The sequence below is a fragment of the Agromyces selenitireducens genome (assembly GCF_052748465.2).
Genome location: NZ_CM188259.1, coordinates 3,108,074 through 3,164,411 on the forward strand (window position 1 = coordinate 3,108,074; position 56,338 = coordinate 3,164,411).

Sequence of the window (56,338 nt, forward strand, 5' to 3'; positions counted from 1 at the left end):
CGTCCATCGTGTACCGGCCGGAGGGCGCGGCGCCGGTGATCTGCAAGGTGTACCGACAGTTGCACCACGGCGAGAACCCCGACGTGACGCTGCAGACCGCGCTTGCGGCCTCGGGCTCGCCGCACGTGCCGGCGAGCGTCGGCGACGTGATCGGCGAGTGGGACGACGTGGGGCGCCCCGGCGGCCGCGCCCGCGGGCACCTGGCGTTCGCGCAGGAGTTCCTGCCGGGCGTCGAGGACGCGTGGCGGGTCGCCCTGCTCGCCGCCGCGGCGGGGCAGGACTTCACCGGCGATGCCCGCGCGCTCGGCGTCGCGGTAGCCGAGGTGCACCTGTCCCTCGGCACGCTGTTCGAGCGCGAGCCCGCGTCGACCGGACTGGTGGACGCGGTCACCGACGCGTGGCAGCGTCGGCTCACGATCGCGGTCGCCGAGGTGCCGTCGCTCGAGCCGCATCGCGCTGCCATCGACGCGTTCTATGCCCGCGCGCAGTCGGGCGCGTGGCCGGAACTGCAGCGCATCCATGGCGACCTGCATCTCGGGCAGGTGATCCTCGCGCCGGGCCGCGGCTGGCTCATCCTCGACTTCGAGGGCGAACCGATGCGGCCCATGAGCGAGCGCCGACGCCCCGACCTGCCGGTGCGCGACGTCGCGGGCATGCTGCGCTCGTTCGACTACGTCGCCGGTGCGACCGAGATCGTGCACCCCGAGCGCGCCGAGGAGGCACGCGCGTGGGCGGCATCCGCCCGTCAGTCGTTCATCGACGGCTACGTCGCCGCGTCGGGTCTGGACCTCGCGCGCTACCGCGACCTGCTCGCGGCGTTCGAACTCGACAAGGCCGTGTACGAGGCGATCTACGAGACCCGCAACCGGCCCGACTGGGCGCCGATCCCGCTGCGGGCGATCGCGAAGCTGCTCGAGACCGGGCCGTTGCGGGTGTCGACGGACGCCTGAGTTCCGGTCGTCGCGCTGCGGTCGTCGGCGCTACCGGTCGTCGACGACGGTGCCGCGGTCGACGACGTCGTGTGCGTCGCCGATCGTGCCGTCCTCGGCGGCGCGCCGGTCGGCCTCGGCCGAGTCGACGTCGCGCTCGTCGGCATCCTCGTCGAGCGGTCGCGGATCGCCGTCGGAGCCCGGGTCGAGCGGGACGCCGAGTTCCTCACCACGCGAGCGGTCCGGGTCGCGTTGCTGGTCGGTCACCATGGAAACCACCTCCGATCTCGACCGTACGTGCCGGATGGCGCGCTCCGACAGGGGCTTGCGCTCCGGTCGCAGAGGGTTCGGCGGGTCGTGCGGTTGCGTCAGCGGATGCCGCGGGCCCAGAGCATGAGCGGCGTGCGGTCGGCGTACTCGACGTACTCGTCACCGAACGCGTCGATGAGCCGGTGCTGCTCGACGCGGGCCTTGACGGCGAGGACCACGACGAGCGCGACCCAGGCCACGATGAGGTCGATCCGGGCGAACCAGATGGTCCAGCCCGCCGCCGCGACCAGGAGTCCGACGTAGATCGGGTTGCGGGTCAGCCGGTACACGCCGGTCGTGCGCAGCGTCGCGCCCTCGCGCGGGGCGACCCACGGCACCAGGTCGCGCCCGAGCGCGGCGACCCCCGCGCCGGAGAGCACGAGGCCGGTGATCATGAGGAGCACGGCGAGGACGGTGGTCTGCTGCCCGCCCCAGAGGGCGTCGCCGGGCACCGTGAACGGCAGGACGACGAGCGCGCCGAGCAGGAGGAATTGCAGGGCGACGAGCCAGTTCGCGCGATCGTTCACGGGTCCATTCTCGCGCTCGATGACGCCTCGGCGGATCCGATCGGGAACGAGCTTCCAGCTGGTTCTTGCCAAGCTCGCCTCATGTGAGGCCGCGCCGACAGGAACGGCGAGCACACCGCACGTCAGCGCCCGCCGCGCGCGGCTCGTTCCCGGGTCGCCTCATGTGAGGCCGCGCCGTCATGGGAACGGCGAGCGGGTTGCCGGCCGTCTCCCGCCGCGTGGGGCTCATCCTCGGATCGCCTCATGTGAGGCCGCGCCGACATGGGATCGACGAGTGGGTTGCCGGCCGTCTCCCGCCGCGTGGGGCTCATCCTCGGATCGCCTCATGTGAGGCCGCGCCGCATGGGATCGACGAGCGGGTTGCCGGCCGTCTCCCGCCGCGTGGGGCTCATCCTCGGATCGCCTCATGTGAGGCCGCGCCGACATGGGAACGGCAAGCAGACTGCAGGTCAGCTCCCGCCGCGCGCGGCTCGTTCCCGGGTCGCCTCATGTGGGGCGCTGCTGACGTGAGCAGGCTGGAAACCATCGTCCGCCATGGTGGACCGCGGAGTGCCGTGGACAGCGGCGTGCGGTGGGGCGGAGGCGGCCGGTGCCGCTCCAGCCTGCACCCGGCGGCGGCCGGTGCAGCGCCCGGTCGGTGCCTCGCCCGGCCCGGCGCACGGCAGCGCCCGGCCGCTCCGCCTCAGGCGCGGGCGAGGATCGCGTCCGTGTCGACCCCGGGCGGGAGCGCGCCGTAGAGCATGCCGCCTCCGCCCTCGAGACGCGTGCGCGCGAACGCGTCGGCGACCGGCGGCGGCGCGTGCTGCACGAGCAGGGACGCCTGGAGCACGAGCGCGAGGCGCTCCGTCAGCTCCCTCGCGCGGAGGGCGGCGGACGCGGCATCCGCTCTGGCCAGCTCGACCACGACGGACTGGGCTTCGGCGAGCTCGAGGTCGAAGGCGGCATCCGCCCCGGAGGCGGCGCCGACCACGCCGAAGAACGCGTCGAACGCCTCGGGCTCGCGTTCGAGCACGCGCAGCACGTCGAGCGCGATGACGTTGCCCGAGCCCTCCCAGATCGCCAGCAGCGGCTGCTCCCGGTAGCGGCGGGCGAGCGGGAACGCCTCGGTGTAGCCGTTGCCGCCGAGGCACTCGAGCGCCTCGTACGCGTGGCCCGGGCCGCGCTTGCACACCCAGTACTTGGCGACCGCCGTCGCGAGCCGCCGGAACGCGCGGTCCTCGTCGGACGCGTCGGCGTCGTACGCGCGCGCGAGCCGCATCGCCGTGACCGTCGCCGCCTCGGACTCGAGCGCCAGGTCGGCGACCACGGCCGCCATCGCCGGCTGGTCGACGAGGAGCGCCCCGAACGCGCGCCGGTGCCGCACGTGCCAAGCCGCCTCGGCGACCGACTGCCGCATGCCCGCGGCCGATCCGAGCACGCAATCGAGCCGCGCGCGCGTGACCATCTGCACGATCGTCGCGACGCCGCGGCCCTCCTCCCCCACGAGCCACCCGGTCGTGCCGTCGAACTCCACCTCGCTCGACGCGTTCGAGTGATTGCCGAGCTTGTCCTTCAGCCGCTGGATGCGGAACGGGTTCCGGGATCCGTCGGGCAGCACGCGCGGCACGAACACGCACGACAGGCCGCCCGGCGCCTGGGCGAGCACCAGGAACCCGTCGCTCATCGGCGCGCTGCAGAACCACTTGTGGCCCGTGAGCCGGACCTCCCGGCCCCACGCGCCGTCGTCGCCCGTCGGCTCGGCGCGAGTCGTGTTGGCACGGACGTCCGAGCCGCCCTGCTTCTCGGTCATCGCCATGCCGATCAGCGCCGAGCGCTTGCCTGCTCCCGGTGGTCGAGTAGTACCCGGCGAAGCCGGGCCCGTCTCGAGACCCGGCCAACCCGGCCCCGCATCGAGACCCGGCTCGTAATCGCGACTCAGCAGCCGCGGCATCCAGTCGTCGCGCAGCCCCGGCGCGGCCTGCTCGAGCACCGGCACCGCCGCGTGCGTCATCGACACCGGGCACGCGTGCCCCGGCTCGACCTGCGAGAAGAGGAAGAACGCCGCGGCGCGGTCCACGTTCGCTCCCGGCTGCGGGTCAGCCCACGCCGACGTGTGCGCCCCCGCCGCGACGGCCGAGCGGATGACACGGTGATACGCCTCGTCGTAGTCCACCTCGTCGACGCGGTTGCCCCACCGGTCGTGCGTGCGCAGCACGGGCGGGCGCGTGTCGGCGCGCTCGGCATCGCGCTGGAACTCGGCCGAGCCGACGAGCGCGCCGACCTCGTGCAACGCGGGGGCCGCGGCATCCGTACCCCACCGCGCCACCGCCTCGACGAGCGGGACGTTCGCGGCGAACTCGTCGACGCCGACCCGTGGCGGCGGCTGGTTCTCGACCTCGTGCGTGATCATCATCGACCTCCGCCTCGATTCTCGTCTCCGCGAGCGGTCGTTGTCGCGTGCGAGCGATGCCGTGTGGGAGGCTGGCCGCGGAGACCTCATGCCCGATCCAGCGCAGCGCACCCTCGTCGTCGGTGTCATGGCCGCGCAGCCCGACGCGGTCGCGACCCAGGCTGCGGCACTCGCCGCGCAGCTCGGCACCCGGCTCGTCTGCGCCACGGTGGATGCCGGGCGGTACGTCGTCGAGGAACGCCCGGACGGCGGCATCCGCTCGGCGCCGTTCGACCCAGACCTCGCCGACGCCGATGCCGCCTTCGCCGACGCCGACGCCGACGCCGGCACGGCGAACGGCGCGGATGCAGCCGTCGATCGCGTCGACCCGGAGCTCGAGGCCCGGCTGCACGCCCTGCTCGATCCGACCGGCGTGGCCTGGGAGACGCGCGCCCTCGCCGGCGACCCCGCGCGCGCCCTCGCGCGGCTCGCCGAGACGCTCGACGCGATGATGATCGTCGTCGGCACGCGCGAGGGCGGCCTTCGGGGCACCCTCCATGAGCTGTTCAACGGCTCGGTCGCCGCGCACCTCGCCCACCGGCAGCACCGCCCCGTCGTGGTCATCCCGCTCTCGCCCGTGGGACTCGGCGCCGCCCTGCCGTGGGAATCGGACTCGTGACGTCGGCGCCCCCGCACCGGCGCTGGAGCTACCTGGGACTCGTCGCCGCCGGCGGCACGGTCGGCACCGCCCTCCGCCAGGGCATGCTGCTGCTCGCACCCGACCTTGACCGGTTCCCGGTCACGACGTTCGGCATCAACCTCGCGGGCGCGTTCGCGCTCGGCCTCCTGCTCGAGGTGCTCGTGCGGTCCGGGCCGGACGAGGGTCGGCGCCGCGGCATCCGCCTGCTCGTCGGCACCGGGGTGCTCGGCGGGTTCACGACCTACAGCGCGCTCGCGACCGCGACCGCGATGCTCACGGTCACGGGTCTCACCGGCTGGGCCGTGGCGTACGCGCTCGGCACGGTCGTGCTCGGCGCGGCCATGAGCGTGGCCGGGATCGCACTCGGCGGCGCCATCGCCCGGCGTCGTCCGCCGCGCCTCGGGGAGGCGCGGCCGTGACGGCGCTGCTCTTCCTCGGCACGGCGCTCGCGGGCGGCGTCGGGGCCGCCCTGCGGTTCTTCCTCGACGGACTGCTGAAGGCGCACACGCGCGCGACCTTCCCCTATGGCACCGCGCTGGTGAACCTGACCGGCTCGTTCGCGCTCGGCGTGCTCGCCGGCATCGCCGCGAACGGATGGCTCCCGCCCGAAGTCGCCGCGATCGCCGGCGTCGGCCTGCTCGGCGGGTACACGACGTTCAGCACCGCGAGCGTCGAGACCGTGCGGCTCGCGCAGGAGCACCGCTACCGCGCGGCCGTCGCGAACGGACTCGGCGTGCTCGTGGCGTGCACGCTCGGCGCGCTGGCCGGCGTGTGGGTCGGAGCGCTGCTCGGCGATCTCTGGGCGTGAGCGGATGCCGCCGGCTCAGCCGGCCGGCTTCAGCGGGCAGTACACGACCGTCTTCGTCTGGTCGTCGGGCGTGCCCGGTGGACTCCAGTACTCCTCCCACATCGTCGACTCGTCGAGCTCGCGGCCGTGCAGGGCCATCGCCGCGCCGATCGCGTCGTACGCCTCCGACACCCTGGCGTACGAGCCCATGTGGGTCGCGGTGGCCGCCTCGGCGGCGGGCAGCTCGTCGGGCACGACCGTGCCGTCGCCCTCGATCGGATCGGGCACGACGAACCCGGCGCTGACCGTCACGCGCCCCGAGGCGGGATCCATGTCGGAGTACTTCGCGGCGGCCGGGCCGTCGCCGAGCAGTCCGAGCGGGCCGAGGTGAGCGGCGACCCGCTCGAACGCCGACCGCATCAGGTTCGGGATGTCGGCGAAGGTCGTGGACTGGCGCACGGCGGCGAGGTGCCGCTGCGGAGTGCTGGTGATCCGGACGTCGTAGGTCATGGCGGCTCCTCGCGGTCGGTTCCGGGACAGTCTGCGACTGCCGGCGGCTCGCGAGCGGGCCTTCGGTCCCTCAGCCGTCGAGGAGCCCGCGCACGTCGGCCGCGGTGAGCGCGGCATCCGTCGCCTCCGCCCCGTCGGCCCCGCCGTCGAGCACCGACGCGACGAGCTCGCCCTTGCGGGCCTTCAGCGCCATGACCTTCTCTTCGATGGTGCCCTCGGCGACCAGCCGGTAGACCATGACCTGGCGCTCCTGCCCGATGCGGTGCGCGCGGTCGACGGCCTGCTGCTCGCTCGCGGGGTTCCACCACGGGTCGAGCAGGAACACGTAGTCGGCCTCGGTGAGGTTGAGCCCGAACCCGCCGGCCTTGAGGCTGATGCAGAAGACGGATGCCGCGCCCGAGCGGAACCGCGCGACCTGCTCGTCGCGCGCCCGGGCCGGCGTCGACCCGTCGAGGTACGCGTACGGCACGCCCGCGGCATCCAGCCGGCCCGCGACCCGGCCGAGGAACGACGTGAACTGGCTGAACACGAGCGCGCGGTGCCCCTCGGCGAGCACGTCGTCGAGCTGCTCGAACAGCGCGTCGAGCTTCGCCGACGGGATGCCGGCGTGCCGCTCGTCGATGAGCGACGCGTCGAGCGCGAGCATGCGCAGCAGCGTGAGCGAGCGGTAGACGATGAACCGCTGCCGGTCGAGGTCGTCGTCGAGCAGGTCGAGCAGCTTCTGCCGTTCGCGCTGCAGGGTCGCGTCGTAGAGGCGACGGTGGCGGGGCGTGAGCGCGACGGTGAGCACCTGCTCCTGCTTCGCGGGCAGCTCGGGCGCGACGGCCTCCTTGGTGCGGCGCAGCAGGAGCGGGCGGATGCGTCGGCGCAGCAGTTCACGGCGTTCGGCATTGCCGTCCTCCTCGATGGGGCGGCGGTACCGCTCGTCGAACGCGCGGCGCGAGGGGAACAGCCCGGGCGCGACGAGGTTCATGATCGCCCACAGCTCGCCGAGGTGGTTCTCGACCGGCGTGCCCGTGACCGCGAGTCGGAACGGCGCGCGGATGCCGCGGGCGGCCTCGTGCGCCTTCGTGGCCGGGTTCTTCACGAACTGGGCCTCGTCGAGCACGAGTCCGCCCCATTCGAGCGCGCCGAACGCGTCGGCGTCGAGGCGCAGGACGGCGTAGGTGGTGATGACGAGGTCGGCGCTCGCAGCGACCTCGGCGACCGTCGGCCGGCCGGCGCCCTCCGTGGCGGCGATGGATGCCACGCGGAGCCCGGGCGTGAACCGGGCCGCCTCGCGCACCCAGTTCGACGCGACCGACGTGGGCGCGACGACGAGGAACGGTCGGGCCCCCTCTGCAGGTCGAGGAGCACTCGACGGAGTCGAGCGCCTCTCGAGACCCGCCGCCTCCACCGCATGCTGGATGAGCGCGAGCGCCTGCGCGGTCTTGCCGAGGCCCATGTCGTCGGCGAGGATGCCGCCGAGCCGGTGCCGCCACAGGAACGCGAGCCAGCGGAACCCGTCGAGCTGGTAGGGCCGCAACGGAAGCGCGAGGCCGGCCGGCTCGGGCAGCGGCTCGACGGCGGCGTCGTCGGCGAGCGCGGCGACGGTCGCACGCCAGCTCACGGCGGGCTCCGCGGCATCCGCCAGGTCTTCGAAGTCGGCCCAGAGGCTCGCGCGGGCACGGTGGATCCGCAGGCCCGTCTCCCACTCGGCGAGGGTGCCGGCCTCGTCGATGAGCTCCTTGAGCGCGTCGAACTCGGGGCGGCGCAGCGACAGGTAGGAGTTGTCGACGAGCTTCAGCCGCCGGGCGCCGTTCGACAGCGCCCGGAACAGCGGCATGAACGGAACCTGGCGCTCGGCCACGGTCACGACGACGCCGAGGTCGAACCAATCCGCCTGCCGCGACTCGACCGTGGTGACGGTGAGCGTCGGCCTCTCGCTGAGCTCGCGGTAGTCGGGCGGTTCGCCGACGGTGTCGACGCGCACGCGGTCGACCGCGCCGAGGCGCGGGAGCACGACGTCGGCGAACGCGGCCGCATCGGCGTCGTGCAGCTCGACCTCGTCGTCGCTGGCGTGCTCGAGGGCGGTGCGAAGCCGCTCGGCAACGCCCGGCCGGTCGGCCTCGAAGCCGTCGAGCACGTCGAGCGCGGCGGCGATCACCGCGGCACGCGCTTCGGCGGGCTCGCCGTCGAAGCGCACCGGGTCGACGGATGCCGCGAGCGGGCTCATCCGGCCGTCGCCGTGGTCCCATGCCCACGCGAGCCGCAGCGCCCCGGCGGCCCCGTGCGCGGCCGTGAGCACGAGCTCGGCGGGCGGAGCGGGAGGCGGCGCGAAGCTGCCGTCGCGGCTCGCGATCGGCAGGGTGCGCGCGAGCGGCCGGTAGTGCGCGCCGAGGAACTCGTCGAGGTCGGCGGCGGGGATGCGGAGCGCATCGGCGCCCCCGCCGAGCAGCGCGCCCTGAGCCGACGTGACGCCGCCCGCGACCGGCGCGAGCTCGATCGTTCCCGCGTCGAAGTCGAACCGGTAGACGCCGTGCTCGCCGACGGCTCGCGAGTGCTCGGCGGTCGTCGCGGCGCCGTCGATCTCGACGGTCGGCGCGAGCACCAGCACGCCGTCGTCGCCGATCGCGGCGTCGAGCCCGACCCACGCGCCGTCTGCGAGTCGCACGTCGGGCGTGGCATCCGCCCCCGCGAGGTGGATGCCGAGACGCCGCGCCTCGGCGAGCAGCGCCCAGAGCAGCGGCGACGCGTACTCGTCGACCGTGATGAGCTCGGACCCCCACGTCGGGATGCCGCCGGGCGGCGCGCCCTTCAGAGCGGCGAACTGCGCGAACCAGCGCGCCTGCGCGGGGTCGTACCCGCCGGACTCGCCCTGGTAGGCGATGTTCTGCCACGTGAGCCCGGACTTGATCCATGCGCCGCGTGACCCGCGCGTGACCGGGCGCACCCCGAGCCGGTCGACGGATGCCGCCCGGCGCGCCGGCTCGTCGCGCGCGCCCTGGAACCGGCCCGGCCGGCGGGTGACGCGTCGCCGCAGCTCGAACTGCAGGCCGAGCGGGCGCGCGCGCTCGGGCGGCCCGCCCCGCTCGGCGATGGTGAGCCGTTCGAGCCCGGACCGCCAGTCTCCCGCGTCGCGCGCATGCAAGGTGGGCGACTCGGGCACGGGCATGCTCCCATGCTCGCACCCGCCGCCGACGTCGGCGCCGCCCGAGCAGCTCCGCTCGATTCCGCTCGTACGCACGCCGGCCCACGAGCCGCCACGCGGGCACGCACCACGAGTTCGAAGACCAGAACCTCTGGGACGCGCTCGCGGAGCGCGCGCCCGCCGGCACAGTGCCGTTGGTCCCCGGCTCACGCGCCGACGGCGACCTCCCACGTCGCGCCGGAGACGACGAGGTCGGCGCGCGCCACCGTCGGCTCGATGAGCCGCGCGTTCGCGCCGTCGATCTCGTGCGCCCAGGCGAGCGCCGCGTCGGCCGTGCGCCCCGACGAGCGATGCCGGTCGACCAGGCGTCGCACGCGCTCCTCCTCGGTCGCCTCGACGAACCAGGTCTCGTGGAGCAGGTCGTCGACGTGCCGCCACGGCTCCTCGTCGACGAGCAGGTAGTTGCCCTCGACGACGACGATGCGGACGGCGGGCTCGATCGCGATCTCCGCCGCGACGGGCTCGTCCACCTCGCGCTCGAAGCTCGGCGCGTAGACGGTGTGGTCGACCTCGGCCTTCACGCGCGCGACCAGGCTCGCGAACCCCCATCCGTCGAAGGTCTCGGGGGCACCCTTGCGGTCGCGCAGCCCGAGGCGGTCGAGGGTCGCGTTCGCGAGGTGGAACCCGTCCATCGGCAGGTGCACCGCCGTCCCCGCGCCATCCGCCTCGTTCAGCACGGCGACGAGTGCGTCGGCGAGCGTCGACTTGCCGGCGCCCGGACTGCCGGTGATGCCGATCAGCACGCGATCGGCGGATGCCGCGGCGAGCGCGTCGCGCGCCAGCTCGGCGAGGCCGCCGAGGGCGGCCGCCGACCCACGCCCGCTCATCGCCGCACCATCCCGGACGCGTGCTCCGCGACCCAGTCGACGAGCGGCAGCATCCGCTCCATGAGCGCACGGCCGAGGTCGGTGAGCGAGTACTCGACCCGCGGCGGCACCTCGGGGTACGACGTCCGCGCGACGAGCCCGTCAGCCTCGAGCGTGCGCAGCGTCGACGCGAGCATCTTCTCGCTGATGCCCTCGACCTCGCGGCGCAGCTCGCCCCAACGCAGCGTGCCGTCGGTGAGGGCGAGCAGCACGAGCACGCCCCACTTGCTCATCACGTGGTCGAGCACCACCCGGGTCGGGCACCCCTCGAGGAAGACCTCACCCGAGCGCTCCCGGATCTCTGCAAGACTTACCGTCATGTGCGTACCTTACTCCGAAGTGGGTACCCGCGATAGGGAAGGCTTGGGGCACCCGACCGGTTGGCACCGGTGAGCCGACGACCGCGTCGGACCGACCGAAGGGATCACCATGACCATCCTCGTCACCGCCGCCTCCGGCCACCTCGGCCGCCTCGTCGTCGACGCGCTCCTCGCGCGGGGCGCGGCGCCCGCCGAGATCGTGGCCGCCGCGCGCGACACCGCGAAGCTGACGGATGCCGCGAGCCGCGGCATCCGCGTCGTCGAGCTCGACTACGCCCGCCCCGAGACCATCGCGCCCGCCCTCGACGGCGTCGACGCCGTGCTGCTGATCTCGGGGACCGCCTTCGGCGAGCGGGCCTCCCAGCACCGCAACGTGATCGACGCGGCCGCCGCTGCGGGCGTGTCGAAGCTCGTGTACACGAGCGCGCCGAAGGCGACCGAGTCCGAGCTCGTGCTCGCGCCCGAGCACGCGGCGACCGAGGAGGCGATCGCCGCGTCGGGCGTGCCCGCCGTGATCCTCCGCAACAACTGGTACACCGAGAACTACGCGGCGGATGTCGCGGCGGCCGCCGAGACGGGCGTGATCGCCGCCGCCGCGGGCGCCGGCCGCGTGGCATCCGCTCCCCGTCGCGACTTCGCCGAGGCCGCGGCGGTCGTGCTCCTCGAGGACGGCCACGTCGGGAACGCGTACGAGCTCGGCGCCGACGAGCCGTGGACGTTCGAGGAGCTCGCCGCCGCGGCATCCGTCGTGCTCGACCGCGAGGTCGCGTACGTGCCGCAGACGCCCGACGAGCGCGTCGCGTCGCTCGTGGCCGTCGGGCTGGACGAGGGCACCGCCGGGTTCGTCGCCGCGATCGACGAGGGCATCGCCCGCGGCGACCTGGCCGAGTCGGACGGCACGCTCGCGCGCCTCATCGGGCGCCCGACCACGCCGCTCGTGGACGCGCTCCGCGCCGCCGTCGACCCCGTCGCTGCCGCGCGGCCTGCCGCCTGAACGCCGGTGGACGCACGCGCCGCGCAGCCCGTACGGAATGCCTTCGTCGGCGGATGACGCAAGCGGGCCCGTCCCCTCGGGGGCGGGCCCGCTTCGCGTGTGCGGGGCGGATGTCGGCCGGGGCGGGCGTGCGGGCGGCGCGTCACGCGGGAAGGTCGACCGAGTCGCCGTAGACCAGCCGGCGGCCGCGCACCGGGCCGACCATCACCTCGAGGGGCAGGCCCATCGGGTCGCCCTCGTGCAGCTCGTACTCGGCGATCCGCACCCTGAGCTGGTCTCCCTCTGACCGCTCGGGCATCGGCACCGCGCCGGCCCACTCGATCTCGCCGTACCGCCGCTGGACGAGCGCGGCGAGCCCGAGTCGGACGTCGAGCAAGGTCACGTCGCCGACCCGCTCCCAGTCGAGATCGGTCGCGGCGCCGGCGCGAAGGCGCTCGATCCAGACCTCGACCCGGCGCGACGCGCGCACCTCGGCGGCGAGGCTCGGCAGGGGCTCGGCGTGGTCGGGCACGCCGACCGGACCGCGGAGGGTCACGACCACCGCGCGAGCGTCCGCCGCGGCCACGAAGGTCGCCTCACGTCGCGGCATCGCCTGCGCGAAGTCGGCGCGCACGACCGGTGACAGCTCCTGTCCAGCGACCGAGTGCGGCTGGTAGCGGGCGAGCGCGAGCTGGATGAGCGGCGTGTACGCCTCGCCGGTCTCGACCTGCAGGTCGCAGTACCAGAGCCGCCGCTCCTCGTCGAACGAGGGCGTGTGCCCGACCACGGTGACCCGGTCGTCCACCTCCGCGAGGCGCACGGTGCCGTAGGCGGTGCGCTGCGGGAACTGGTGCACGAACGGCCCGGCGGGGAGCCGCGCGCCGGCGAACACCGGGTCCATTCCCCAGGTGGTGGTGAACCGCCGGCCCTCGGCGCCGGTGCTGCCGAACCAGGGCAGGAACTCGGTGACGAGACCGGAGGCGACATCCGTTCGGCTCGCGCGGATGAGGTCGCGATCGACGGCTCGGGCGGATGCCACGGCCCGATCGACCGCGACCAGGAACCGCTCGTCGCCCTCGGCGGCCGGCGGCTCCGGCGCTGCGCCGGCGGGACCGGGGCGTCCGGCCTCGACGACGGCGTCGATGTGCGCGGCGAGCCGCCTGGCCGTCTCGGAGCGGACGGCGGGCGCCGCGGTCGCAACGCCGACGCCGGACTCGCCGACGTGCTCGAGCACCCGGCCCGCCCACGCGTCGGCGAGCGCGATCGCCTCGACATCGCCGATGACGCCGCGGTCGACGTCGACCGGCCAGGTGATCCACGGCTGCCGGGCGAGCACCACGCCGAGCAGCTCGTCGGGTCCGCTCGAGTACCAGGGCCGCCCGAGGTACACGCGGAGCCCGCCGGCGGTGCGGATCCGGCGCACGGCGAAGGCGCCGCCGGCGTCGAGCGGTTCGGTGCGCCACTCCCAGGTGGGGACGATGTACTCGACGTCGGGCGGCGCAGGTCGCGCGCTCGACGGCACGTCGACGGTGAGCACCGGACCCGTGGACGTGATCAGCTCCGGCCGCTCGGTGACCTGCGGCGGGAAGTACTCGCGGAAGCGGGTCGTGGCCGTGGGCGTGTAGTGGACGTAGCGGTGGCGGGTGTCGCCGAACTCGTGGCGGACCTCGTGGCGCGGCCCGTACGGACCCGCGGCGGGTCCGCTCGTCGGCCACATCTGCGCGTCGACCTCGAACGCCTCGAGCCGGAAGTCGGCGACATGGGCGCGCTTGGGCTCCATGCGCGGCGTCGGCTCGAGGACGTCGTCGACGGGATCCTCCCACGCGGCGTCGATGTCGATGCGTCCCGTGCTCGCGGCGTGGTTGTGCACGACCCCGGGCAGGAGCGAGAAGGTGGCGTGGACGTCGCGGCGGGAGCCCGCGCCGAGCCGGATCTCGGGCGGCTCGAGCGGCTTCTCGACCGCGTGCACGAGCGTGAGCTCGGTGAACGGCGTGACCATCCAGTGCCGACCGCGGCGGACCGTGTCGCGCTCGGCCGCGGAGGCCGGGGCCTGCAGGTCGTCGATGAGGTGCCAGACGCGCATGAGGTCGACGTCGGCGTCGTCGAGGAACGAGCTCAGCCGGACGGTCGCCGTGGTCGCCTTCGGCAGCGACACGGTCAGCGTCCGCGCGGGCTCGTCGAAGACGGGCGGGGCGTCGCCCTCGACGATCCGCAGGAGCACGGGACGCCGGTCGAACCAGGTGCCGGGATCGCCCGGCCAGCGCAGCATGCGCGTCGGCGGGACGCCCTCGACCTCGCCGCCGGCGCCGCCCCCACCGCCCGTCGCGTCTCCGGGCAGGCTCGTGAACGAGACGCCCCGGGCGAGCGGGTCGGGCAGGTACGGCAGCGGCAGTGCGCGGTTGGCGTGCACGACGTAGTCGCCGTCGAGGAGCGCCTGGCCCTTGCTCCCATCGAAGGCCGGCGGCGGCACGCGTGTGCTCACGACCCGTCCGCCGGGCAGGGTCAGGTAGCTTCCGGCCTCCCGGCCCGCTATCGCGAACTGCTGCGCGACGGCGACGGGATCGCCGGCGAGCGCGGCGTCGAACCTGCCGTGGGTCTCGGCGAGCTGCACGCTGCCGATGGGCGCGGCGAGGTTCCGCTCGTTCTCGGTGCGGTAGACGATGCCGAGGTCGCCGGACGGCTGATGGCCGGACAGGGTCCGCACGCGGTCGAGGCTCACGTAGTCGGCGACCGGCGTGCCGGGCGTGGAGCGGATCACCATCCGCATGAGCGACTCGCCCTCGGTGTACTCGGTGAGCGGCACGACCGCCGGCGAGGGCACGGGCTCCCAGCGCTGGTAGGGCTCGTCCAGGTCGCGCTCGTGCGCCTCGTCGAGCTGGTCCTCGGGGATCGACCGGCCCGAGAGGTCGACGGCGCGCACGCGCAGCCGGTAGCGCCGCCCGTAGCGCAGCCGCGGAAGCGAACCGCGCTGCACGGCGAACCGCGCGGCGAGCGGGAACCCGGTGTCGGCGACCTCCGGCGGGGTCTTCTGCGGGTCGACCGGGTCAGTCTCGTCGACGACCTTGCCCGGTCGCTTCACGGCGAGCGACCAGCCGTCCCAGCCGATGACGGTCTCGTGCAGGTACTGGTCGGCCGTCGGGGCCGGGTCGCCGCTCGACGTGCTCGCGGCCTTCAGATGCCCCTCGTCCGGCGCGGGCTGCACGGGTAGCGGGACGCGGGCGGGACCGGGCTCGACGAGCTCGTACTCCCCCGTGCGCCGATGCAGCGAGTACCACTCGCGGGTCCCGGATGCCTCGTCCTGGATGTCGAGCCGCCACCCCCGCGTGACGTCGGCGGCGTCGAGCACGGCGGACCGCCCCGCGGCGTGGTCGGCCTCGTGGTCGGCGGACGCGTCGAACTGCTCGACGAGCCCCGCCGCGCGGTCGTGCCGCGCGACGATGATGCCCGCCGAGCGCAGCGCCGGCAGCGACGCGGCATCCGTCGTCATCGAGGGGGCGTGGTCGTTGCGCGCCGCGCTGTCGCGGAGCTCGGCGTCGACGCGTTCGAGGTCGGCGAGCAGCGTCGTGACCTTGAGCGCCGAGCCGTCGGGGTCGAGCTGGTCGACGAGGAACCGGCGGGTGTCGTCGACGACGAGGCTGCCGTCGACGATGTCGGGCAGCTCGCTGCGCGACGCGGGCGCCCAGACGCGGTCGGTGCGGTGCGCGTTGGTGATGGGCCGTGCGGGCTTCGGAGCGAGGAGCGACTCGAGGTCGCCGCCGTTGACCCCGGCGAGCACCTGGACGGTCGTGTGCTCGTGGATGCCGGGGTCGTCCGGGACGAACACGTCGATCGCGAGGCCGAGATGGCGCAGCAGCTCGGGGAAGTCGGCGCAGCGCGCGACGAAGCTGTGGAACTCCGGCGGGACCGGCGTCGGCGGCGGTGCGGTCGCCGTGACCGGGTCCCAGGGGTCGTCGGTGCGGTCGTAGAAGGATGCCGCCGCGGCGAGCGCGACCGACGGCCGCTCGGCCGGGGGAACCGCGTCGATCGACAGGAACCGCCCCTGCGGGTCGGAGGCGCCGCGGAACTCGGCGAGACGCCGCTTGACCTCCTGCCGGCGACCGCCCTTCCAGCGTTCGGACGGCGGCACGGGCGACTTCAGCTCGTCGAGCTTCCCGCGCAGCGGCCCGCGGGTGACGGGAGGGAAGGATTCCGGGCTGCTGGCGGCGATGAGCTGGAACAGCCCGGTCACCGCGGAGGCCACCTCGCCCACGGGATAGGAGTGCACGACGGCCTGCTCGAAGTGCTGGAACCTTGCCTCGCCCACGGTGGTGCCGCCGAAGAGCCGCTCCCACAGGTCGGGGTCGGGGGCGATGGCCCCGTCGGGCTCGAAGCCCTCGACCTGGCCGACGCCGCCGATGTCGAACGCGAAGCGGGCGCCGGCGAGGGTCGCCGGCCAGTTCGCGAACGCCGGGAAGTCCGTGATCGGCACGAGCACCCCGGCCGCGGCTCCCGTGGCGAGGCGGGGCGTGACGAAGACGGTCACCCGGAGATGGCCGTGCTCGGGCTCGCGTCCGGCGGGGATCGCCGTGAAGATCGCCGTTTCCGTGACCATGTCCGCTCCTCGCTCGGTGCTCAGGCCGGTTCGATCGCGAACGCCCGGCAGTACTCGGCCCACGGGTCGCGCATGGTGCCGAGCTCGTCGGCGTACGGGCCCATGGTGTCGAGGAAGGTGGGGTCGCCGCTCGAACCGGCGAACTGCTTCTCGCAGGTCACCGTGACCGAGAACGACAGGAAGCAGATCGACACCTCGATGCTGAGCGACGCCTTCCCGACGGCCTTCGCGTCGTCGCCGATCTTGCGGTAGCTGAGCTCGAGGTAGAGCTCGATCGCGGCCGAGATCAGGCCGAGCACGTCGACCTCGCCGCGGGCGCGGAAGTACCCGGCGAGCTGCACGGCCTGCTCGTCGCCGTTCTGCTCGAGGCGGAAGTAGATGCCCGCCATGACCGAGAGGCTCCCGGATGCCACGAAGAAGCTCATCTGCACTGCGGCGCCGAACTCGAAGGCGGCCTCGACGACCTTCACGCCCGCGGGCGAGACGGTGATGGCGAAGAACCCGCCGCCGGCGAAGAACGCGACCTGCAGACGGAACGGGTTCTCGCGCGTGGCGAAGAAGAAGCGGAACTCGAGCGACTCGCCGATGAACGGCACCGACAGCTCGGCACCGAGGTGGATGTTCGTCAGCGCGAAGACGCCCACGGCGAGGTCGGGGATCGCGAGGTCGAATCCGGCCTTGAGTCCGCTCGCCTCGATGTCGAGGTAGGGCGGGTCGCTGAATCCGTCGAACGGGATGATCTCCTTCAGCGTCTCGACGAACGCCAGCGGTCCCAGGAACCGGATGCCCTCCGGCCGTCCGTCCTTCCCGTCGCCCAGCACGACGTTCACGTCGGGCTTCTTGCCGGGGCGGACGGAGAACTCCATCACGCTCACGTGGATCGCGATGAACTGCGTGGAACCCAGCAGCGTGAGTGTGAACGGCGGCAGCGCGCACGAGACGAGCGCCTGCGGCTCGCCTCCCGTCAGGGGCGCCTGCACCTCGGACACCAGTCGAAGGCGCCGGTCGCCCTCGGGCACGAACACGGGCGGCGCGATGCCCGCAGGCGCCCAGTCCTCGAGCTCGGTGTCCCACTCGAGCCGCGCGCTGACCCGCTCGGGCAGCCGCGCGCCGGCGACGAACTGCTCGATGAGCTTCACGACGTCGGCGGCGCCGGCCGCGATGCCGGCGAGCCGCGCGAGCAGGGCGGCGGTGCGCTCGACGACGGGCCGGGCGAGCGGGAGCGGCGGCGCCTGCGGCTGGAATGCGGCCGCGAGGCCGGTCGCAGCCACGCCGATGCGTCCGAGCAGGGCCGCGAACGGCTGGGGCGGGTGCGGCGGTTGCGAGACGAGGGCCAGCGCGTCGGCGAAGTCCTGCGCGGCGTCGGCGAGCTCGGCCGCGGCATCCTGCACCGACTGCGCCTGCCCCGACAGGGCGGCGGCGTGCTGGGCCACGAACGCCCGAGCCTCGGCGAGCGCCTGCCCAAGCTCGACGACCGCGTCGACCGACTGCGTCACGAACGTCGGAAGCGGCCCGCCCGACGACGGCAGCAGTTCGGCGAGCGGCAGGATGCCGAAGAGCTTCGCGGTGGCGAGGCCGAACATGCCGCCGACGTCGAACCCAGCCGCGTTCGACGCGAGCTTCGCCAGGTCGCCGCCCACCGGGCCGACGCCGCGGGCAAGCGCCGTCACGTCCACGCTCGGGCTGACGAAGCCGCCGGAACGGTCGGACTGCCGTGCGAACGCCATCGTGGTCGCGGCCGTCGTGGGCGCGCCGGACGGGCTCGCGAGCTGCAGGAACAGGCCCGCCTCGTTTCCGGGATGGGGGCCGGCACCGGTCCCGACGCCCTTCGCCCGGTACGCCGTCGCGTAGGTGAGGTCGACCGGGGACGACTGGCCCGTGAACGCGCTCATGGCGGGGACGACCGCGCGCGCGACGCGCAGCACGGGGAGGACGAAGTTGGACGTGCGCTCGCCGGTGACGGTGTCGAACTCCGCGTCGAAGGTGATCGCCGCGGTCGCGAGCGTGGTGTCGTCGGGCTCGAGCGGCGGCGCGTACGCGATGCGCCGACCGCGCAGGTCGTACACGGGGGCGCGCTCGTTGGCCTTGGCCAGGGCCGCGTTTCGTGCGGCCGCCGAGGCCTCGAAGACCGTCTTCTCGACGAAGATCAGCGGGCCCTCGAACTCGACGAGGCGGTTGCCGATGTCGTTGGCGACCATGCGGAACGCGAACGGCTTCTGGTCGCCGCCCTGGCCGTTCGCCCCCACGGCGCCGTCGACGTCGGCGATCGAGGGGATGAAGAACTGGCCGTCGGCGCCCGGCAGCAGCTTCACGGGCGCCGCGAGCGGCGGCGTCGAGGCCGTGAGGATCCGCACCCAGCGGAACGGCATGCGGTTGTCGTACTTCGCGGCGCCGCTCGCGAGGAAGCGCCGCTCGGGCTCGCGGACGACCACGAAGAGCCGTTGGTAGAGCGTCGCCCGGCCGTCCTCCTTGACCCGCCGCTCGGTGACCTTCACGAGCGAGGCGCGGTGGCCGAACGGCAGCAGCACGCCCTGGTACACGACCTTGACGTAGTGGTCGCGGCCGAGCGTCGCACGGTGCTTCCACTCCTCGATCGAGAGCCCCTTGGGCGGGGCGAAGTGCCCCTCGGCCGCGAGCCATCCGCCCATCGCCGTGAGCATGAGCCGTTCCACCGGGACCGGGCGCGGCAGGTAGCGCGGCTTCCAGTGGTGGTTGGAGGTCAGGTGGACGAGTTGCATCCGGTCGCGAATCGACAGCGTGGCGCGGAAGGGACGCAGCCGCTCCTCCGCGGCGGCGGTCGCCTGGTCGCCCCAGTCCTCCTTCGGGAACGCGCTCGTCCCCTGCGCTGGCCCCTTCCCGGGTGTGAAGTCGCGCGTCCACACCGCGCGGACCGTGCGGTCAGCGGGCTGGTCCTCGTCGACGGGCGGCGGCGACGACGGGTCGAGGTCGGCCGCGGCATCCGTTCGCGAGGCGAGTCGCGAGTGCCAGAGCTCGACGCGCCCGTCGTGCGCGACCTCGCCGAGCGCGTGCGCGAACGCCGCGCCGGCGTGCGGGCTCAGCTGCAGGCGCCACGGCAGTTCGAGCGCCGTCTCGGTCGAGGTCGGCTCACGGGGCAGGGGCGGACGGCGGTCCGGACGCAGGGTCGTGAACGGCACGACCTCGAGATGCGGGCGGAGTTCCTCGCCCACCGCGGAGACGGCGGAGATCGCCCCGAACCTCGCCTCGATCTCGCTCGCGGTGCGCCGCAGGTTCGCGGCGCCCGCGATCTCGGTCAGTTCGCGAGCGGATGCCGCGACCCGCTCGAGCGCGGCCGTGCGCCGTGCCGGCGGGAGCACGACGAGCCCGGCATTCGCCCCGCGAGCGCGTGCACGGGAGCCGACCCGCCGCGACGCGGCACGTCGCACCTCGTCCATCCGCGCGTCGATGGACGCGATCGCGCCGATCTCGGTGGCGAGCACGTCCCAGTGCAGGATCCCGAACCCGCCCTTCGCGTGGGGCACGACGCTGAGCGGCAGCACGCGCATCGCGTGGAGCAGGCCCGCCTCGGTGTACGGGATGCGCTCGGTCGTGACCTCGTACACGAGCCGGCTGCCCCGGGCGATGCGCGCGAGCACCGGATAGCGCGGCGCCTCCGATCCGCCCGGGTTCGCCACGCGCTTGAGTTCCTCGGCGGGAAGGCCCGCGGTGTCGGTCCTGAACGTCGACTCGGGACCGGCGGCATCGAAGAACGCCTGCTCGAGCAGGTGCTGCGGCCCGAAGCCGGCGATGAGGTACGCGGGCGCCCGACCCGAGTGCCTGGCGAGGTGCGGCAGCCCGTTCACGTCGACCCGGTCGAGGTTCACGAACCGGAACTCGATGCGGAGCAGGTCCGCGGGCCGCAGGAGGACGAACGGCGGGAGCGATTCCTTCGGCGCGCCGCCGGAGATCGCGCCGATGATCGCGGCGATCGCGATCGGGCTGTCCGCCAGCTCGGCGACCGGCAACGCCACGCCGCTCGCGGGCGGGAACACCCGCTCGAACGCCACCCGGAAGCGCGGGTCGATCTCGGCCATGTTCCCCCCTCGCGATCCGCGCGACCCCCAGCCGCGACTGCGTCGTCGCCGGAGCGACGCCGGATGCGTGTGCGAGGCCGCCGCGTCGCGTCCCCCGAGTCGCGGTGCGGCGGTCAGGCGGGTACAGGCTACGCCGAGTGCCGCGCGGCGGCTCCCCCCGTTCGGGGGCTGTCCGGGGCGACGAGCGGATGCCGCTCCGGAAACTCGCACGGAGCGGATCCTTCCCCGTGTTCCGAATCCTGACTTCTCTGACTACAGTCAGAGATATGGACGGCATCACCCGGGTGCGCGAGTTCAACCGCACCGTGACCGAGCGGATCGGCGCGCTCGACGACCACTACCTCGCCCGTGGGCGCCCGCTCGGGCAGTCGCGCCTGCTGTGGGAGATCGGGGCGACGGGCCCCGACGGCGCCGAGCTGCGCGACCTCCGCGAACGGCTCGGACTCGACTCGGGGTACCTGAGCAGGCAGCTGCGCGCGCTCGAGGCCGAGGGGCTCGTGCGCGTCGAGGCGGCGGCATCCGACTCGCGCGTGCGCATCGTGCGCCTCACGGCGGGCGGCCGCGCCGAGCGCGCCGAGCTCGACCGCGTGTCCGACGAGCTCGCAGGCGGCATCCTCGACGCGCTGACCGAGCGGCAGCGCACCCGCCTGCTCGACGCGATGGACGAGGTGCGTCGCCTCATGACCGCATCGGCCGTGGACGTGCGCATCGTCGACCCGAGCGAACCCGCCGCCCGCGAGAGCATCGCCGCATACTTCACCGAGCTCGCCGCCCGGTTCGACATCGGGTTCGACCCCGCGCGGGCGCGACCGACGAGCGACGACGAGTTCCGGGAGCCGAACGGCGCGTTCCTCGTCGCGTTCCTGCACGGCATGCCCGTCGGCTGCGTCGGCGTGAAGCGGCACGGCGACGACCCGGCCGAGATCAAGCGGCTGTGGGTGTCGCCCGACGTGCGCGGCATCGGACTCGGCGCGCGCCTGCTGCGCGAGGTCGAGGCGGCCGCGAGGCGACTCGGCGCGGCATCCGTTCGCCTCGACACGAACCGAACACTGACCGAAGCGATCGCGATGTACCGCGCGCACGGCTACGTCGAGATCTCCGACTTCAACGGCGAGCGCTACGCCGACTTCTGGTTCGAGAAGCAGCTCGGCTGACGGCGCGCGATGCCGATGTCGGTGGCGGTGCGAGACTGGGCGGATGCCTCGCCGACGCCACCCTGCCCGACCCGGCCCGCTCTCCACCATCCGCTCGATCGCGCGCTGGGCGCTCGCGGGCCTGCTCGCGTTCGCAGGCCTGTCGCACCTGACCTGGGCGCGGAAGGGGTTCCGCATCGCGGTGCCCGACTGGGTCGCGGAGGATCGGGCGGGCAAGGACGCGGTCGTCGTCACGTCTGGTGTCGCGGAGATCCTGCTCGGCACCGCCGCGGTCGTGGCCGCACCCCGCGAGCGACGGCGCGTCGGCGTCGCGATCGCGATGTTCTTCGTCGCGGTGTTCCCCGGCAACGTGCACCACTGGCGCACGGGGCGGTCGGTGCCGCTCATGCGGACCGACCGGGCGCGGTTCCTGCGGCTGTTCCTGCAGCCGGTGCTCGTGGCGTGGGCGCTGTGGAGCACGGCGCCCGGGCCGCGCCGCTAGCTCGCCGCCGGCCGGCACGCACGCGCAACTGCAGGATGACACGGCCCATGCGCGCTCTCCGGCACCCATGACGCGCCTCATCCTGCGGTTCGCGGGAGCCCGCGGCCGGCGCGCACGCGCAACTGCAGGATCACACGGCTCATGAGCCCCGTCCCCCACCCATGACGCGCCTCATCCTGCGGTTCGCGAGAGTCGACGGCAGGCGCACGCGCGCAACTGCAGGATCACACGGCTCATGAGCCCCGTCCCCCACCCATGACGCGCCTCATCCTGCGGTTCGCGCCTCGTCGAGCGCACCGGGGTACAGCCGATCGAGCAGGCCGAGCACCATCGACCGGAGCAGGCCCTCGAGCTCGCGTCGCATCCGCTCGTCGACCGCAGCCGCAGCCGCAGCCGCACCTGCGTCGGTGCCGGCACTCGCGTCCGGCGTCGCCGGCCGCTCGCGCAGCCCCGCCCACACCTCCGCGAGCCGCTCCTGCTCGGCGACGACCGCCTCGACGACCATGGCGCGCCAGAACGGCGGGTACTCCCCCTCCGTCCACGCGCCGCGACCACGGCCGTAGTGCGCGACCGCGAGGTACCGCAGCAGCGCCGAGGTGACGAGCCCGTCGAGGAACGCGTCCTCCCAGCGCAGGCTCGCGTCGCTGCGTCCGCGCACGACGTTGACGCCGCGCGCGAGGCCCGCGCCCCCGAGCGCGCCGACGATCGCCCCGGCGACCATGCCCGCGCCGAACGTGAGCCCGCCCGCGACGAGGTCGGCGCCGAGCCCGGTGAGGGCGCCCGAGACGACGCCGCCGAGCGCCGCCGTCCGTCCCTCGTCGAGCGGCACGTCGACGTGCAGGTCCTCGGCGACGCGCTCGAGCACCTCGTCGGCGGCACGCCCCTCGAGGCGGTGGATGGCGATGAGCTCGTCGGTGCTCCGCCGCAGGTCGGCGCGCAGGCGGGCGGACATGCGCTCCGCGGCATCCGTTCTCGCCTGCGTGCGCGCCGGATTCGGCAGGCCGAGCGAGCCGCCGACGCGCGACGACAGCGGTTCGGCCGGCAGCACGATCCGGTCGGCCGCGGCGCGCGCGAGCGGCTGGGCGAGCACCGCCATCGAGCGATCGAACTCGTCCATGCGCAGGTCGCGCCACGCGGCGGCGAGCCGGTCGAAGGCCGCCGACTTCGCGCCCGCGGCCACGAGCGGCTCAACCGCGGCGAACAGGGTGAACTCCTGCACCCAGCAGCGCGCGAACGCGTCGAACGCGAGCACGCCGCGCACGTGCGGCGCATCGGCGAGCGCGGCCCGCCAGCGCGCGGCATCCGCGTCCTCGGCGGCGCGCTCGCGGGGCGGCCCGGTCTGGTTGAGCAGCACGAGCACGGGCTTGCCGATCCACTCGAGCACCTCGAGCTCGGGCGCGAGGTAGCCGGCGTCGGCGGGCGCCTCGGCGGCGTTCACGAGGTAGAGCACCACGTCGGCCTGCTCGGCGACGTTGCGCACCGCCAGTTGGCTGAGCCACAGGGCACGGTCCTGGTAGCGGTCCCAGACCTGCGACAGGAACCACCCGATCGGGTTGCGGTCCTGCCGCAGTCGCCGCGCGAGGCGCACGCTGTCGCCGAAGCCGGGCGTGTCCCAGAGCGTGAGCAGGTCGCCGTCCGGGGTCCGCACGAGCGGGTACGGGGTCGCCTCGGCGGTCACGTGCGGCGCGTCGCGCACCTCGCCGACGTCGCGGGCGAGCAGCGTGCGCGCGAGCGTGGTCTTGCCCGCGTTCGTATGGGAGATGAGCGACAGCGACACGGCGCCCGCGTCGAGGCCGGGCACGTCGGGCTCGGGCGCGTCGCGGTCGGACGCGGTAGGGCGTGCGGCATCGGAGCCCGGCGCCTCGGGGGCGCTCATCGCGCCGACCTAATGTCGGGGTTCGATCCGAGAACGGATGCCGCGTCGGCGAGCCGCGCGGCCGCGTCGGCAGTGTCGGGATCGGCGAGATCGACGAACACCGCGGTACCGCCGTGCGCCTCGACGAGGTCGCGCCACGCGGTGCGACGGGCGTCGAGCCGCGTGTCCTCGCCGGGCCAGCGCGCGAGGAACGCCGACTCGTCGACGAGTGCGACGGTGCGAGCGGATGCCGCGGGGCGGCCTCCGGCCCGCGAGGCGCCGCCGGGCGCGGCCGACCCGCAGCGCGCACCCCGCGCCCCGCCGCGGTCCGCCCTGCGGGGTGCGGCCATCCCGCCGAGCGCGTCCCCGGCGAGCGCGTCGAGGAACCGACCGTGTGCGTCCTCCTCGGGCGTCGCGGTGAGCGAGAACAGCGGGACCCGGATGGCGCCGGCCGGCCCGGCGACATCCGTCGTCGCGCCCGCACCGCCGCGGCCATCGTCGTCGTCATCGCCCAGCGGCGGGTCGTCGCCCCACTTGACGGATCGCGCGACCGTCACGGGCGCGGTCCCGAACGCGCGCGCGAGCACGGCCTCGAGCCCGGCCCGCGCCTCGGCGGCGAGCGTGTAGCTGTACGGGATGACGCGCACCGGAGTCGGCTCGCCGACCCACGTCGCGACCAGCCGGCGGAAGTAGGGGTCGCCGAGCGGCACCGCCACGCGACGGGCGCGGCGCCGCTCGACGACCCATGCGGTGAGCGCGAGCACGAGTCGCGGCACGATCACGACGGCGGCGACCGTGGCGGCCATGAGGTGCAGCCAGGTCGCGGCGTTCTCGCTCGCGGGTGCGCGGATGGCCTCGATCGCGGCGACGTCGGGCACCGGGATGCCCGTGAGCCACGAACCGGGCGCGAGGGTCGCGGCGAGCAGCGCGTGCACCTGCTCGGCGCCGAGGAACGTGCTCTCCCACGACGCGCGGTACTCGAACGCGAGTCCGCGCGTGTAGAGGCCCACGATGACACCGAGCGCGGTGGCCGCCGCCGCGAGGTGCAGCACGCGCGCCGCGCGCGCCGAGTAGAGCGGTGCGGCGATGCGCGCCCAGTCGCCGGGCAGCTGCGTGAGCACCGACCGGCGGGCGACGGCGCCCTCGCCGCGCCATCCGTCGGCCGCACCGCGCACCGCCGCCGCCCGGATCAGCAGCGCCCGCACGGGACCGACCGCGCCGCCGCGCAGCACCACCGGCCGCGCGAGCAGCCATACGTAGACGACGAGGTTCCAGACGACGAGCGCGAACACGGGCGGCGCGAGCAGGTTGATGCTCGACCCGCCGCCGATGCGGTCGACGACCACGCCCAGCACGAACGCGCCGAGCACGGTCACGACGCCCACCCACGGTCGCCAGCGGATGCCGCGCACCGCGCGATTCACGCCCGGCTGGCGTGTGCCGATGCGCTCGAGCACGAGCTGCGCGCGCCGGGCGAGGAACTCGTCGGCGCTCGCGCGCTCCCCCACGATCGCCGCGGCGGCGCGGCTCGCCCACTCGCGGTCGGCGTCGGACCACAGCACCCGGTCGCGGTCGGCCGTCTCGACGGCGCGCGCCGCGGTGACGTCGAGGGCGGCCGACTCGTCCATACGCGCCATGCTATGCCGCGGGCCTCGCGCCGGGCCGGACACGCCCCGGGCCCCACGAGGGGACGCAACACGCCGCCCGTGCGTGGCGCGCCCCATTCGCGAGAGGATCTCCCCATGAGCCAGGACGTCCACGCACGGCTCGCCGCCGCGATCGACGAGCTGCCCCTCGTCGACCACCACGCGCACGGCATGCTGACCGAACCGCTCACCGACGCCGACCTGCTCGACGCGCTCACGCAGGCCGACCGCGCCGCCGACGCCGACGCCGTCTTCGACAGCCAGCTCGGCTTCGCCCTCCGACGTCACTGCGCACCCGTGCTGGGCCTCGAACCCTGCGCGGATGCCGCGGCCTACCTCGCGGCCCGTCGCGAGCTCGGCTTCGAGGAGGCGACGACGCGGCTCCTCCGCGCGGCGGGCGTCCGCGACTACCTCATCGACGACGGCCACGCACCCGACCGCCTGATGCCCGATGAGCGGATGGCGCGGCTCGCCGACGCCCGCACGCACCGGGTGGCCCGGCTCGAGACGCTCGCCGAGCGCGCGCTCGCGGACGCGACATCCGGTGCCGACTTCGTCGAGCGACTCGAGGCGGTGCTCGACACGGCCGCCGCGGAGGCGATCGCGTTCAAGACCGTGGCCGCCTACCGGGGCGGACTCGCCCTCGCGCCGACGCGGCCCCCGGCGACCGACCTCGCCTCGGCGGCCGACGCGTGGTTCGCGGCATCCGCTCGGACCGGATCCCCGCCGCGCCTCGAGGACCCGACGATCATCGGCAACCTCGCATGGTGGGCGCTCGAGCGCGGCGCCGTGCTGCAGGTCCACGTCGGCTTCGGCGACGGCGACGTGCGGCTCGACCGGGCGCATCCGTCGCTGCTGCAGCCGTTCGTCGCCGCGACGCAGCGCACCGGAGGCCGCATCGCGCTGCTGCACTGCCATCCGTTCACCCGCGAGGCGGGCATGCTCGCGCACGTGTATCCGCACGTGTTCCTCGACGCGGGCCTCGCGATCCCGTTCGTCGGCGCCAACGCCGACGTGCTCGTGCGCGAGACCCTCGACGTCGCGCCGTTTTCGAAGGTGCTCTTCTCGAGCGATGCCTGGGGCGTGCCCGAGCGCGTGCACCTCGGCGCGCGGTTGTGGCGGGATGCCGCGGCGCGCGTGCTCTCCGCGTACGTGACCCGGGGCGACTGGCGCATCGACGACGCGGTCCGCGTGGCGGAGCGCATCGCGTGGCGCAACGCGGCGGCGTTGTACGGGCCGGCTGTGGAGGCGTGAAGCGGCGGCCCTCGCCGCGCGGCATCCGCTCGCCCTAGGCTGACCGGAGGTACGCCTACGGATCGAGGGGAACCCGATGGCAGAGCACGTGAACGTCGACAACTTCGCCCGCGCCGAGACGAGCCGCATGTTCGCGGCGATCGCCGCCCAGGCCGGCGGCACCGGCAGCTGGATGCACAACCGCACGCCGACACCGCTCGACAACCAGCCGGTGATCCGGCAGAACCGCGACACGCTCTACAGCACGGTGCTGGTCGACGCGTCGCAGGGCGCGACGCTCACCATCCCCGACCCGGGCGACCGCTACCTGTCGGTCATGGTCGTGACCGAGGAGCACCACGTCCCGGTCGTGCTGCACGATCCCGGCGAGCACCTGCTGGTCGCCGACGACCTCGGTTCGCGGTACGTGCTGCTCGCGGCGCGCATCCTGGTCGACCCCGAGGACGAGGCGGATGTCGCCGCCGTCAACGCACTGCAGGACCGGTTCGCGCTCGACGCGGCATCCGCCGAGCCGTTCGTCGTGCCGGACTGGGACGAGGCGTCGCTCACCGAGACCCGACAGGCGCTGCTCACGCTCGCGCGTGGCATCGGCGGGTTCACGGGCGCGTTCGGCGCGCGCGACGAGGTCGATCCCGTGCGCCACCTCATCGGCACCGCCGCCGGATGGGGCGGGCTGCCGACCTCGGAGGCGTTCTACGTCAACGTCGACCCGCGGCTGCCGGTCGGCGAGTACGCGCTCACGGTCGGCGACGTTCCGGTCGACGCGTTCTGGTCGGTGACGATCTACAACGCCGACGGATACCTCGAGGACGCGGGCGGGCTCGTGAGCGTCAACAGCGTCACGGCCGACCGCGATCCGGATGGCACGGTGACCCTCGACTTCGGCGGGCCCGACGACGGCCGGCCGAACCGCCTCGGGCTCATGGAGGGCTGGAACTACATCGTGCGGCTCTACCGCCCGCGGCCCGAGGTGGTCGACGGGTCGTGGACGTTCCCTGAGGCGCGGCCGGTCGGGTAGCGGCATCCGCTGCCGGGCCGGCCCGGGCCCCGGACGCTCCCGCGGTTCAGTCCCGCGGCGTCCGGTGCCCGCCGCCGGTGTCGAGGTCGGGGCCGGCCTCCAGGTCGGGGCCGTCGCTCTCGGTGATGTTCGCACCCTCGAAGAACGGGTCGACGCCGAGCTCCTTCGCGTGCTCGGCCTTCAGCCGCGCCTGCTCGTCCGCATTGTCGGCGTGGTCGCGATCGTCGGGAAGGTCCGCGTCGGGGAAGTCCCGCCGGCCAGTGGTGTCGCTCATGTGATCCTCCCGTGGTTCCTCGGTCACGGGGTCAGGCTAGGCCGCGGCGGCTGCGGCCGCATGGGGGTTGCGCGGCCCTGTCAGAACAGCCGCCGCTGGGCGACCACGGCGGCGCCCTCGAGCTCGAGCAGGCGGCGCTTGCGGTCGAAGCCGCCCGCGTAGCCGGTGAGCGACCCGTCGGCGCCGACCACGCGGTGGCACGGCACGAGGATGCTGATCGGGTTGCGGCCCACCGCATTGCCGACGCGGCGCGCGAGGTTCCGGTCGCCGAGCCGGGCCGCGAGTTCCCCGTACGTCACGGTCTCGCCGTACGGGATCTCGCGGAGCATCGCCCACACGGCCTGCTGGAACTCGTCACCCACCGGCGCCAGGGGAAGGTCGAAGCGGATGCGTCGTCCCGCGAGGTACTCGCGGAGCTCGACGTCGAGTTGCGCGAACAGCCCGTCGCCGCGAGCGTCGACCGCGACGCCGAGCGAGTCCGGGGCGGGCGGGTGCCAGTGCCCCGGGAAGTAGACGCCGACCAGCCCGCCGTCGTCGGCGACCACGAGCAGGTCGCCGACCGCGGTAGGCAGCGTGGCGTGGCGGCGGGACATGCATCGATTCTCGCGCGGACCGCGCGTCGCGAGACGACCTGCGGTGGCGGGAATCGGACGTGGACGTCCGCACCGCGGCATCCGCTGGGGACGGACGCACGGTGTCAACCCGGTGACGGCGGGGCGCGATCGCGCGAAGGTGGAGACAGCCGACGACCTCGCTGCTCGGCCGGCCGAGCGGCGACCGGATACGAAGGAGGAGCGATGAGCGACAGGAAGCACCCCGACGAGGAGTACCGCGACGAGCAGCCGGGCGACCCCGAGTCGCCCGAGACCCCGGGCGCCCCGGAGAACGCCGAGCCGATGAGCGAGTCGACCGACGGCGGCCTCGAGGGCGGCGAGCCCGGCGTCGAGGAGTGAGCTGAGCCGGCGGGGCTCGCGCCCGCCGGACGACACCGCAGGATGAGACGCCTCATGGGTCTCGTATCCGGTCCATGAGGCGCCTGGTCCTGCGAATCGCGTGAGCGGATGCCGCGGCTCACTGCCCGGTCGTGAGCGACAGGACGTCGTCGACCGGCGTCGTCGCGTCGCTGAAGCCCTCGGGCATGACGTCGCGGATGTGCGCGGGCTCGGCGCACACCGAGCATGGGCGGCGGGCGGCGCCACCACCGCGGGCGACCCACCCGCGGATGCTTGGGAGTCCGCATCGTGGGGGCCGATGGCGCATGGCGCCCGAGACTCGGATTCTCCTGCGTTCCAGTCGCGAACCCGATGAGCGAGCCTCGACTCGCTGCCCGCTGGTCCGCCGTCGGACTACGCGCTGCATTATCACGTCAGACCTGTTAAGTCAACCCATGCGCGCACAACCGGGCGACGAGTACAGTGCGACTAAACCGGTTTAGATCGCGCCCCACCCGACACGGAGGCGCGTCGCACGAGTCGCACACGTCGGTGTGTGCGGGATCGACGCTCTCGACCGGTCGGGGGAGGCCCTCATGAGCGACGGAGCCGAGCAGGCGGCGGAACGTCCCACGATCACGGCCGTCGCGCGCCATGCGGGTGTCAGCAAGACCCTCGTCTCCTTCGCTCTGAACGGGCGCCCCGGCGTCAGCGAGCAGACCCGCGCTCGCATCCTCGCGTCGGCCGACGCGCTCGGCTGGACGCCGAGCCTGCGGGCCCGGTCGCTCAGCGTCGACCGCTCGTACGCGCTCGGCCTCGTGATCGGCCGCAGCGTCGACGTGGTCGCGGCGGATCCGTTCTTCCACGCCTTCATCGCGGGGGTCGAGAGCGAGTTCTCGACGGCGGGCCAGGTGCTCGTACTCGCGCAGGCGACGCCGGGACGCGAGGAGGCGGCGACCTACCGCGGGCTCGCGGCCGACCGGCGCGTCGACGGCGTCATCCTCACCGACCTGCGCACGGGCGACGACCGTATCGCGCTCGTGCAGGACCTCGGCCTCGCCGCCGTCACGCTCGGCCACCCCGACGTGCCGTCGCCGTTCCCCTCGGTCTCGGTCGACGACGGCCGCGGCATCCGTGCCGCAGTCGAGCACCTGGTCGACCTCGGGCATCGCCGCATCGCGCACGTCGCCGGGCCCGCCGACATGCTGCACAGCCGCCGACGTGCCGAGGCCTTCGCCGACGCGGTGGCCGCAGCGGGCATCGAGCCCGTCACCGTCGAGACGGATTTCAGTGCCGTCCACGGCGCGCACGCGACCCGCGAGCTCCTCGCGCTCGGTCCCGACCGACGGCCGACCGCGATCGTCTACTCGAACGACCACATGGCGCTCGCGGGGCTGGGTGTCGCCCAGCGCGCCGGCATCCGCGTGCCCGACGACCTGTCGATCACGGGCTTCGACAACACCGAGCTGGCAGGGCACGTCTACCCGTCGATCACCTCGGTGGCAACGGATGCCACGGCCTGGGGTGCGCTCTCGGCCCGCCTGCTCCTCGCGGCCATCGCGAAGCAGCCCGTCGAGGACGTCGACCTCGCCGAGCCGCGGCTCGTCGTCCGGGAATCGACGACGACCGCCCCGACGACGGATATTCCACGACCGAACCCGAACCCACGCGGCGCTGACGCCGCTCGCTGAAAGGAACAGGCCATGCGCAGACGAATGATGACGACGGCGATCGCGGCGACGGGGCTCCTCGCCCTCACCGCGTGCTCGGGCGGAGGGGATGACGGCGCCGAGGAGGGCCGCGGCGACATCACCATCTGGTACTCGAACAACCCGGCCGAGATCGCCTGGGGTGAGCAGATGGTCGAGGCGTGGAACGCCGAGAACCCCGACGAGCAGATCACGGCGCAGGAGATCCCCGCCGGCGAATCGAGCGAAGCCGTGATCGGCGCGGCGATCACGGCCGGCAACGCGCCGTGCCTCGTGTACAACACCTCGCCGGCTGCCGTACCGCAGTTCGAACGGCAGGGCGGACTCGTGAACCTCTCGGAGTTCAGCGACGGCGACGACTACATCACCGACCGCAGCGGCGACCTCGCCGAGCAGTACCGCTCCGAGGACGGCGCCTTCCGGCAGATGCCGTGGAAGTCGAACCCGGTGATGATCTTCTACAACAAGGCCATGTTCGCCGAGGCCGGGCTCGATGCCGAGAATCCCTCCCTCGCGACCTACGACGAGTTCCTCGAGACGGCCCGCACCATCGTCGACTCGGGCGTCGCCGAGTACGCGATCAACCCGTCGCCGACGAGCGAGTTCTTCCAGAGCTGGTTCGACTTCTACCCGCTGTACGCCGCGCAGTCGAACGGCACGCTGCTGGTGGAGGACGGCGCTTCGACGTTCAACGATGCGAACGGCGAGGCCGTCGCCGAGTTCTGGTCGACGCTGTACTCCGAGGGCCTCGCCGGCCGGGAGCAGTACCAGGGTGATTCCTTCGCCGACGGAGTCTCGGCCATGTCGATCGTCGGGCCGTGGGCGATCGCGGTCTACGGCGAGGACGTCGACTGGGGCGCCGTTCCCGTGCCGACGCAGGACGGCATCGCCGCGGAGGAGACCTACACCTTCAGCGATGCGAAGAACATCGGCATGTTCACCGCCTGCGAGAACCAGGGCACGGCGTGGGACGTGCTGAAGTTCTCGACGAGCGAGGAACAGGACGGGATCTGGCTCGAGGAGACCGGTCAGATGCCGCTGCGACAGGACCTCACCGGGACCTACCCCGACTACTTCGAGGCGAACCCCGCCTACGAGCAGTTCGGTGACCAGGCCGCCCGGACCGTCGAGGTGCCGAACGTGCCGAACTCGGTGGAGATCTGGCAGGTCTTCCGCGACGGCTACTCGAACTCGGTGATCTTCGGCGAGGAAGAGATCCCGACGTTCCTCGAGCAGGCCGCCACGGAGATCGACCAGCTCGCCCAGGGCTGATCGGAGTCGGATCATGACCGCCGTCGACGCCACACCGCGCAGCACGGCTGACGGTTCCGGCTCGGAACCCCCGAGCCCCCGCCGTCACCGGCGGCGGTGGCTCGGGGAGAACCCCCTGGGGCTGCTCCTCAGCACGCCGTACCTGGTCTTCGTCGCAGTGATCTTCGCGTTCCCCGTGGTGCTCGCGGTGTGGATGTCGTTCCAGGACTACTTCTTCGCGGCTCCCGGCGCCGACGTCGACCGCCCCTTCGTGGGGTTCGACAACTACGTCGCCGTGGTCCAGGACCCCGCCGTGTGGCGGTCGTTCGGCAACGTGGGCATCTTCCTGCTCATCAACGTGCCGCTGACCGTGGCCCTGTCGCTGCTCCTCGCGACCGCGCTCGACAAGGTGATCCACGCGCGCACCTTCTTCCGGGTGAGCTACTACGTGCCGTACGTGACCGCGTCGGTCGCCGTCGTCTCGGTGTGGCTGTTCATGTTCGCCTCGAGCGGGCTCGTCAACCAGATCCTCGGCCCGCTCGCACCCGAGCCGTCGTGGCTCATCAACTCCTCGCTCGCGATGCCGACCATCGCGCTGTTCGTCACGTGGAAGGGCCTCGGGTTCTACATCCTGCTCTACCTCGCGGCGCTCCAGAACGTGGGCAAGGAGCTCTACGAGGCGGCATCCGTCGACGGCGCCGGGGCGGTGCGCAAGTTCTTCTCCGTCACGCTCCCCGGCGTGCGACCGGCGACGGTGCTCGTGCTGCTGCTGGCCACGATCACGGGTGCGAACCTCTTCACCGAGCCCTACCTGCTCACGGGCGGCGGGGGGCCGAACGGCGCGTCGACGTCGCCGGTGCTGCTCATCTACCAGAAGGGCATCGAGCAGGGCAATCCGGATGTCGCGGCGGCGATCGGCGTCATCCTCATCATCCTCGTGCTCATCATCGCGGGGCTCCAACGCAAGTTCGTCGGGCAGGAGGAATCATGACGCGCGTCAAGACGGGACTGCGCTACCTGGTGCTCGCACTCGGCGCACTCGCGTTCCTCTTCCCCTTCTACTACATGATCGTGGGCTCGCTGCAGACCGCCCCCGACCCCACGGTGGCGGGCGCCTTCCCCGATGCCAACAACATCACGGGACAGAACTACGTCAACATCAACGAGCGGGTGAACCTCGCCCAGGGGCTGCTGAACTCCGGCATCTTCACGGGCGGCGTGATCCTCGGCACGGTCGTGTTCGGCGTGCTCGCGGGGTATGCGCTCGCCGTGCTGAAATGGCGCGGCCGCGGCGTGACCTTCGCGCTCGTGCTGCTCGTGCAGGTGGTGCCGTTCCAGCTGCTGATGATCCCGCTCTACGTGCTCATCGCCCGCGACTACGGGCTCTCGGACAGCTACCTCGGCATGATCCTGCCGTTCTTCATCAACTCGACGGCGGTGCTCATCTTCCGTCAGTACTTCCTGCAGTTGCCGAAGGACCTGTTCGATGCCGCGCGCATCGACGGCGCCGGTGAGTTCCGGCTCCTCTGGTCGGTCGCGCTGCCGCTCGTACGGCCCGCGCTGCTCACCGCGGTGCTGCTGACGTTCATCGGACCGTGGAACGAGTTCCTCTGGCCGTTCCTCATCACGAAGGAGGCGGCGCTGCAGCCGCTCGCGGTGTCGCTCGCCAACTTCATCTCGAACATCGCCGCATCCACCTCGAATCCGTTCGGGGCCATGATGGCCGGCGCGGTCGTGCTGGCCGCTCCCGCCGTGGCGTTGTTCATCATCTTCCAGCGCTACTTCGTCTCGAGCGATCTCGGCTCGGGAGTGAAAGGCTGACATGTCCTCGCACGCCGAGACGACCACCGTTCCGTACACGCTCACCCGCATCGGCGTCGTCATGCGGCCCGATCCGGGCGATGCCAACGAGGTGGAGGGCGTGCTCAACCCGGCGTCGGGCCGTGCGTCCGACGGCACGCTGTACCTGCTCCCCCGGCTCGTCGCGAAGGGCAACGTCTCGCGCGTGGGCCTGGCCCGAGTGGTCGTCGAGGGAGGCGTGCCGGTCGGCGTCGAGCGCGACGGCGTCGTGCTGGAGCCCGACCGCGGCTGGGAGCGCGGCGCCCGGCACGCCGGCGTCGAGGATCCCCGGGTCACCCGGGTCGACGCCCTCGGCTGCTGGGTCATGACGTACGTCGCGTTCGGCCCGCTCGGGCCGCGCACGGCGCTCGCCGTCTCCGACGACCTGCGCGAGTGGCGTCGACTCGGACCGGCGCTCTTCACCTTCGACGACGCCCTCGACATGGACCTCAACCTGTTCCACAACAAGGACACGACGTTCTTCCCCGAGCCGGTCACCGCGCCCGACGGCACCCGCAGCCTCGCGGTGCTGCACCGCCCGATGTGGAACCTCGACGAGACGAAGCAGGGCGAGGGCGTCCGGGTGCCGGCCGGCACGACCGATCCGCGCCAGTCGATCTGGATCGCCTACATCCCGCTCGAGGCGGCGCTCGCCGACATCCGCGCGATCACCCTCTGGAGCCAGTCGCGGCTGCTCGCGGGACCGGAGTACCCGTTCGAGGCCCTGAAGATCGGCGGGGGTCCGCCGCCGCTCCGGGTGCCCGAGGGGTGGCTGATCCTCCATCACGGGGTCACCGGCACCATCGAGGCGGGCACCGCATTCACGCATCAGCAGAAGGTCAACTACGCGGCGGGGGCGATGCTCCTCGACGCCGACGACCCCACGATCGTGCTGGCCCGGACTGCCGAACCGCTGCTCGCACCCGAGACGGAGGAGGAGCGCAGCGGCATCGTCCCGAACGTCGTCTTCCCCACCGCCATCGAGGAGGTCGACGGGGAGCACTACGTGTTCTACGGCATGGCCGACTCCCAGATCGGCGTCGCGCGGCTCGACCGCACGACCACCTGACCGCGCGACCGCCTGACCGCGCGACCGCCTGACCGCACGACCGGCACGAGGGGCGTCAGGGGCTGGTGAGGACCACGAGGCGCTGAGTCGCGCGCGTCATCGCGACGTAGCGGTCGACGGCGCCCTCGATGCCCTGGCCGAACCGGTCGGGGTCGACGAGCACGACGAGGTCGAACTCGAGGCCCTTCGCGAGCTCCGGGGTGAGCGAGCGGACGCGCGGCGTCGCCTCGAACGCGGCGTCGCCGATGACGCACGCCGTGCCCTCCGCGTGCTCGGCGAGCCACGCGTCGAGGATCGCGTCTCGCTCGTCGACCGACCCGTGCGCCACGGGCACGCCCGTGCTGCGGATCGAGGTCGGCACGTTCGCGTCGGGGATCGCCTCGCGGATCACGGGCTCGGCCTCGAGCATGACCTCTTCGGGCGTGCGGTAGTTGACGGTGAGCCCGGCGAGCTCGACGCGGGTCAGCCCGATGCGCGCGAGCCGGGCCTGCCACGACTCGGTGAAGCCGTGGCGGGCCTGTGCCCGGTCTCCGACGATGGTGAAGCTGCGGGACGGGCAGCGGCGCAGCAGCATCCGCCACTCGGCGTCGGTGAGCTCCTGCGCCTCGTCGACGACGACGTGCGCGAACGGTCCGGCGAGCAGGTCGGGATGGGCCGATGGCAGAGCGGAGTCGTCGAACAGCGACTCCTGGGCGTCCTCGACGCGCAGCATCGACATGAGCATCAGGTCGGAGTCGTCGGCGGCGATGAGGTCGGCGACCACGTCGGCCATCCGGTCGCGCTGGGCGCGCGCCGCGGCATCCGCTTCACGTCGCCGCCGGGATGCCTCGGGGTCGCCGACGCGCTGCCGGGCGGCGTCGAGGAACGGGAGGTCCTCGACGGTCCACGCCCGCGAGTCCTTGCGCTGCAGGGCCCGCACCTCGTCGGGCGCGAGCCATGGGGCGCACCGGTGCAGGTGGTCGGGCGAGGACCAGAGGTCGGCGACGACGCCGACGGGGTCGAGCATCGGCCAGGCGCGGCGCAGCATCGCGCGCAGCTCGTCGCTCTGCTCGGGCCACGCGCGCAGGGCGGCGGGCGGCATCTCGTCGGGGTCGTCGACCCGCTCGACCAGGATGTCGAGCAGTTCGCTCCACACCTCGTCGCGCGCCTCGTCGTGGGGGCCGGCGGATGCCGCGGCGTCGAACGCGACGGCCCACTCGTCGCCGCCCACGTGCACGTCGCCCCACGGCGTCTCGACGATGAGCTCGTCGGTCGGCGGCCGCTCGTACTGCCGGACGGCGGCCTCGATCGCATCGAGGAGCCGCCCCGACGACTTCAGCCGCGCGACCGCGGGATCGGGCTCGTGCTCTGCCGTCGCCCCCTCGGGGACGAGGTCGCGCACCGTGCAGGTCTGGACGCCCTCCTCACCGAGGCTCGGCAGCACGTCGGCGACGTACGACAGGTACGGTCGGCTCGGACCGACGACGAGCAGTCCGCCGCGGCGGTGCCCGAGGCGCGGGTCGGCGTAGAGCAGGTATGCGGCGCGGTGCAGCGCGATGACGGTCTTGCCCGTGCCGGGGCCGCCGTCGACGACGAGCGCGCCGCGCGAGCCGGCGCGGATGATGGCGTCCTGGTCTGCCTGGATGGTGGCGAGCACGTCGCGCATGCGCGGCGACCGGCTCGCGCCGAGGCTCGCGATGAGGGCGGAGTCGTCGTCGAGCGCGACGCCGCCGCCGTCCAGGGCATCCGGAGTGAACGCCTCGTCCCAGTAGTCGGTGATTCGGCCGCGGGTCCAGCGGTAGCGGCGGCGGCTCGCGAGGCCGCGGGGGTCCGCGTGCGTCGCGGCGAAGAAGGGCTCGGCCGCGGGCGCGCGCCAGTCGACGAGCAGGCGGCGGCCCTCCCGGTCGGCGAGGCCGAGGCGCCCGATGTAGACGGGCTCCGCGGCATCCGTCGCGACGATGCGCCCGAGGCAGACGTCGAGGCTGAAGCGGCGCAGCAGGCGGAGACGCGTGGTGAGGCGGTGGATCTCGAGGTCACGGTCGAGGGCTTGCTGGCCGCTGCCGCCCGGCGAGCGGCGCAGGGTCTCGAGCCGCGTCTCCAGGTCGTCGACGGACGTGGCGAGGCTGTCGGCGACCGCGGCGAAGTGCCGCTCGTCGGCGGCGATGTGGGCGGGGTCGGCCTTGGCGGCGAGGCGTTCGGGCAGCACGAACGTGCTGGTGGTGGCGGGGTTCACGGGGTCGCTCCGATCGTTCGGCCGACCATTCTGCGCCCCGACCCGGCCCTTGCCGCAAGACGGGGGGTCGGCGATATTCTGGAAGTGGGAGGTCGGAGCGGCCTCCCTTTCTCGTGCCCGGGCGCGCCCGTGTCGTGGCCGGGCGCGCCCCAGGACCTGACGGCGTGTCGCGTCCCCTCGGGAGGCGCCCGTCGAGACGCGACCCGGGGGCCGAGCATTCCGCCCGCGTGACTTCTCAGGCGGCATCCGTCAACCCCCGTGCGCTCGCGCGACGAGCGTGCCTACCATGCCGGACACCGTGAGAAAGGAGATCGAGATGCCTGTAGCACGAGACCTCATGACTCCGGAGCCCGCATGCGTGAAGGAGGGGCAGACCCTGGTCGAGGCGGCGCGGATGATGCGCGACCTCGTCGTCGGATCGATGCCGATCTGCGGCGACGACGACCGACTGAAGGGCATGCTCACCGATCGCGACATCGTGGTGAAGTGCATCGCGGACGGCGGCGACCCGAAGACCGTGACCGCCGGCGAGCTCGCTGAGGGCAAGCCGGTGACGATCGGCGCGGACGACGACATCCGCGAGGCGCTGGAGATGATGCAGAAGCACCAGATCCGCCGACTGCCGGTGATCGACGGGCACGACCTCGTCGGCATCATCGCGCAGGCGGATGTCGCGCGGGCCCTCTCCGACGGCGCGACCGCCGAAACGGTCGAGAAGATCTCGCAACCGTAGGGCGGAGCGTTTCGCGAGCGCGCGACGCAAGCGGAACGGATGGCCGGGGCCCCTTGGGCTCCGGCCATCCCCGCGCGCGGGCCCGGCCCGCCTGGTGAGGTTTCGGGCAAGCGGATGTCACAGATCGCGGTGCTGCGGGGTCGTATGGGTGAACCCGTCGTGAGGAGCAGCTCATGCCCAGCACCGTGACCGACCGGCTCGCGGCATCCGTCGGCAACACCACGTTCTTCGGCCGCAGGCTCGGTGATGTCGTCGCCGCGGCCCGGCGCCGCCGCGTGCCGACCCACTGGTCGAACCTGTTCGGCGTCGTGACCCTCGCCTGCCTCGTCGTCGTCACGCTCACCGGCCTGTGGCTGATGTTCTTCTACACGCCCTCGAGCGCCACGACGACATACCGCGGCGTGTACATGCCGCTGCACGGCGCGGAGGTGTCGCAGGCGTTCGCCTCGACGATGCGGATCACGTTCGACGTGCCCGGCGGCCTGCTCATGCGGCAGGCGCACCACTGGGCGGCGCTGCTGCTGCCCGCATCGATCATCGTGCAGCTGCTGACGACGTTCTTCACGGGGGCGTTCCGTCGGCCGCGGCGCGGGATGTGGGTGCTGCTGTTCCTGATCTTCATCGCTGCGCTGGCGGGCGGATGGAGCGGCTACGCGCTGCCCGACGACCTCCTCTCGGGCACGGGGCTGCGCATCACGGAGGGCATCGCGCTCGGCATCCCGGTCGTCGGCACGTGGGTCGCGTCGCTGCTGTTCGGTGGACCGTTCCCGGGCGAGGTCATCGCGCACCTGTACCCGCTGCACGTCGCGGTCGTGCCGGCGCTGCTCATCGCGCTCGTCGCGGCGCGCGGGTACGCCGCGTGGCGGGTGGGCCCGCCGCAGTTCCCGGGGCTCGGACGCACCGAGTCGAACGTCGTGGGCGTGCCGATGTGGCCGACCGCGGCCGCGCGTGCTGGCGGACTGTTCGCGTTCGTGACGGGGTTGCTGCTGCTCGTCTCCGCGACGGTCACGATCAACCCCATCTGGCTGTACGGTCCGGCCTCGTCCGGCGACGCGGGTGCAGGAAGCCAGCCGGACTGGTACACCGGGTTCCTCGACGGGGCGCTGCGGCTCGTGCCATCCGGTTGGGAGGTCGTCTGGTTCGACCGAACCTGGACGCTCGCGATCCTCGTGCCGCTCGCCGTCGTCACCGTCTACCTGCTCGCCGTCGTCGCGTACCCGTTCGTCGAGGAGTGGATCACGGGCGACCGCCGCGACCACCACCTGCTCGACCGCCCGCGCAACGCGCCGACCCGCACCGCGATCGGCGTCGCCGGCATCGTGTTCTACGGCACGCTCTGGGCCGCCGGCAGCGCCGACCTGATCGCGACCCACTTCGGGGTGAGCTTCGAGGGCGTGATCGGGGCGCTGCAGGCGACGCTCGTGCTGGGCCCGGTCGTCGCGTTCTCCCTTGCCCGGCGCGTGTGCCTCGGGCTGCAGCGGCGCGACCGCGACGTGCTCCTGCACGGGTACGAGACCGGACGCATCGTGCGCCTGCCGGGCGGCGAGTACGTCGAGGAGCACCGCCCGGTCGCGGCGGCCGAGCGGGCGCGGCTCACCTCCGGCGCGGGGATCGAACCGCCGGCGCTGCGCCCGCTCGAGCTGCGCCCCGACGCGCGCGGCGCGCTGCCGCTGGGGCGGCGGGTGCGGGTGCGGATGTCGCGGTGGTTCCTGTCGGATCGCGCCTGATCGCGTCAGCTTCCGCCAGACCGCAGGATGAGACGGCTCATGGCGCGGATATGGAGGGTCTGACCGCGCTCCTCCTGCGGTCTGGCGCGCGATCTCGGCGCGCGAGCGCCGGCGCCGGCTCGGGAGCGACGCCGCGCCGTATCCGCCCGGTACGCGGCATCCCGGTTCCGACACGGGGCGACGGCTCATCGGGCCATCAGTACGTGGTCGCATGACGCCGGCCGACGCCGCATCGGATCCGGTGCCCGGGGCCACGGCGGCCCCGGACGCGGCATCCGCTCGACCGGCCCGGCGCGACCCGCCGAGCAGACTCGCACCGCTCGGTCGGACGCATGAGAATCCGGGTCGCGCGGCCCCGGACGGGGCCACGACCCGGTTTCTCATGCCGTTCGGCGTCGAGGCCCTGCCTCACTGAGCCGGCTGAAGCGGCGACAGGTCGTCCTCGACCGGTCCGGTGGGCGCGGTGCACAGGCCCTCAGGGGCGCGCTCGCGGATCCATGCGGGTCCGTTGCACACTTCGGTCGACGGCATCCGGACCCGAGCCGATCCGGTTCCCGGACCGTCGCCGGACTCCCCCTCGGACACGCCGCACCCGGCGAGGACCGCCAGGGCCAGGGCTGCCGGGATGGCGAGGAACGCGCGTGCGTTCATGATCCGTTCCCTTCCTTTCGTGCGGCTTCCGGCTGGAATGCCGCTGACCTCACGGTAGGAACCGGCACCGCGGCGCCACATGACGCGAGTCGCCCATCTTCGGCACGCCGGCGACCTCGACGACGTAGTCAATTCGGACCATCGCCGAGCGGCCGGCCGCGCACTATGGTGAGCCCATGGGGGATTGGCCCGCCCCGCCGTTGCCGGCGGGCTGGACGATATCGGGGCAGCCGCCGTTCGTCGCGCGACAGGACGAGGTCGCGGCGATCGAGACTGCGTGGGCCGACGTCGTCGGGGGCGCGGGCCGCGCGGTCTTCGTCAGCGGCGAACCGGGCTCCGGCAAGTCTCGGCTCGTGAGCGAGGTCTGCACGCGCCTGCACGCGGACGGGGCTGCCGTGCTCTTCGGCTCGTGCATCCAGGAGCTCGGTGCACCGTTCGAGCCCTTCGACGAGCCGCTGCGGGTGCTGTTGCCCACCTACCGTGAACAGGCGTCGGATGGCGTCGGCGTCGAGTCGGGCGAACTTCTCGAGCGCGTGCTCGATCGATCGATCCCGGATGCCGCGACGCGAGCGGCGAGCCAGGATCGCGTCCTCGATGCCGTCGTCGACGTGCTGCACGTCGCAACCGCGGCGCGGCCGGCGGTGCTGGTGCTCGACGACCTGCACTGGGCGGGGCCCGCCGCGATCCGGCTGCTGAACAGGGTCGTCACGGCGATGCGGAGGGACGGGCTCCTGCTCATCGGGACCCTGCGCAGCGCTCCGCCCGACCGGTCGGACGCACTCACCGACGTGCTCGCCGCGCTCTCCCGCCTCGACCGGGTGCAGCGCATCGAGCTCGCGTCGTTCACCAGCGAGGAGATCACGGACTACGTCGTCGTCTGCGCCGGCCTGACGCGGGCCGGTGCCCGCGAATCGGCGGAGGTGCTCGGCGACCTGACGGGCGGCAACCCGTTCCTCCTCCGGGCGATGTGGCGCCGCGTGGTGGAGGCCGAACGTCGAGGCGACCAGCGCGTGATCGAGCTGCCGGACTCCGTCGGCGACCTGGTGCTGTCGCGGCTCGCGACGCTCGACGCCGCCCAGCGGGAGGTGCTCCAGCTCGCCGCGGTGCTCGGCCAGGAGGTCGACCTCAGCGAGGTGATCGGGCTCAGCGCGGCATCCGTCGACGTCACCCTCACCGCGATGGATGCCTCGGTGCACCTGGGACTCATCGAGCCGCCGCGCACGGCCGGCGACCGATACCGCTTCCCGCACGCCATCGCCCGCCAGGCCGTGGTCGACGCCATGCCGAACAGCGAGCTGCTCCGCACGCACGCGCGCATCGCGCAGGGGCTCGAATCCGACTTCGCGGCGGCGCCGCGTCTCGTCCAACGGCTCGCGCACCACTACGAGGCCGCACGAGCGCTCGGGTTCGGCGATCGCGCCGTGACCTACCTCGGCCGGGCCGCGGAGCTCGCCGAGGGCCGCTACGCGTACGAGGATGCGGGCCGGCTCCATGAGCGCGCGGCCTCCATCGCGACCGACGGCGAGGAACGCGCCGAGTTGCTCATCCGCGCGGCGGCGGACTGGGATCTCGCGGCCGACACGTCCCACGCTCGCGACCTGTACGAGCAGGCGGCCGACGCGGGCACCCCCCGGCAGCGGCTGCGCGCGGCGATCGGGTACGAGGACGCCTCCTGGCGGCCGGGTCACCTCGGGCACCGCGCACTCGAGCTGCTCTCAGCTGCGATCGACGGCATCCCGGAGGATGAGGACGACCCGCTGTACGTCGAGGCACTGGGTTCCCGCGCCCGGGCGACGGCGTTCACCGGCGCGGTGGACGAGGCGGAGCGGCTCGGCGACCGAGCGGTCGAGCTCGCGCGCAGGCTGGACGATCCCCTCGTACTCGCCTCCGTGCTGCGGTCGACCTCGACCCTGACGCTCCGGCCGCGTGGGATCGCGAAGCGGCAGGAGCGCTCGCTCGAGCTCCTCGCCCTGACCCGCCCGATGAACAACGAGTGGATGGCGGCCGCGACGCTGCACATCTTCGCGAACTCCTACCTCCTCGGCGACCGTGACGGCCTCGACGATTCCGAGCTGGAGATGGTCAGGCTGACCCGGCAATGGGGCGGCCATTGGAACTACTGGTTGGCGTGCGTCCGGTTCGGGCGGGCCCTCCTTGCGGGGAGGTTCGACGCCGCGGCGTCGGCGGGTCGCCAGGCCCAGCACCACGAAGTCGCGTTCCGGTCCGATGCCACGGGCGGCGCGAGTGCGGTCCAGGGGTTCATGCTGCGCCGGGAGACCGGGCGTCTCGAACGCGTCCGTCCGCTGATCACCGGGGACGAATCGCCCGCCGACCGTTGGCCGACCGGACTGCTCGCGCTGTACACCGAGCTGGGGCTCGAGGCGCCGACACGTCGGTTGCTCGACTGGCACCTCGACCACGTGACGCCGGAGGACTCCGACTCCAGCGACTGGCCGGCCCGCCTGGTGTTCATGACGGAAGCGGCACTCCGGCTCGGCGACGCCGAGGTCGCACGACGCCTGCATCGCTGGCTCTCCGACTACGCCGGCCTCAACCTCATGTCGGGCATCTTCCTCGCCCCGTTCGGTCCCGCCGACTGCTACCTCGGCGAGCTCGAGTCGTTGACCGGCACGGGCGCGCCGCTCGAGCGTTTCGAGCGCGCGCTCGAGCTCGCCGAGCGGACCGACGCGCCGCTCCACGTCGCGCGTACGTCGTCGGCGATGGCCGTCCACCTGCGTCGCGTCGACCCCGGATCGCGCGAGGCGAAGGCCTGCGCCGAGCGAGCCCGGTCGATCGCCGAGCCCGCCGGGATGGTGCGCGTGCTCCGTTCGCTCGACGCCGTCGCCGCGACATCCGGCCCCGAGGCACCCGGCGGCCTCACCGCACGGGAGCGCGAGGTCATCGGACTCATCGCCGAGGGCAGGAGCAACCGCGACATCGCCGCGCGCCTCGTGATCAGCGAGCACACCGCCGCGAACCACGTGCGGAACATCCTGATCAAGATCGGCGCGGAGAACCGCACGCAGGCGGCGATGTACGCGCGCGAGCGCGGGCTCGCGTGACCCGGCGGAGGCGGGCTAGTTGATGCCGGCCAGGAGCCCGTCGGGCATCACCCGGCCCGTGACCTCGGTGACGACGTCGGCCGGCAACCCGGCCCGCACGGCCGCCGCGCGGATCGCCTCGATCGACGGCGCCTCGTACAGGCAGTAGCTCTTGCGGTGATCGATCGAGAGGAACGAGTAGAGCCAGCGGACCTCCTCCTCATCGTTGATGAGGTTGATGTCGGGCGCTGCCTCGACCGGCACCACGACCTCTTCGGCGTAGTTGCGTTCGATGATGTAGTACGGCATCAGTCCCCCTTGATGCGTGTGGGACACAGGGTACTCCCGACGGCGGCTCGCGGTGCGCCTCGACCGCCGGGAGCGGCTCGGCGCCGGCACAGGCTCGGCCGCCGGCACACCAACCCCCGCGAGGGGACGCAACCGCCGTGCCTGGTCAGGGCGCGACGGCGTGTCGCGTCCCCTCGCGGCGCGGGCGCACCGGCACGTGGTCGGGCGACCGCAGCCACTCGTCGAACGTGATGCGCCCGCGGAGCGCGTCGTCGCCGCCGCGCACGACGCCGGTCGCGAGCGACTTCCCGAACGGCCTCGGGAACCGCACCTCGAGCACGCCGCGACGCACCCCGTCGAACGCGTACATGCGCCGCACCAGGTCGGCGAGGCGCTCGTCGCGCGGTCCGGCGAGGTCGCGGGCGCGTCCGCCGACCGGCTCGCCCTCGGCGACCTCCAGGAGCCGGGCGCCCACCTCGCGCGCTGCCACGGGCCGCATCAGCGCCTTCGGTATCACCGTGAGCGGCCCGAACGTCGTCTGCTCTGCGACCTGCGCGGCGAACTCGAGGAACTGCGTCGCCCGCTGGATCGTGTGCGGCACGGTGCCGCCTTCGACGAGCCGCTCCTGCGCGAGCTTGCCCGCGTAGTGGCCGTCGTCGATGCCGTCGATGCCGACGATCGACAGCGCGACGTGGTGGCCGACGCCCGCGTCGGCCCCGGCGCGCAGCAAGTTGCCGGTGACGTTCGTGAAGAACTCGCGCGCGCGGCGCCCCGACAGGCTGACGACGCTGGTCACGTCGATCACGGCGTCGATGCCGTCGAGCGCGCCCGCGAGTCCGGCGCCGGTCTCGAGGTCGTGGCCATTGCGGCGCGTGAGCACCGTGACGTCGTGCCCTCGCGCCTCGGCGGCGGCGACGACGTGGCGTCCGACGGTGCCGGTTCCCCCGGCGACGGCGATCCTCATCGGGTCACCTCCTCGTGCGCGGTGCGGGCATGGGTGCGAGCGGATGCCGCGGGGCGGGCGGATGCCGCAGGGCCGGCGGATGCCGCGGGGCCGGCGGGACCGGCGTCATCCGTCATGCCCGTGGCCCGCGCGGGCCCGACCGTGTCGATTCTGTTCATACCAGTACTGACGACGTCGGCGGTCGGATTGTGACGGCGTCGACCCTCAATGGTGAGATCGCGGTCGCGCCTCACGCCGCGGCGGGCCGCACGGCGTCCAGCGCGGGCCGCACCACCCGCCGCCAGTCGCCGGCGCGGTCGATCGACAGTCGCCCGCCGGCTTCGACCTCGATGGTGAACGGATCGCTGAGTCCTCCGACGAACGGTCCGCCGTCGACGTACTGGAGGAACGCGAGGAGCACGTACCGGCCGTCGCGTGCGCGGACCACCCGGCCGGCGTAGAGCTCACCGCGAGGGTCGCCCGAGAGGAACTCGCGCGTGGCCAGCTCGAACGGGCCCGACGGTGCGTCGCCGACGAGGTAGTGCGTGCCGCAGTGCGCGAGCCCTGCCGCGACGCGGTCGGCGTTGTGCGCCCACTCGTACGCAGAGAAGAAGAGGTACCAGCGGTCGCCGATCCGCTCGAGCTGGGGCACCTCCATGTGGCCGAACTCGCCCGGGGCCGCCATGGGCGGCAGGACCTCCCAGCGGTCGAGGTCGCGCGAGCGGGCCTGCCCGATGACGCCCCGCGAATCGACGGCTCCGGAGTTCGCGCGCGCCGTGACGAGCATGCGGTACTCGCCCGACTCCCCTGCCGTCTCGTCGAAGTACACCCAAGGGTCGCGCCAGGTGAGGTCGAACCACACGTCGGTGTCGAGCTGCTCGTACCATCGCGGGTCGACCTCCAGCACGAAGCCGTCGTCCTTGACCCAGTGGTGCAGATCGGTACTCGTCGCCCGCCCGATTCGCTGCACCAGGCCGCTCTCGGAACGGTTCACGCCGGTGTAGTACATGTGCCAGCGGTCGCCGGCGCGGATGACGTTCCCAGTCCAGGTCGCGAGATCGTCCCAGGAGCCCGGGACGCCCGGGCCCAGCGCCTCGCCGAGGAACTCCCACTCGCGCAGGTCGTCCGACACCGCGTGGCCGATGCGCGCGTTGTGGTGCCGCAGGTCGGGGTCGCCCAGTTTGGTCGGCGCCATCAGGAAGTAGACGTGGTAGCGGTCGCCGTCGTCGGCGAGCCAGAAGTCCCAGGTCCAGTGGTCGGGCAGGATCAGCATGTCGGGTCGGCCTTTCGGGGTCGAGGTCGGGGTTCGTACGCGGGATGGAGTTCGTGTGCCGAGAAGCGGAGGAGTCGGGCCTCGGCAGGCACCTGCAGGCGCACGTCGACGGCGTCGCGGCCGAGGGGGTACGCGCGCGAGGTGAGCGAGACACGGTCGTCGACGTAGAGCTCGATCATCGATCCGTCGACGACGAGGCGAGCGTGCGCACGAGTTGCGTCGGATCGCCGGATGGCGCGCCGCCGCGTCTCGACGTGCGCCGGGTCGAGGCTGCTCCGGGACCGGTCGATCCAGACCTCTGGCCCATCGACGCCGAGCACGGTGGTCTCCGACCCGTCCTCGCTTCGGAGCACCTCGATCCGGAAACCCTGTCCTTCGACGTCGATCTCGAGGTCGAGGTGTCGACCGCTGAGGAGGAGTGTCGTCACGGCGGCCGAGCCGGCAGCGCCATACGCCGCCTCGCCGGCCGGCTCGACGCGCGGCTCGATGCGCCGCTCACGGAGCAGCGCCACCTCGGCGACCGGCCGCACGAGCAGCGTGCCGTCGTCGTGCAGGCCGAGCTCGAGCGGCAGTCCGGCGTTGTGCGCCCAGCCCGACGCGGCGAATTCCGCGAGGCTCCGCGTGTCCTGTGCGATGGTCCACAGGATGGCGCGGCCGTCGTCGAGCACGGTGCCGCTCGGGCCCGTGAGGTGGCCGCCGCCGTCGAACTCGCGCGGCTCGTCGTGGTCGGGCGTGAAGCGCCGCGCCGCGGCATCCCACACCCCGATCCAGTGCCAGACGTGCTGCAGGTGGTGCTCGCTCGGGCCGGACCACCAGGGCGCGACGAACAGGACATGGCGACGCACCCCGTCGGCGCCCGTGCCGGCCGACAGCAGGACCGGCAGCTCCCACATCACGCCGGTGGCGGGGAACCGGCCGACGTCGCCGACGTGGAGCGGCTCCTGCTGGATCCAGTGATCGCCGTCGGCGGAGTGGAAGAGGAGGGCTGCCCCGCCCTGCCCCTCGAGGCCGGCGCCGACGACCATGAACCAGTCCTCGTCCTCACGCCAGACGAACGGGTCGCGGAACTGCCCGCGAATGAGCGGCTCGCTCCGGCCCGGAACGGTTCGGGGCATCTCGAGCAGCGGGGAGGCATCGGTCGCCCAGCCGACGTCACCCATCTGGCGCGCGACCGCGATCGACTGGTCGGGCGTCCTGCCGAAATCACCCGCGGTGACGAAGAGCAGGTGCTCGCCGGCCGGGTCGATCACGGAGCTGCCGCTCCAGATGCCGTCGGGCGCCACCGCCGAAGCACCGGGTGTCACGGCGAGGCCGGCGTCGTGCCAGTGCACGAGGTCGCGGCTGGTCGCGTGGCCCCACGCGATGTGCCCCCAGTAGGGACCGGCGGGGTTCTGCTGGAAGAAGACGTGGTGGATGCCGCCGGCGTGCACCGCGGCATGCGGCTCGTTCATCCAGCCCTGCGGCGCCGAGAGGTGCGCGATCGGATGATGCGGGTCGGTGTCGTACCGAGCCCGATCGGGCACGACCTCCGCCGGTCCGAAGCCATCGGCGCCGGATGGTACGACGGGCTCCTCGACGCCGTGCGCGACGCGGACAGGACCGAGCACTCCGATCGCCGCGGCGACGGGGAACAGGCCTTCGACGCGCGCGCCGGCGCGCGTCCGGCCGAGGACGATGCGATCGGGCAGGGCGAGCGCGGCAGCGTCCGCCTCGAACTCCGCGACCGTCCGCCCGTCGAGCCGCAGTTCGCCGTGGCCGGCGCCGGCCACCATCGCGAGGTGGTGCCAGTTGCCCGGCGCGAGTCGCGCATCGGCGACGACGAGCCGTCCGGCGACGTCGACCGCGAGCCGTCCGGTGCGGTCGTGCCCGAGTGCGAATCCGGTGGCCGGCGCAGAGGCGGGTTGCCCCGCCGGGGCCGACGCGTCGACCACGGCGGTGAATCCGCGCGCGTCGCCGCGGGCGAATGCGCCCGGGGCGAACCACGCGCCCACGGTCAGCCTGCCGGCCCGTGCCGGCTCCGACGCATCCGCTGCCCGGCGCAGGACGACCTCGACGAGCGTCGACCAGCCGTCGAGGTACAGCCCGGCCCCTCCGGCCTTCGCGGGCACCGGTCGCGGGGCGAGCAGCGCGGCTCGCTGGCCGGGGTCCGCCGTCGTCGCGATCCACGCGCAGCCGCCCGCTCGGTCGATCGCGACGAGCGCGTTGGCGGGCCCGCATTCGAAGCGCACATCGATCGACGTCTCCTGTGCCCGGCCCTGAGTGGGGCCGGGCGCGGCGGCGTCCACCGCGCCCGGTCCCGTGTTCATGCTGCGCCGTTGAAGCGGTCGTAGCCGGCCTGCCAGATCTCGACGAGGCGTTCGAGGCCCATCGACTCGAGCTGGGAGACGTACGCGTCCCACTCCTCCTCGATGCCGCCCGAGGTGATCCACTCGGCCCGCTTCTGCTCGACGAGCGCCTTGATGTCGGCCTCGATCGAGCTGATCTCCTCGAGCTCCTCGACCGAGAAGAACACCGAGGGGTAGTTCTCGGGCTCGGCGTACGGCAGGTAGTGCTCCTCGAGGTCGATCAGGCGCTCGAGCGCACGCGGTTCGGGCAGCACGACGGTCTCGAAGTGCTCGCGGGTGAGCACGTGAGGGGCACCCGCTCCGAGTGCGACCTTCTGCCGCAGCTCGCCGGCGTTCACGTCCGCGGGCAGCTCAGCCTGCTCGAGCACGCCGTCCGCGTTCTCGACGAGTGTCTCGCCGACGGGGCCGTACGAGACCTGCGCAGCCATGACGGGCTCGTACAGTTCGTCGACCCAGCGCATGGTCGCCGAGGGGAACTCGTTCGCACTCGTGATGGCGAACGCGTTGCGGCCGAAGTCGGCGTAGTTGGAGCGGCCGACCAGCTGCCCCTCGACGCCCTCGAGCACGGGCAGCAGCACGTACTCGTCGGCGCGGTCGGTGCCGACGACTTCGGCGGTCTCCCACCAGACGTACGAGCCGAGAACGGGCGTCTCGGTCTTGCCCTTGGCGAGGTAGGTCTTGTCGTCCTGGGTGAACGACTCGGGGTCGATGAGCCCCTCCTCGTACCATTCGTGCAGGGTCGCGATCGCATCGCGGTAGCGCTCGTCGGCCCCGGTGTAGATCACCTCGCCGTCGCGCACGATGCGGTGGTCGGCGTTGTCGGCGATGCCGCCGAGCGCCGCGAAGAGGTCGCCGATGTCGGCGCACCACCAGTTGTTGATGAAGCTCAGCGGGATCTCGTCGGCCTTGCCGTTGCCGTTCGGGTCCTGCGTCTTGAACGCGACGAGCGCGTCGTGGTATTCGTCCACGGTGGTCGGCACGTCGAGCCCGAGCGCGTCGAGCCAGCTCTTGTTGATCGACCAGAAGAACGGCACGGCCGCGAGGCCGAGCTCCTCGGCGCTGGGCAACGAGTAGATGTGTCCGTCCGACGCAGTGACGGCGGCCTTCAGCTCGGGCCGTTCCTCGAAGATCGCCTGCAGGTTGGGCGCATGCCGTTCGATGAGCCCCTCGAGCGGGATGAGCGTGCCGTCCGTGCCGTACCGCACGAGCTCGTCGTCGGTGAACCTCGAGTTGAGGAACGCATCGGGGAGGTCGTTGGATGCCAGCAACAGGTTGCGCTTGTCGAGGTACACCTCGGGCGCGAGCATGTTCCACTCGATCGCGATGTTGGTGTCCTCCTCCCACTGCTGCACGAGCGCCATGTCGTTGTAGTCCGGTGCGAGCGAGGCCTTCTCGCCGGCGATCGCGAGCGTGAGGGTCTCGTCGACGATGGGAAGTCCCGTTTCGTTGAAGCCGTATTCGCTCGAGCGGTCGGCGCCGGACGTCCCGTCGTCAGGAGCGGTGCACGAGGTGAGGGCGAGGGCGAGGATGACGCCGGCTGCCGCCGTCGGGGCGAGTCGGCGGCTGAGGCCGCCGCGGGATCGGTTCATGGTGCGTGTCCTTTCCTGGTCGGTCGCGTCGCTGCGGCCGGTGCGGGTGGTGGGGTGGTGGTGCGGTGGGGGTGGTGGTGCGATGGGGGTGGTGGTGCGGTGGGGGTGGTGGTGCGATGGGGGTGGTGGTGCGGTGGGGGTGATGCCGTGCGGTGGTGCGGGTGAACGATGCGGTGGTGCAGGTGAGCTGATTCGGATGGTGCGGTTCAGTTCTTGACCGCGCCGAGGAGCGCTCCCTGGGTGAAGAAGCGTTGGAGGAACGGGACCACGAGCATGAGCGGGATGGTCGCGAACACGATGGCCGCGTACTTGACGAGCTCGGCCAGCCGCTGCGCCTGTTCGTAGTTCTCGAGGTCGCCGCTCAGGTTCGCGCTCCCGGAGAGGTCGGACTGCACGAGGATGTTGCGCAGCACGAGCTGGAGCGGGTAGTTGTCAGGGCTGTTGAGGTAGATGAGGGCGTCGAAGAAGCCGTTCCAGTTCCAGACGAGGTGGATCACGATCATGAGCGCGATGAGCGGCTTGGAGAGCGGCACCGCGATCCGGAAGAAGAAGCGGAAGTCGCTCGCACCATCCATCTGCGCCGCCTCACGCAGCTCGTCGGGCAGGTTCGACTCGAAGAACGCTCGAGCGACGATCACGTTCCAGACGGCGACCGCGCCGGGGAGCACCATCGCGCCGACGGTGTCGAGGAGGCCCAGGTCGCGCACGACGAGGAACCGCGGGATGATGCCGCCGTCGAAGAACAGGGTCACGACGAGCAGGAAGGTGATGGTGCGCCGGCCCGGCAGGTCGCGCCGCGAGAGCACGTATCCGGCGGAGACGACGAGCGCGACGCTGATCGCGGTGGCGAGCCCGGTGTAGAGCACGGAGTTCGCGAGCCCCCGCCACACGGTCGGGTCGCCGAGCAGGCGGTCGTAGCCGTCGAACGTCACCTCCACCGGCCAGAACCAGGCCTGGCCCTCGTACACCCGTGCGGGCTCGCTGATCGAGGCGATCCCGATGAAGTAGATCGGGTAGATCACGGCGATGAGTGCCATCCCGAGGATCGCCATGGCCACGGCGTTGAAGAGCGGGTCGGCGAGACGGCGGCGGATGTCGCGGGCGGGGCCGCGCGGCGCCGTGATCGGTCGTTCGAGTTGCGTGGTCATGGGTTCCTACCAGACGCTCGATTGGCGGGCGCGTCGTGCGACCCAGTTGAAGGTGAGGAGCAGCGCGAGGTTGAGCAGCGAGTTGAACAGGCCGATGGCCGACGCATAGCTGAACTGCGCCTGCTGCAGGCCGACTTCGTACGTGTACGTCTGCACGATCTGCGAGGCCGCGACGTTGAGGTCGGTCTGCATCAGCAGTGCCTTCTCGAACCCGATGTTGAGCAGGTTGCCCACGGCGAGGATGAACAGCACCGAGATCACCGGCGCGATGCCGGGCAGGTCGATGTGCCAGATGCGGCGGAGCCGGCTCGCGCCGTCGACCTTCGCCGCATCGTGCAGGGCGGGGTCGATGCCGGCGAGCGCGGCGAGGTAGACGACCATGTTGAACCCGGCCTCCTGCCAGACCGAGCTCGCGACGTAGACGGGACGGAACCAGTCGGCCGAGCCCATGAAGAAGATCGGCTCGCCGCCGAACAGCAGGATCGCGTTGTTGACGAGGCCCGCGCGCGGCGAGAGCAGGATGAACAGGATTCCCACGACCACGACGGTCGAGATGAACGTCGGCGCATACAGCACGTTCTGCACGAACCGCCGGAACCGGCCCTGCGCGAGCTGGTTGACCAGCAGCGCGAGGATGATCGGGATCGGGAACACGAACGCGAGGTTCACGATCGCCAGCAGCAGCGTGTTCGAGACGATGGTGCCGAACTGGTACGACGAGAAGAACCGTTCGAAGTGCTCGAGGCCGACCCAGGGGCTCTGGGTGAACCCGCCCGCGGGTGCGTAGTCGCGGAAGGCGATCTGCACGCCGTACATGGGCCAGTACTTGAAGACGAGGAAGTACAACAATGTCGGCGCAAGTAGTACGTATAACTGCCAGTGGCGCAGCACTTGATGCCGGCGGGATCGCCGCCGCGGCGCCCGAGCGCTCGGGTCGAGCACGCCGCCTTCCCGTGGCGCGTTCGGCGTCGATTCCACGCCTGGTGTCGCCACCACGTCGGCCGTCGATGGGCCGCGGATCGCGGTGTCAGCCATCGCGACCTCCTCTCGGGGCCGCGATGGACCCACGTTCGATCAGGGGGCAGATGATGCGCTCGGGCGTGTCCTCGGCGACGTGCCCGCCGAGGAGCAGGTCGACCGCCCGCCGGCCCATCTCGACAAAGGGCAGTTCGAGCGTGGTGAGGCCGGGGCGCAGGAACGGTGCGAGCGTCTCCTGGTTGTCGAAGCCGACGATGGAGACGTCTCGCGGCACCTCGAGTCCGAGCGAGTCGAGCGCCTGGTAGGCGCCCCACGCGGTCCGGTCGTTGGCGCAGAAGATCGCGGTCGGCGGCGCTGCCGATGACATCAGCGCAAGTGTCTGGTCGTAGCCGGCCTGCGGGTTGCCGTCCCCATCGCGCACCAGGCGGGCGTCGTACGGGAGCCCGGCGTCCTGGAGCGCCGCTCGGTAGCCGTCGTGGCGGCCGACCGCGGCAGGCAACTCCGACGCGAGCGTCTCGATGTTGATCATGGCGATGCGGCGGTGTCCCGCGTCGAGCACCGCCTGCGTGGCAGCGCGCCCGCCCTCGAACTCGTCGGGCACGACGGCGCGCGCCCGGCCCGTGACGTCCTCGGAGTTCAGCACGACCGTCGGCGTCCCCTCGAGCGACTCGGGGATCTCGAGTCGGCGGTGGTACATCGAGGCGTAGACGATGCCGGCGACGCGCTGCGAGAGGAGCGATTCGATCGCGGCCGACTCGATACGCGAATCGCCACCGGTGTTCACGGTGAGCAGCAGCATCCCGTCATCCCACGCGCGCGCCTGCGCGCCCTCGACGATGCGACCCGCGAACGGTGAGCTGGCGACCACGTCGCCGACGAATCCGATGAGGCCCGCGGCGCCGACGCGTAGGGTCTTGGCCGCGGCGTTCGGGCGATAGCCGAGTTCGGAGGCGGCTTCGAGCACCCGTCGCCGCGTGGCCTCGCCGACGCGGGAGCCGCCCGCCTTGTTGAGCACGAGCGACACGGTGGCCTGCGAAACGCCCGCGGCAGCGGCGACCTCGTTCATGGTCGCGGTGCGGACGGGTCGAGGCGACATCGGGCTCTCCATCGAGTGAGTTATACGTATAACGCATCAGGAACGCCTTCAATGTAGCGAACGGACGTCGCCCGCACAAGACTCCCACGCCTCCGAGTTCTGAAGCGAGTCGCTCACTGCGTCGGGCGCAGAGACCTCATCGGGTCACCTCGCCGGAAGTGTGCGGGCATGAGGGCCGGCGGATGCGGCGGGGCCGGCCGTGCCGGCGGCATCCGTTTCACGTCGACTGCCGTCGCGCGCCGGGATCAGCAGCAGGATGCCGAGCCCGAGGCTGAACGTCAGCGAGACGACGGTGCCGATCGCGGCATCCGCGGTCACGTGGTCGAGGTGGGTGGCGTGGTACCAGAGGTGGAGGGTGCCGAAGACCGTCCAGGCGAGGCCGAGCAGGCGGAGCACGGCGGGGCTGCGCCAGGCGAACCCGGCGACGGATGCCGCACCGAGGGCGAGGTACATGGCGCCGACGTCGCGCACGAGGTGCTCGTTGTACGGCCCGTCGGTGGAGACCCACTGCCCGAGCACGCCCGGGAACGAGTCGTAGAACGCGGCGGGGGCGAACGACGCCCAGCCGCCGACGAAGAACGCGATGGCCGCGGTCAGCGCGAGCGCAGCCGTGTGGATTCTGCTCATACCCACTCCGACGAAACCGCCAAGCGCAGTGTGAGGTCGGGCCATCCTGTTCGGAAATATGTACATGTTGGCGCATGCTCCCCTCACGATTCAGCCGGCTGCGGCGTCATGCTTGGTGGAGGGAGCAGTGACGATGACGGATGACACCGAGCCGAGCTCGAACGACGACGGCGAAGGTCGCGACGCGCCCGCCGCGCCCGACCTCGCCGACGTGGTCGACGAGCGCCGCCGCCTGCTGGCGCTCGCCTACCGCATGCTCGGCACCACCGGCGAGGCCGAAGACGCCGTGCAGGAGACCTACGTGCGCTGGTACCGGATGTCGGACGCCGAGCGCGCCGCGATCGCGAACCCGCAGGCCTGGCTGACCCGCGTCGCGGGCCGCGTGTGCCTCGACCTGCTCGGCACGGCGCGGGCACGCCGCGAGCGGTACGTGGGCCCGTGGCTGCCCGAGCCGCTGCCGGCCGGCTTCTTCGGGGGCGCCGGCTCCGCGGCCGGCGGCGCCGGTCGGGGCACGTCGAGCGCTGCGGCGCTGACGACGGCGACGACGGATGCCGCGGTCGACCCGCTCGACCGTGTGACCCTCGACGAGGCGGTGTCGAGCGCCCTGCTCGTCGTGCTCGAGGCCATGACGCCCGCCGAGCGCGTCGCGTTCGTGCTGCACGACGTGTTCGCGGTGCCGTTCCCGGAGATCGCGGAGATCGTCGGCCGCTCCCCCGCCGCGGTGCGCCAGCTCGCGACATCCGCTCGCCGTCACGTCGCTGCGGAGCGCTCACGGAGCGTCGAGCGCACCGAGCACGATGCGGTGGTCGCCGCGTTCGGCGCCGCCGCCCAGGCCGGCGACCTCGCGGCGCTGGTGTCGGTACTCGACCCCGAGGTCGTGCTGCGCTCCGACGGCGGCGGGCTCGTCAGCGCCGCCCGCCGCCCGGTGCTCGGCGCCGACAACGTGGCCCGGTTCCTGCTCGGCCTGCTCGCCAAGAACCCCGCCGACCAGGTCGAACCCCTCGAGACGACGGATGGCGCCGGCTTCGCCGTCCGCCGCGACGGCGCAGTGATCGGCGTGGTCAACTTCAACGTCGTCGCAGGCCGCATCACCGACGTGTGGATCGTGCTGAACCCGGAGAAGCTGGGGGCGTGGCGAGAATGAGCTCGGTTCCCGGCGGGGCGAGGCGCTGATTGCGCGTCCCTACCTCCGCTCGGGGCCGCGAGCAGCTTCCGGTCGAGGCACCGCCACGACGTCGACGAGTTCGTCGAGTCCGATGAAGTCGTCCGGGTTGGTCGTGTAGAGCGGGAGCGATTGCGCCGACGCGACCGCGGCGATCATGAGATCGGCGATCCGGCGCCTCGGCGTGCGCCCGATCGCCTGCACGGCCGCGGAGATGCGACCGAACGCACGCGCGGCATCGGCATCGAAGGGAATCGGGTCGAACTCGTGTTCCACCCGCTGCAGCACGTCGGTACGCCGGGCTCGCTCTGGCGCCGCGTCGGCGCCTGAGACGAGGTGCACGCCGGCCGACAGTTCGGCGAGTGTCACGGCGCTGATCGCCACTTCGTTCGGAAGGTCGTCGGCGCCGATCCACCGACGCAGGATCACGACGCTCGTGTCCAGGAGCCCGCGTTCGTTCTCAGCGGGCATACGGATCGTCCAAGGTTGCATCGATGATCGCATCCTGATCGGCGCGGAACCGCTCGAGGTCGATCGCGGGCGCGGTGCGAGACATCGCAGCGAACTCCGACCGGGCGACGAAGCTGCGTCGCTTGCGCATCGGGATGAGCTCGCCGATCTCGCGACCGTCGCGCGTCACGGTGAAGGACTCGCCTCGCTCGACGGCGTCCATGATCTCGCGCGAGCGCATGCGCAGGTCGCGCTGGCTGATCTCGTCGCCCATGTCCGCACCGTAGCACGGCGCAGCACCATGTGCTACATCAGTCATGCCGACGGCCGTCAGACCCCGCGCCTCGCCGCGCGACCAAACGATCCACGATCCGTTCGACGACCGTGCCCTCGGCGAACAACCCGGCGATCGCCAACAGGTTCCACGCCCGGCCGACAGCGTCGAAGTCGCACGTGCATCCCTGCGAGCGTCGGAACCGATGCGTGGCGTCGAGGCAGTCGACATAGGCGGCGAGGTCGAGCCCGGGTATCGCGCGCACGACCGCGGTCGTGGTGACCTCGTCGCTCGTCATGCCGCGGAAGGTGATGCCGCAGTCGCACGACCCGGGCCACCGTGCCTCCAGCGGCCCGGGCCGCCGCGACAGGCGCGCGAGCCCCGCGAGCCCCGCCCGCGCACCACCATTGCGGCCACCCCCACGAGGGAGTAAGTTCCGCCCCGAGTGGTTCTGGGGGGAGCCCGTTCGTGCGTCCGCGAGACGCTCGAGCGAGCCGTGGATTCGGGGGGATCCCATGGCACAGAAATCCAAGGGCGCCGACGCGCTCGGCAAGCCGGAAGGCGAGCGCTTCGAGGCGACCGTTCATCCGGGCGTACGGAACCTCGCGGTGTCGCGGGTGGCCGATCTCGACCTCGACCGCATCCCGGATCCGCAGGGCGAGGTCCGGGTCATCATCACCGCCGACGAGCTCGCCGAGCTGGTTCGACGCGGGTACGAGGTCCGCGTGCTTCACACCGTTCCGATCGCACCGCTCGACCCCGAGCGGATCCAGTCGGACGATGACGCGACGCGCTGGCTCGAGGACCGCATCGCCGGCATCCCCCGAGAGGAGGAGCGCTGATGTACCGGACGGTGGCGCAACTCGACTCGCAGATGCAGTCGCTCGCGACGTGGTTCCCGGGGTTCTTCACGCGGACGCAGTTGCCGGAGGCATCCGTTCAGGGAAGACCCGTGTACGCCCTGCGCCTGCGGGCGGGCACCGGCCCCGAGCGCCGCGGGGTGCTGCTCGTGGGCGGCACGCACGCACGCGAGCTCATGAACCCCGACGCGATCATCGAGCTCGCCGTCGACCTCTTCGTCAGCTACGCGACCAACCGCGACCTCGTCTACGGCGGGAAGACCTGGCCGGCTGCCGACATCAAGCTGATCCTCGACGCCCTCGACATCTGGATGGTGCCCTGCGCCAACCCCGACGG

General features: G+C 72.8%; 49 protein-coding genes (2 of these 49 cut by a window edge). 21 read left to right on the forward strand and 28 right to left on the reverse strand.

The window, feature by feature from the left end:
- Positions 1-950, forward strand: the 3' portion of a protein-coding gene (locus ACULK4_RS14625) for a maltokinase N-terminal cap-like domain-containing protein (protein ID WP_445966298.1). The gene continues 445 nt to the left of window position 1, outside the view; 950 of the gene's 1,395 nt are visible here — the last part of the coding sequence; its start codon lies off the left edge, out of view; the stop codon is at positions 948-950.
- Between the two features lie 30 nt (positions 951-980).
- Here the strand turns inward: ACULK4_RS14625 and ACULK4_RS14630 are convergent, their stop codons facing one another.
- From ACULK4_RS14630 to ACULK4_RS14640, 3 genes are all read right to left on the reverse strand, one after another.
- Positions 981-1,199, reverse strand: coding sequence for a hypothetical protein (locus ACULK4_RS14630; RefSeq protein ID WP_445966299.1), 219 nt, complete (start codon positions 1,197-1,199; stop codon positions 981-983).
- A 98-nt stretch (positions 1,200-1,297) separates the two neighbouring features.
- Complete coding sequence (locus ACULK4_RS14635) at positions 1,298-1,765, reverse strand: methyltransferase family protein (protein WP_445966300.1); 468 nt, start codon at positions 1,763-1,765, stop codon at positions 1,298-1,300.
- 682 nt (positions 1,766-2,447) lie between these two features.
- Positions 2,448-4,157, reverse strand: a complete 1,710-nt coding sequence (locus ACULK4_RS14640) for an acyl-CoA dehydrogenase family protein (RefSeq protein ID WP_445966315.1) — start codon at positions 4,155-4,157, stop codon at positions 2,448-2,450.
- Positions 4,158-4,242: 85 nt separating this feature from the next.
- Here ACULK4_RS14640 and ACULK4_RS14645 point away from each other — a divergent pair, with 85 nt between their 5' ends.
- The 3 genes from ACULK4_RS14645 to crcB are packed head-to-tail and all read left to right on the forward strand — an operon-like array spanning position 4,243 to position 5,641.
- Positions 4,243-4,812, forward strand: a complete 570-nt coding sequence (locus tag ACULK4_RS14645; RefSeq protein WP_445966316.1) for a universal stress protein — start codon at positions 4,243-4,245, stop codon at positions 4,810-4,812.
- Positions 4,809-5,252 carry a fluoride efflux transporter FluC gene (locus ACULK4_RS14650; RefSeq protein ID WP_445966317.1) on the forward strand — a complete coding sequence of 148 codons (444 nt, stop codon included), beginning with the start codon at positions 4,809-4,811 and terminating at the stop codon, positions 5,250-5,252. The genes ACULK4_RS14645 and ACULK4_RS14650 overlap by 4 nt, the downstream gene beginning before the upstream one ends.
- Complete coding sequence (gene crcB, locus ACULK4_RS14655) at positions 5,249-5,641, forward strand: fluoride efflux transporter CrcB (RefSeq protein ID WP_445966318.1); 393 nt, start codon at positions 5,249-5,251, stop codon at positions 5,639-5,641. The genes ACULK4_RS14650 and crcB overlap by 4 nt, the downstream gene beginning before the upstream one ends.
- A 15-nt stretch (positions 5,642-5,656) precedes the next feature.
- Here crcB and ACULK4_RS14660 read toward each other — a convergent pair whose 3' ends face one another.
- From ACULK4_RS14660 to ACULK4_RS14675, 4 genes are all read right to left on the reverse strand, one after another.
- On the reverse strand, positions 5,657-6,130 hold the full coding sequence (locus ACULK4_RS14660; RefSeq protein ID WP_445966319.1) for a GyrI-like domain-containing protein: 474 nt from the start codon (positions 6,128-6,130) through the stop codon (positions 5,657-5,659).
- Positions 6,131-6,200: 70 nt separating this feature from the next.
- Positions 6,201-9,284 carry a DEAD/DEAH box helicase gene (locus ACULK4_RS14665; protein ID WP_445966320.1) on the reverse strand — a complete coding sequence of 1,028 codons (3,084 nt, stop codon included), beginning with the start codon at positions 9,282-9,284 and terminating at the stop codon, positions 6,201-6,203.
- A 182-nt stretch (positions 9,285-9,466) separates the two neighbouring features.
- Positions 9,467-10,147: a nucleoside/nucleotide kinase family protein gene (locus ACULK4_RS14670; RefSeq protein WP_445966321.1), complete on the reverse strand. Its 681-nt coding sequence runs from the start codon at positions 10,145-10,147 to the stop codon at positions 9,467-9,469.
- Entirely contained in the window at positions 10,144-10,506 is a 363-nt protein-coding gene (locus ACULK4_RS14675) for a winged helix-turn-helix transcriptional regulator (protein WP_445966322.1), read from the reverse strand. Before ACULK4_RS14675 ends, ACULK4_RS14670 begins: the two co-directional genes overlap by 4 nt.
- Before the next feature lie 109 nt (positions 10,507-10,615).
- On the opposite strand from ACULK4_RS14675, the gene ACULK4_RS14680 reads away from it, so the two are divergent.
- Positions 10,616-11,500 (forward strand): NAD(P)H-binding protein, encoded by an 885-nt coding sequence (locus ACULK4_RS14680; protein WP_445966323.1) that lies wholly within the window; start codon positions 10,616-10,618, stop codon positions 11,498-11,500.
- 142 nt (positions 11,501-11,642) lie between these two features.
- On the opposite strand, the gene ACULK4_RS14685 is transcribed toward ACULK4_RS14680, so the two are convergent.
- Together ACULK4_RS14685 and ACULK4_RS14690 are read right to left on the reverse strand one after the other, a co-directional pair.
- On the reverse strand, positions 11,643-16,070 hold the full coding sequence (locus ACULK4_RS14685) for a hypothetical protein (protein ID WP_445966324.1): 4,428 nt from the start codon (positions 16,068-16,070) through the stop codon (positions 11,643-11,645).
- 20 nt (positions 16,071-16,090) lie between these two features.
- Positions 16,091-20,122, reverse strand: coding sequence for a hypothetical protein (locus ACULK4_RS14690; RefSeq protein WP_445966325.1), 4,032 nt, complete (start codon positions 20,120-20,122; stop codon positions 16,091-16,093).
- A gap of 266 nt (positions 20,123-20,388) precedes the next feature.
- Between ACULK4_RS14690 and ACULK4_RS14695 the strand changes: the two genes are divergently transcribed.
- A complete protein-coding gene (locus ACULK4_RS14695; RefSeq protein ID WP_445966326.1) occupies positions 20,389-21,276 on the forward strand; it encodes a bifunctional helix-turn-helix transcriptional regulator/GNAT family N-acetyltransferase in 888 nt (295 codons plus the stop codon).
- Between the two features lie 43 nt (positions 21,277-21,319).
- Positions 21,320-21,757: a DoxX family protein gene (locus tag ACULK4_RS14700; RefSeq protein ID WP_445966327.1), complete on the forward strand. Its 438-nt coding sequence runs from the start codon at positions 21,320-21,322 to the stop codon at positions 21,755-21,757.
- 265 nt (positions 21,758-22,022) lie between these two features.
- Here ACULK4_RS14700 and ACULK4_RS14705 read toward each other — a convergent pair whose 3' ends face one another.
- Complete coding sequence (locus ACULK4_RS14705; protein WP_445966328.1) at positions 22,023-23,633, reverse strand: DUF3482 domain-containing protein; 1,611 nt, start codon at positions 23,631-23,633, stop codon at positions 22,023-22,025.
- Positions 23,630-25,240, reverse strand: a complete 1,611-nt coding sequence (locus tag ACULK4_RS14710) for a DUF2868 domain-containing protein (protein ID WP_445966329.1) — start codon at positions 25,238-25,240, stop codon at positions 23,630-23,632. Before ACULK4_RS14710 ends, ACULK4_RS14705 begins: the two co-directional genes overlap by 4 nt.
- Positions 25,241-25,354: 114 nt before the next feature.
- Here ACULK4_RS14710 and ACULK4_RS14715 point away from each other — a divergent pair, with 114 nt between their 5' ends.
- Entirely contained in the window at positions 25,355-26,512 is a 1,158-nt protein-coding gene (locus ACULK4_RS14715; protein ID WP_445966330.1) for an amidohydrolase family protein, read from the forward strand.
- A 76-nt stretch (positions 26,513-26,588) separates the two neighbouring features.
- Entirely contained in the window at positions 26,589-27,530 is a 942-nt protein-coding gene (locus ACULK4_RS14720; protein WP_445966331.1) for a DUF1214 domain-containing protein, read from the forward strand.
- Positions 27,531-27,576: 46 nt separating this feature from the next.
- On the opposite strand, the gene ACULK4_RS14725 is transcribed toward ACULK4_RS14720, so the two are convergent.
- Together ACULK4_RS14725 and ACULK4_RS14730 are read right to left on the reverse strand one after the other, a co-directional pair.
- Entirely contained in the window at positions 27,577-27,804 is a 228-nt protein-coding gene (locus ACULK4_RS14725) for a hypothetical protein (protein WP_445966332.1), read from the reverse strand.
- 80 nt (positions 27,805-27,884) lie between these two features.
- Positions 27,885-28,397 carry a methylated-DNA--[protein]-cysteine S-methyltransferase gene (locus tag ACULK4_RS14730; RefSeq protein WP_445966333.1) on the reverse strand — a complete coding sequence of 171 codons (513 nt, stop codon included), beginning with the start codon at positions 28,395-28,397 and terminating at the stop codon, positions 27,885-27,887.
- A gap of 204 nt (positions 28,398-28,601) precedes the next feature.
- Here ACULK4_RS14730 and ACULK4_RS14735 point away from each other — a divergent pair, with 204 nt between their 5' ends.
- From ACULK4_RS14735 to ACULK4_RS14760, 6 genes are all read left to right on the forward strand, one after another.
- Entirely contained in the window at positions 28,602-28,757 is a 156-nt protein-coding gene (locus ACULK4_RS14735) for a hypothetical protein (protein WP_445966334.1), read from the forward strand.
- Between the two features lie 575 nt (positions 28,758-29,332).
- Positions 29,333-30,427, forward strand: coding sequence for a LacI family DNA-binding transcriptional regulator (locus tag ACULK4_RS14740; protein WP_445966335.1), 1,095 nt, complete (start codon positions 29,333-29,335; stop codon positions 30,425-30,427).
- 12 nt (positions 30,428-30,439) lie between these two features.
- Positions 30,440-31,717: an extracellular solute-binding protein gene (locus ACULK4_RS14745; RefSeq protein ID WP_445966336.1), complete on the forward strand. Its 1,278-nt coding sequence runs from the start codon at positions 30,440-30,442 to the stop codon at positions 31,715-31,717.
- A gap of 13 nt (positions 31,718-31,730) precedes the next feature.
- Complete coding sequence (locus ACULK4_RS14750; protein WP_445966337.1) at positions 31,731-32,687, forward strand: carbohydrate ABC transporter permease; 957 nt, start codon at positions 31,731-31,733, stop codon at positions 32,685-32,687.
- On the forward strand, positions 32,684-33,517 hold the full coding sequence (locus ACULK4_RS14755) for a carbohydrate ABC transporter permease (protein WP_445966338.1): 834 nt from the start codon (positions 32,684-32,686) through the stop codon (positions 33,515-33,517). Before ACULK4_RS14750 ends, ACULK4_RS14755 begins: the two co-directional genes overlap by 4 nt.
- Before the next feature lies 1 nt (position 33,518).
- Positions 33,519-34,604, forward strand: coding sequence for a glycoside hydrolase family 130 protein (locus ACULK4_RS14760; protein WP_445966339.1), 1,086 nt, complete (start codon positions 33,519-33,521; stop codon positions 34,602-34,604).
- Positions 34,605-34,659: 55 nt separating this feature from the next.
- Here the strand turns inward: ACULK4_RS14760 and helR are convergent, their stop codons facing one another.
- Positions 34,660-36,816 (reverse strand): RNA polymerase recycling motor ATPase HelR, encoded by a 2,157-nt coding sequence (gene helR, locus ACULK4_RS14765; protein ID WP_445966340.1) that lies wholly within the window; start codon positions 36,814-36,816, stop codon positions 34,660-34,662.
- Between the two features lie 286 nt (positions 36,817-37,102).
- On the opposite strand from helR, the gene ACULK4_RS14770 reads away from it, so the two are divergent.
- Both ACULK4_RS14770 and qcrB read left to right on the forward strand, forming a co-directional pair.
- On the forward strand, positions 37,103-37,549 hold the full coding sequence (locus tag ACULK4_RS14770; protein ID WP_501043321.1) for a CBS domain-containing protein: 447 nt from the start codon (positions 37,103-37,105) through the stop codon (positions 37,547-37,549).
- A gap of 173 nt (positions 37,550-37,722) precedes the next feature.
- Positions 37,723-39,276, forward strand: a complete 1,554-nt coding sequence (qcrB, locus tag ACULK4_RS14775; RefSeq protein ID WP_445966342.1) for a cytochrome bc1 complex cytochrome b subunit — start codon at positions 37,723-37,725, stop codon at positions 39,274-39,276.
- Between the two features lie 408 nt (positions 39,277-39,684).
- On the opposite strand, the gene ACULK4_RS14780 is transcribed toward qcrB, so the two are convergent.
- Complete coding sequence (locus tag ACULK4_RS14780) at positions 39,685-39,927, reverse strand: hypothetical protein (RefSeq protein ID WP_445966343.1); 243 nt, start codon at positions 39,925-39,927, stop codon at positions 39,685-39,687.
- 176 nt (positions 39,928-40,103) lie between these two features.
- Between ACULK4_RS14780 and ACULK4_RS14785 the strand changes: the two genes are divergently transcribed.
- The gene (locus ACULK4_RS14785) at positions 40,104-42,989 is read left to right on the forward strand and encodes an ATP-binding protein (RefSeq protein WP_445966344.1); all 2,886 of its coding nucleotides are present in this window, start codon (positions 40,104-40,106) and stop codon (positions 42,987-42,989) included.
- 15 nt (positions 42,990-43,004) lie between these two features.
- Here the strand turns inward: ACULK4_RS14785 and ACULK4_RS14790 are convergent, their stop codons facing one another.
- From ACULK4_RS14790 to ACULK4_RS14835, 10 genes are all read right to left on the reverse strand, one after another.
- The gene (locus ACULK4_RS14790) at positions 43,005-43,277 is read right to left on the reverse strand and encodes a DUF4242 domain-containing protein (RefSeq protein ID WP_445966345.1); all 273 of its coding nucleotides are present in this window, start codon (positions 43,275-43,277) and stop codon (positions 43,005-43,007) included.
- Between the two features lie 145 nt (positions 43,278-43,422).
- The gene (locus tag ACULK4_RS14795) at positions 43,423-44,220 is read right to left on the reverse strand and encodes an SDR family oxidoreductase (RefSeq protein WP_445966346.1); all 798 of its coding nucleotides are present in this window, start codon (positions 44,218-44,220) and stop codon (positions 43,423-43,425) included.
- Positions 44,217-44,378 carry a hypothetical protein gene (locus ACULK4_RS14800; RefSeq protein ID WP_445966347.1) on the reverse strand — a complete coding sequence of 54 codons (162 nt, stop codon included), beginning with the start codon at positions 44,376-44,378 and terminating at the stop codon, positions 44,217-44,219. The genes ACULK4_RS14795 and ACULK4_RS14800 overlap by 4 nt, the downstream gene beginning before the upstream one ends.
- 71 nt (positions 44,379-44,449) lie before the next feature.
- Positions 44,450-45,472 carry a glycoside hydrolase family protein gene (locus ACULK4_RS14805; RefSeq protein WP_445966348.1) on the reverse strand — a complete coding sequence of 341 codons (1,023 nt, stop codon included), beginning with the start codon at positions 45,470-45,472 and terminating at the stop codon, positions 44,450-44,452.
- Entirely contained in the window at positions 45,466-47,778 is a 2,313-nt protein-coding gene (locus ACULK4_RS14810) for a glycoside hydrolase family 32 protein (protein WP_445966349.1), read from the reverse strand. Before ACULK4_RS14810 ends, ACULK4_RS14805 begins: the two co-directional genes overlap by 7 nt.
- A complete protein-coding gene (locus ACULK4_RS14815; protein WP_445966350.1) occupies positions 47,775-49,406 on the reverse strand; it encodes an ABC transporter substrate-binding protein in 1,632 nt (543 codons plus the stop codon). Before ACULK4_RS14815 ends, ACULK4_RS14810 begins: the two co-directional genes overlap by 4 nt.
- 206 nt (positions 49,407-49,612) lie before the next feature.
- A complete protein-coding gene (locus ACULK4_RS14820; protein WP_445966351.1) occupies positions 49,613-50,554 on the reverse strand; it encodes a carbohydrate ABC transporter permease in 942 nt (313 codons plus the stop codon).
- A 6-nt stretch (positions 50,555-50,560) separates the two neighbouring features.
- The gene (locus ACULK4_RS14825) at positions 50,561-51,589 is read right to left on the reverse strand and encodes an ABC transporter permease (protein ID WP_445966352.1); all 1,029 of its coding nucleotides are present in this window, start codon (positions 51,587-51,589) and stop codon (positions 50,561-50,563) included.
- Positions 51,582-52,628 (reverse strand): LacI family DNA-binding transcriptional regulator, encoded by a 1,047-nt coding sequence (locus tag ACULK4_RS14830; protein WP_445966353.1) that lies wholly within the window; start codon positions 52,626-52,628, stop codon positions 51,582-51,584. The genes ACULK4_RS14825 and ACULK4_RS14830 overlap by 8 nt, the downstream gene beginning before the upstream one ends.
- 144 nt (positions 52,629-52,772) lie before the next feature.
- Positions 52,773-53,255, reverse strand: a complete 483-nt coding sequence (locus ACULK4_RS14835) for a hypothetical protein (RefSeq protein ID WP_445966354.1) — start codon at positions 53,253-53,255, stop codon at positions 52,773-52,775.
- A gap of 133 nt (positions 53,256-53,388) precedes the next feature.
- On the opposite strand from ACULK4_RS14835, the gene sigJ reads away from it, so the two are divergent.
- Entirely contained in the window at positions 53,389-54,399 is a 1,011-nt protein-coding gene (gene sigJ / locus ACULK4_RS14840) for an RNA polymerase sigma factor SigJ (protein WP_445966355.1), read from the forward strand.
- Positions 54,400-54,438: 39 nt separating this feature from the next.
- On the opposite strand, the gene ACULK4_RS14845 is transcribed toward sigJ, so the two are convergent.
- Genes ACULK4_RS14845 through ACULK4_RS14855 form a run of 3 tightly spaced genes read right to left on the reverse strand, consistent with a single transcriptional unit; the run spans position 54,439 to position 55,439 of the window.
- Entirely contained in the window at positions 54,439-54,888 is a 450-nt protein-coding gene (locus ACULK4_RS14845) for a type II toxin-antitoxin system VapC family toxin (RefSeq protein ID WP_445966356.1), read from the reverse strand.
- Positions 54,878-55,141, reverse strand: a complete 264-nt coding sequence (locus ACULK4_RS14850) for a type II toxin-antitoxin system Phd/YefM family antitoxin (protein ID WP_445966357.1) — start codon at positions 55,139-55,141, stop codon at positions 54,878-54,880. Before ACULK4_RS14850 ends, ACULK4_RS14845 begins: the two co-directional genes overlap by 11 nt.
- A 37-nt stretch (positions 55,142-55,178) precedes the next feature.
- Positions 55,179-55,439, reverse strand: a complete 261-nt coding sequence (locus tag ACULK4_RS14855) for a DUF7715 family protein (protein WP_501043322.1) — start codon at positions 55,437-55,439, stop codon at positions 55,179-55,181.
- A gap of 217 nt (positions 55,440-55,656) precedes the next feature.
- Between ACULK4_RS14855 and ACULK4_RS14860 the strand changes: the two genes are divergently transcribed.
- Together ACULK4_RS14860 and ACULK4_RS14865 are read left to right on the forward strand one after the other, a co-directional pair.
- Positions 55,657-55,983: a hypothetical protein gene (locus ACULK4_RS14860; protein WP_445966359.1), complete on the forward strand. Its 327-nt coding sequence runs from the start codon at positions 55,657-55,659 to the stop codon at positions 55,981-55,983.
- Positions 55,983-56,338: the 5' end (the start) of a M14 family zinc carboxypeptidase gene (locus tag ACULK4_RS14865; RefSeq protein ID WP_445966360.1), read on the forward strand. It continues 1,144 nt past the right edge of the window; only the first 356 of its 1,500 coding nucleotides appear in the window; the start codon lies at positions 55,983-55,985; the stop codon falls past the right edge of the window. Before ACULK4_RS14860 ends, ACULK4_RS14865 begins: the two co-directional genes overlap by 1 nt.

What these genes read in the sequence shown, in the direction of transcription:
- ACULK4_RS14630 (WP_445966299.1), bottom strand. Translation starts at nt 1,199, where the DNA reads ATGGTGACCGACCAGCAACGCGACCCGGACCGCTCGCGTGGTGAGGAA.
- ACULK4_RS14640 (WP_445966315.1), bottom strand. Translation starts at nt 4,157, where the DNA reads ATGATGATCACGCACGAGGTCGAGAACCAGCCGCCGCCACGGGTCGGC.
- ACULK4_RS14645 (WP_445966316.1), top strand. Translation starts at nt 4,243, where the DNA reads ATGCCCGATCCAGCGCAGCGCACCCTCGTCGTCGGTGTCATGGCCGCG.
- ACULK4_RS14660 (WP_445966319.1), bottom strand. Translation starts at nt 6,130, where the DNA reads ATGACCTACGACGTCCGGATCACCAGCACTCCGCAGCGGCACCTCGCC.
- ACULK4_RS14665 (WP_445966320.1), bottom strand. Translation starts at nt 9,284, where the DNA reads ATGCCCGTGCCCGAGTCGCCCACCTTGCATGCGCGCGACGCGGGAGAC.
- ACULK4_RS14670 (WP_445966321.1), bottom strand. Translation starts at nt 10,147, where the DNA reads ATGAGCGGGCGTGGGTCGGCGGCCGCCCTCGGCGGCCTCGCCGAGCTG.
- ACULK4_RS14675 (WP_445966322.1), bottom strand. Translation starts at nt 10,506, where the DNA reads ATGACGGTAAGTCTTGCAGAGATCCGGGAGCGCTCGGGTGAGGTCTTC.
- ACULK4_RS14680 (WP_445966323.1), top strand. Translation starts at nt 10,616, where the DNA reads ATGACCATCCTCGTCACCGCCGCCTCCGGCCACCTCGGCCGCCTCGTC.
- ACULK4_RS14685 (WP_445966324.1), bottom strand. Translation starts at nt 16,070, where the DNA reads ATGGTCACGGAAACGGCGATCTTCACGGCGATCCCCGCCGGACGCGAG.
- ACULK4_RS14690 (WP_445966325.1), bottom strand. Translation starts at nt 20,122, where the DNA reads ATGGCCGAGATCGACCCGCGCTTCCGGGTGGCGTTCGAGCGGGTGTTC.
- ACULK4_RS14695 (WP_445966326.1), top strand. Translation starts at nt 20,389, where the DNA reads ATGGACGGCATCACCCGGGTGCGCGAGTTCAACCGCACCGTGACCGAG.
- ACULK4_RS14700 (WP_445966327.1), top strand. Translation starts at nt 21,320, where the DNA reads ATGCCTCGCCGACGCCACCCTGCCCGACCCGGCCCGCTCTCCACCATC.
- ACULK4_RS14705 (WP_445966328.1), bottom strand. Translation starts at nt 23,633, where the DNA reads ATGAGCGCCCCCGAGGCGCCGGGCTCCGATGCCGCACGCCCTACCGCG.
- ACULK4_RS14710 (WP_445966329.1), bottom strand. Translation starts at nt 25,240, where the DNA reads ATGGACGAGTCGGCCGCCCTCGACGTCACCGCGGCGCGCGCCGTCGAG.
- ACULK4_RS14715 (WP_445966330.1), top strand. Translation starts at nt 25,355, where the DNA reads ATGAGCCAGGACGTCCACGCACGGCTCGCCGCCGCGATCGACGAGCTG.
- ACULK4_RS14720 (WP_445966331.1), top strand. Translation starts at nt 26,589, where the DNA reads ATGGCAGAGCACGTGAACGTCGACAACTTCGCCCGCGCCGAGACGAGC.
- ACULK4_RS14725 (WP_445966332.1), bottom strand. Translation starts at nt 27,804, where the DNA reads ATGAGCGACACCACTGGCCGGCGGGACTTCCCCGACGCGGACCTTCCC.
- ACULK4_RS14730 (WP_445966333.1), bottom strand. Translation starts at nt 28,397, where the DNA reads ATGTCCCGCCGCCACGCCACGCTGCCTACCGCGGTCGGCGACCTGCTC.
- ACULK4_RS14735 (WP_445966334.1), top strand. Translation starts at nt 28,602, where the DNA reads ATGAGCGACAGGAAGCACCCCGACGAGGAGTACCGCGACGAGCAGCCG.
- ACULK4_RS14740 (WP_445966335.1), top strand. Translation starts at nt 29,333, where the DNA reads ATGAGCGACGGAGCCGAGCAGGCGGCGGAACGTCCCACGATCACGGCC.
- ACULK4_RS14745 (WP_445966336.1), top strand. Translation starts at nt 30,440, where the DNA reads ATGCGCAGACGAATGATGACGACGGCGATCGCGGCGACGGGGCTCCTC.
- ACULK4_RS14750 (WP_445966337.1), top strand. Translation starts at nt 31,731, where the DNA reads ATGACCGCCGTCGACGCCACACCGCGCAGCACGGCTGACGGTTCCGGC.
- ACULK4_RS14755 (WP_445966338.1), top strand. Translation starts at nt 32,684, where the DNA reads ATGACGCGCGTCAAGACGGGACTGCGCTACCTGGTGCTCGCACTCGGC.
- ACULK4_RS14760 (WP_445966339.1), top strand. Translation starts at nt 33,519, where the DNA reads ATGTCCTCGCACGCCGAGACGACCACCGTTCCGTACACGCTCACCCGC.
- ACULK4_RS14770 (WP_501043321.1), top strand. Translation starts at nt 37,103, where the DNA reads ATGCCGGACACCGTGAGAAAGGAGATCGAGATGCCTGTAGCACGAGAC.
- qcrB (WP_445966342.1), top strand. Translation starts at nt 37,723, where the DNA reads ATGCCCAGCACCGTGACCGACCGGCTCGCGGCATCCGTCGGCAACACC.
- ACULK4_RS14780 (WP_445966343.1), bottom strand. Translation starts at nt 39,927, where the DNA reads ATGAACGCACGCGCGTTCCTCGCCATCCCGGCAGCCCTGGCCCTGGCG.
- ACULK4_RS14785 (WP_445966344.1), top strand. Translation starts at nt 40,104, where the DNA reads ATGGGGGATTGGCCCGCCCCGCCGTTGCCGGCGGGCTGGACGATATCG.
- ACULK4_RS14790 (WP_445966345.1), bottom strand. Translation starts at nt 43,277, where the DNA reads ATGCCGTACTACATCATCGAACGCAACTACGCCGAAGAGGTCGTGGTG.
- ACULK4_RS14795 (WP_445966346.1), bottom strand. Translation starts at nt 44,220, where the DNA reads ATGAGGATCGCCGTCGCCGGGGGAACCGGCACCGTCGGACGCCACGTC.
- ACULK4_RS14800 (WP_445966347.1), bottom strand. Translation starts at nt 44,378, where the DNA reads ATGAACAGAATCGACACGGTCGGGCCCGCGCGGGCCACGGGCATGACG.
- ACULK4_RS14805 (WP_445966348.1), bottom strand. Translation starts at nt 45,472, where the DNA reads ATGCTGATCCTGCCCGACCACTGGACCTGGGACTTCTGGCTCGCCGAC.
- ACULK4_RS14810 (WP_445966349.1), bottom strand. Translation starts at nt 47,778, where the DNA reads ATGAACACGGGACCGGGCGCGGTGGACGCCGCCGCGCCCGGCCCCACT.
- ACULK4_RS14815 (WP_445966350.1), bottom strand. Translation starts at nt 49,406, where the DNA reads ATGAACCGATCCCGCGGCGGCCTCAGCCGCCGACTCGCCCCGACGGCG.
- ACULK4_RS14820 (WP_445966351.1), bottom strand. Translation starts at nt 50,554, where the DNA reads ATGACCACGCAACTCGAACGACCGATCACGGCGCCGCGCGGCCCCGCC.
- ACULK4_RS14825 (WP_445966352.1), bottom strand. Translation starts at nt 51,589, where the DNA reads ATGGCTGACACCGCGATCCGCGGCCCATCGACGGCCGACGTGGTGGCG.
- ACULK4_RS14830 (WP_445966353.1), bottom strand. Translation starts at nt 52,628, where the DNA reads ATGTCGCCTCGACCCGTCCGCACCGCGACCATGAACGAGGTCGCCGCT.
- ACULK4_RS14835 (WP_445966354.1), bottom strand. Translation starts at nt 53,255, where the DNA reads ATGAGCAGAATCCACACGGCTGCGCTCGCGCTGACCGCGGCCATCGCG.
- sigJ (WP_445966355.1), top strand. Translation starts at nt 53,389, where the DNA reads ATGACGGATGACACCGAGCCGAGCTCGAACGACGACGGCGAAGGTCGC.
- ACULK4_RS14845 (WP_445966356.1), bottom strand. Translation starts at nt 54,888, where the DNA reads ATGCCCGCTGAGAACGAACGCGGGCTCCTGGACACGAGCGTCGTGATC.
- ACULK4_RS14850 (WP_445966357.1), bottom strand. Translation starts at nt 55,141, where the DNA reads ATGGGCGACGAGATCAGCCAGCGCGACCTGCGCATGCGCTCGCGCGAG.
- ACULK4_RS14855 (WP_501043322.1), bottom strand. Translation starts at nt 55,439, where the DNA reads ATGACGAGCGACGAGGTCACCACGACCGCGGTCGTGCGCGCGATACCC.
- ACULK4_RS14860 (WP_445966359.1), top strand. Translation starts at nt 55,657, where the DNA reads ATGGCACAGAAATCCAAGGGCGCCGACGCGCTCGGCAAGCCGGAAGGC.